Genomic DNA, 57,671 nt, shown 5'->3' with positions numbered 1-57,671 from the left:
CCGGTTCCGCCGCAGGAGCAGCCGCCGCAGCCGTAACACAAAATTCCATACTCCCCCTCCGGGGTTTTTCCACCAAGGCGCACAGAAAGTTGATGAACTTCTGTGCGCCCTTGTGTTATAATAGAGGCGAACATTCACCGGCCCTGCGGCCGGCCAAAGAGGGGGATTTTTATGCCGTCCAAACCAGCTTCCGCCGATCACAGCATTCACCCGCAGAATGGTCCGGAAACATCGCTCACCAGCCGTGTCAAGCGTCTGCTGCTGATCGTGCTGGCCTCGGTCGTCATGGCGGCCAACATCAAGAGCTTCGTCGATGCCGGCGGACTGTTCCCCGGCGGCTTCAACGGCCTGACCCTGCTCATCCAGCGCAGCGCGCAGCAATTCGGCGGCGTGGCGCTGCCGTTCACCGCGATCAACCTGCTGCTCAACGCGATTCCGGCGGTGATCAGCTTCCGGCTGATCGGCAAGCGGTTTACGCTCTATTCCTGTCTGATGATCGCGCTGACCAGCGTGCTGACCGATATCATCCCTTCCATGCCGCTGACCAATGACGTGCTGCTCGTCTGTATTTTCGGCGGCATCATCAACGGGTTTGCCATCAGCCTGTGCCTGCTCGGCCGCGCCACCAGCGGCGGCACGGACTTCATCGCGGTCGCTCTGAGCGAGCGCCTGAACGTGGATGCATGGAATTACATTTTTGTCGGCAACTGCCTGATGCTTGCCGTTGCCGGCGTGCTGTTCGGCTGGGATAAGGCGCTGTACTCGATCATCTTCCAGTTTGCTTCCACGCAGATCGTGCACCTGCTCGACCCGCGCTTCAAGCGCACCACGCTATTCATCATCTCCAACCAAGCGCAGGATATCTACGAGCACATCAAAGACACCACCCACCACGGTGCAACGCTGTTCCACGGCACCGGCCTATACAACGGCGAAGAACGCGATCTGATTTATTCGGTCATCGCCAGCGATCAGGTCAAGGAGATCACGCGTGCCGCGCGCGAAATCGACCCGCACGCCTTTATCAATATTCTGAAAACCGATCAGGTCGCGGGCAACTTCTATCGCCGTCCGCACGACTAAAGCGTTTCGATCATAACCACAAAAGCCGTTCTGCTCCCTTCCGGGGCAGAACGGCTTTTTATTTTGGGCAAATATTTTATGCGTTATCGCATTTCTCGAGCAGCTTTTCCCACTGCTCGTCCACATACTGCTGCGCAGCTTCGAGCGTCCACTCGTTGCCGGGCTTAAAGCAATGCTTGAACCGGCCCTGCAATTTCATAAACTCGGTCACGGGCAGCTTTTTCTTGGGCATGTAATTGAGATGCCACTTGCCCTCGACAACCTCATAAAGCGGCCAGACGCAGGTTTCCACTGCCATCTTGCAGATCTCGGGCAGCAATTCGGTCGAATACTGCCAGCCGCGCGGGCAGGGCGACATGACGTTGACAAACGCCGGGCCCTCGGTGTAGATCGCGCGGTGCGCCTTTTCGTGAAAATCCTTAAAGTTGCCGATAAAAGTGGTCTGCGCAACATACGGGATGTTGTGCGCGACCATGATCTCGGTCAGGTTCTTCTTGTTCTGCTTTTTGCCGACCGAAACGGTGCCGGCCGGGGTCGTGGTCGCGCTGGCAAAGCGCGGCGTGGACGACGAGCGCTGGATGCCGGTGTTCATATACGCCTCGTTGTCATAGCAGAAGTACACCATGTCGTGTCCGCGCTCCATCGCGCCGGACAGCGACTGGAAGCCGATGTCGTAGGTGCCGCCGTCGCCGCCGATGGCGAGGAATTTATAGGTACCGTCGATCTTGCCCTTGCGCTTGAGCACGTTGTACGCCGCCTCGACGCCGCCGCAGGTCGCAGCCGCGTTCTCGAACGCAGAGTGGATGTAGGAATCCTCCCATGCGGTATACGGATACAGGAAGGACGAAACCTCGAGGCACGAAGTCGCGTTGCACACGACCGCCTTGTCACCCTCGTCGAGTGCGCGCATCATACCGCGGCACACCAGACCCGCGCCGCAACCCGCACACAGGCGGTGACCGCCGACAAAGCGCTCGGGCTTGGAAAGTTCTTTTTTGTGATTGTACGCCATGTCAGAGCACCTCCTTCTCGCTGCTGCGCTGGCCCATGTGGATGTATTTCGGTCCCTTACCGCCGTTTTCAGCCAGCAGGAACAGGTGGTCGTAAACCCGTGCAATATCCTCGACCGCAACGTCACGGCCGCCCAGGCCGTACACCACGTCGATCAGCACCGGACGGGTGTCCAGATCATAGCAGGCCGCGCAGGTCTCGGCGTAGATCGGGCCGCCGCAGGCGGAAAAACCTTCGCTCTTGTCCATGACGGCGACCGCCTTGACGTGGCTGAGTGCCGCGGCCAGTTCCTCGGCCGGGAACGGGCGGAACACGCGCAGCTTGATGAGACCCACCTTGCGGCCCGCCGCACGCAGCTGGTCGATGCAGGCTTTGGCCGTGCCCGCGGTCGAACCGATCAGCACGAGCGCGACTTCCGCGTCCTCCATCTGATATTCCTCAAAGAAGCCGTATTTGCGTCCAAAGGTCTTTTCAAAGTCGGCAGCAACGTCCAGAATCGCCCGCTTGGCGTTCTTCATCGCCTCGGCCTGCTGCACTTTATGCTCCATGTAGTAGGGCGAAACGTCGTACGGGCCGACGGCCAGCGGAGTCTCCCGGCCGATCAGCGCATGCTCGGGGTGATACTCACCAACGAACGCCTTGACCGCGTCGTCCTCCTCGAGCAGGATGTTCTCAACCGCGTGCGAGGTGATGAAGCCGTCCTGACAGACCATGATCGGCAGGCGCACATCGGGTGTTTCCGAGATGCGCATGGCCTGCAGATAGTTGTCGTAGGCTTCCTGATTGTTTTCGGCATACAGCTGGATCCAACCGGAATCGCGCGTGCCCATCGAATCCGAATGGTCGTTGTTGATGTTGATGGGGCCGGTCAGCGCGCGGTTGACGCACGCGAGCGTGATCGGCAGGCGGGCGGACGCCGCCACATACAGCAGCTCATACATATATGCAAGGCCGCAGGACGAGGTTGCGGTAACCGCGCGCGCGCCGGCCGCCGACGCGCCGATGCAGGTGGACATGGACGAGTGCTCGGACTCGACCGTCACATACTCGGTATCGACCTGACCGTTGGCGACATACTGCGCAAAATACTGCGGAATCTCGGTCGATGGCGTGATGGGGAACGCAGCGAACACGTCCGGATTGATCTGCCGCATGGCATAGGCAACCGCCTCGTTGCCCGAAAGCCGGTCTCGGATGCTCATCACTTTTCCTCCTTCACAAAGTCGATCGCGCCGAAGGGGCACACCTTCCAGCAGATGCCGCAGCCCTTGCAGTGGTCAAAATCAAAGTCCGCGCGCTTGCCGTCACAAACCGGAATGGAAGAATCCGGGCAGAACGGCGCGCAAAGCAGACACTGCTTGCACTTTTCCTCGTGCCAGACCGGGATATTGGCACGCCACTCGCCGGTCATGGTCAGGCGGGCAGTGCCGCCCTCGTAAATCTCGCCGCCCGGGGTCAGATCCTGCCATGGCGACTGTTCGTTGATATCCTTTGCGCTCTTTGCCATTATCCGCGCACCTCCTTGAGAGACTGGGTCAGGCACTCCATATTGCCTGCGATGACCTGCGGCTTAGTCGCGAACTTATGCTTGAACGAAACCTCCATATCCGACTGGAAGCGCCACGGGTCGAGCACGCCGCTGACCTTGACGATTGCGGCCAGCATGGGCGTGTTGGGGAAATACTTGCCGAGCGTGCGCTCGGAAATCGCGCGCGCGTCGATCGTGTAGACACGACCCTCGTAGCCGCGCAGCAGCGGGCGCACCTCGTCGGGCGACTTGTGCGTGTTGATGACAATCGCGCCCTTGGGGTTTAAGCCATGCGTCACATCGACCGACTGCAGCAGTGTTTCATCCACGACCACGACATAGTCCGGCTCGTAAATATTGGAATGCACCGTGCACCGCTCATCCGAAATGCGGTTATACGCCGTGATCGGCGCGCCCATGCGCTCGGGGCCGTATTCCGGGAAGCCCTGCACATATTTGCCCGATGCAAACGCCGCGTCCGCCAGCAGCAGGCAGGCGGTCTTGGCGCCCTGTCCGCCGCGGCCGTGCCAGCGAATCTCCACCATGTTTTTCATGCTGTTTCCTCCTCGTTTTGTCTTTGTCCTGTCCAACCAAAGCGCGATCGCGCGGGTGAAACAAAAAAGGCTTTCGTCCCCGTAAAGGGACGAAAGCCTGTCAAAAGCTTGCGTGTAACCACCCGTTACTGCATACCATCATACGCGCTTCCTGTAACGGGGAAAACCGTCAGCACCTACTCCCCCAAAGGGTTTCGGGCTGCAACTCCGGAGTGATTTTCGGCATCGTCCTACTGGCGCCGGGCTTACACCATGCCCCGGCTCGCTGGAGCGTTCGCAAACGATCCTACTGTCTCCCTCATCATCTTTTGCTGTTTTGTTGTAACTGCACTTTATTATAATAAAGGGGCACAGCAATGTCAATCGTCATTTCGCACAAAAACAAATGTTTTTCCTGCAAAGACACTTTATGCCTTGCCCGAGATCAGCCACGGCGCCGGCTCGGTGACAAAGGTGTGCTTGCTGGTCAGTTTGGACACCGCGAGCTGAATGACCTCGGTCTCGCCGATGCCATAGCGCGCGAACAGATCCGGGATGGACGCGGCGCAGCGGAAATCCAGCGTATAGATGACAAACTCCATATGCGGGTTGATACGCAGCAGGCACTCGATCTCCTGCTCCATGCTCGCGGAGGCGACCAGCATGGTCAGGCTCGGCACGGGCAGATCCTTCATGGTCTCATCGTCCACATGGTCGATGATCTGGATGTTGTTCAGGCCGAACTGCTCGATATTCTCTTCCATCGTGCGGCGGTCGTTCTGGTTGTATTCGACCGCAATGACCGTGCCCTCGCCCGCGATGATGGCGGATTCGACCGCGATCGACTCGCCCGAGATGATGCACACGGTATCATTGTCCGCAATATGCATCTTGTTGAGAATGACCGCGCGGATCTCGCTGCCGACGTAGTGAATCGAGCCGCGCGAGAAGCTCGAGTTGCGCATGCCAATCTTGTAGGTCGAGCGGGCGTTCGGGTTGAGAATCAGCATCGCCGCCGAGGCGTTGATGCCGCGGTTGATCATGTCGCGCAGCTTGTTGTGCTCGATCGGGCCGGAGGGGTCCGAGCCGGTGTTGTACCACACGTCGCACTCGCCCAATCCTGCGTCCCACATGCGGTAAAAGATATCCGCGTGACCGGCCTCGGTGAACACGAGCACGGCATCGTTGGACTCGACGGTCGGGATCAGGTTTTTATTCTTGCGGGTGATGTCAAGAATCTTGACCTTTTCCAGATCGACCTGCGTGTTTTCCGAAAAATATTGCAGCCACGCGAGAATCTGCGTATTATTGAACAGCTGCTTATCCATAGCGGTCACTCCTTTTTTGTCCGCATGGGACGGCCGCATCCACGGCAATACCCTGCTATATGGTTTATTATAGCACAGCGGCAAAGCAAATGAAAACCCCCGCGCATGGGTTTTTCTGCGGCGCCGCCCGCGCGCCGCTGTTGCCAAAAAACACGGGACATGCTACAATAAATACAATGATCCAACAGCAGCAAAGGAGGGCGCTCCCGTGAAAATACAGGAAAGCGCGGAAAACTATCTGGAAGCCATTCTCGTGCTGACGCAGCGCAACGGGCAGGTGCGTTCGATCGACGTTGCCCACTACACCGGTTTTTCCAAGCCGAGCATCAGCCGCGCCGTCGGCCTGCTGCGGGACAACGGCTATGTTTCCATCGACCAGAACGGTCTGCTCGGTCTGACCGAATCCGGTCTGCACATCGCGGAAACCATCTACGAGCGCCATACCGTGCTGACCGAACTGCTGACCATGCTGGGCGTTTCGCCGGAAACGGCGGCCGAGGATGCCTGCCGCATCGAGCATGTCATCAGCGCGGAAACCTTCGACAAACTCAAGGAGCATGCGCGCCGCCACCGCGGCGACGCCGCCCAATAATCCCAGTGCCCACAGGCCGGCCCATCATGGCCGGCCTTTCGTATCGGCCTGCAAGGAGGAAAACCCATGCCGCAAACCGTGGAAACCCTGCCCAATGGGCTGCATTTATGGCAGGATGACCGTTTTTTCAAACTCGGGCAGGACAGCGTGCTGCTCTCCGCCTTTGCCCGGCCGCGCCGGAACGCCAAGGTGCTCGACCTCGGCTGCGGCACGGGCGCGCTTGCGCTGCTGATTTACCGCCCAGACCTGAAAATCACGGGACTGGAATTGCAGGAGGATGCGCTTGCGCTGTTCCTCCGCTCCATTGAGGACAACGGCGTCGATATCGCCGCCGTGCAGGGCGACCTGCGCGCCATCCGCACGATTTTCCCGCACGGCAGCATGGATTATGTGATCTGCAATCCGCCCTATTTTGACCGCACGGCGGGCAAAAGCGCCCCCTCGCCCGAAAAACGCACCGCCCGGCAGGACGGCAGCTGCACGGTGGAGGATGTCGCGGTCGCGACCTCTTTTGTGCTGCACACGGGCGGCAAAGTCGCCTTCGTGTTCCGCCCCGAGCGGCTGTGGGTGCTGCTGCAAGCGCTCGACCGCGTGCGGCTCGTGCCCAAGCGGCTGCGCTTTGTGCATCAAAATGCCGCTGCCGCGCCCAGCGCCGTGCTGGTCGAGTGCCGCAAAGGCGGCAGCGCGGAAGGGCTGATCGTCGAGCCGCCGCTGCTGGTCGAAAGCGAAGAATACCAGAAGATATACGGAAAATAATTTATTGAGGAAATATTACTATGAGTGAACCCATCTTATATTTGGTTGCCACTCCGATCGGCAACCTCGGCGATCTGTCGCCCCGCGCGCGCGAGGTGCTCTCCTCGGTGGATTTTATTGCGGCCGAGGACACGCGCGTCACCCAGAAGCTGCTTTCCGCCTGCGCGCTGCCCAAAAAGCCCATGATCTCCTATTACGAGCACAACCGCCGCGCGCGCGGCGAAGAAGTGCTCGCCAAGCTGCTCGCCGGCGAAAGCTGCGCGCTGGTAACCGACGCGGGCACGCCCGCCGTCTCCGACCCCGGCGAAGATCTGGTCGCGCTGTGCGCCGCGCATGACGTGCCGGTCATCCCGATCCCCGGCTGCTGCGCCGCCGTGTGCGCGCTGGCGGCTTCCGGTTTGCCGACAGGCCGCTGGTGTTTCGAAGGCTTTTTGTCGGTGAACAAAAAGGCGCGGCGCGAACATCTGGACGCGCTCGCGGGCGAAAAGCGCACAATGATCTTTTATGAGGCGCCACACAAGCTGTGCGCCACGCTGCGCGACCTCGCGGACGCCTTCGGCGGCGACCGCCGCATCTCGCTTTCGCGCGAGCTGACCAAGCTGCACGAGGAGACGCTCCGCATGACGCTGTCCGAGGCCGTGCAGTATTTCGACCAGACCCCGCCGCGCGGCGAATTCGTGCTGATCGTCGAGGGCGCACCCGATCTGCCCGACACGCCCGAGGACGAGGACGCGCGGCTGCACGCCGCCGCGGACGAGGTCCGCCGCCGCGTGGCACAGGGCGAAACGCAGAAGGACGCGGTCAAAGCGGTCTCGTCCGAAGCCGGCGTCAAGAAAAACGCGCTGTACCGCTTTGTGCTGGAGCAGGATGCCGCGGGCGACTGACGCCGAATCGCAATCATATTTCAATCAATTCCCGATCCCTTTCCGATTTGTTCACACAAAGGACAAATTCCGCCCGTATACTTTGAATTATATCAACACAGAGGTGGGATATCATGTCTACGATTTTGATCGCCGATGACGAGGCGCGCATCCGCCGTCTGGTCAGCGACTTCTTGAAACGCGACGGCCACAACATTGTGGAAGCCGCGGACGGGCGTGAAGCCCTGCAAATACTGGAAAACCGGCATCCGGGTCTGGATCTTGCGATCCTGGACGTGATGATGCCCGGCATGGACGGTTTTGAAGTGCTGCGCGAGCTGCGCGCACAGGAGCGCGGGGACAAGCACCTGCCCGTCATGCTGCTGACCGCCCGCGCGGAGGATGCCGATCAGGTGCGCGGTCTGGAGGACGGCGCGGACGACTATGTCACCAAGCCGTTTTCCCCGATCGTGCTGGCCGCGCGCGTGCGCACCCTGCTCAAGCGCGAGGGCCGCACCACCGCGCCGGTCGAGCAGTTCGGCGCGCTGTCCATCAACGAACTGCGCCGCGAGGTGCTGGTCAACAACACCCCAATCGACCTGACGCCCAAGGAATACGAGCTGCTCGTCTATTTCAAAAACAACCGCACCATTGCCCTGTCACGCGAAAGCATCCTCAACGCGGTTTGGGGATACGACTATTTCGGCGACCTGCGCACGGTTGATACCCATGTCAAAAAGCTGCGCGCCAAGTTGGGCGACTGCGGCTCGATGATCTCCACCGTCCGTGGCTATGGCTACCGTTTTGAGGGATGAAAATGAAAAGCCGTTCCATCCGGTTCAAATTTTTTGCCGCCATCAGCGCAGTCGCGCTGGTGTTTATCGGCATGCTGCTGCTGCTCAACCTGTTTTTCTACGAGGATTACTATATGATGACGCGGCGCAACGAGCTGTGCGACGCGTATCAGAGCATTCGCAGCAGCTATAACGGCAGCGTGGACGATATCGCCACGGTGCTGGATAACTACGAAAGCCGCAGCGCCATCCGACTGTCCATTGTCGCGTCGGACGGCACGGTGCAATATGCCTCGTTTTTCTCTTCCAGCAAGGGCAATTCCGGCAGCGGGGACTCCAGCTCGCAGGAAACCTTCCAATTGCCGGATTTTGACCTGTTCGACCAGCAGCGCCGCGGCTATGCTATCCTGCAATCCATCGCCCAAAGCGTCAATCTGGACACGCTCACCAAACACAATTATCAGTTCCTGAACGTTTCTCTGTGGGATGGCGACCAATATTTGTGTCTGGCCGGCGCGCTGGACAGTCAGGCGAATAACTGTCTGTTTGCCTATATGCCCTATGCCTACATCGAGCAAAATTCCTCGCTCAACCTGGTGTTCCTGCTCATTGCGGGCGGATGTGCCCTGCTCATCTGTCTGGTTTGGGGCTATTTCATTTCGCGCCAGTTCACGCGGCCGCTCATCGACATGGCCGGCGTCGCCGACCGCATGAGCGAGCTGGACTTCTCGAGCCAATGCCCGGCCGGCAGCAGCGATGAGATCGGTCAGCTCGGCCAGTCGCTCAACCGCCTGTCCGCGTATCTGGAACAGACCATTGGGGAGCTCAAGCAGTCCAATGACCAGCTTGCACAGGAAATCGAGGAAAAAGAACGCATCGACAGCATGCGGCGCGAATTTATCGTCAACGTGTCGCACGAACTGAAAACCCCAATCGCGCTGATTCAGGGCTATGCGGAAGGCCTGACGGCCGGCGTGGCCGACGACCCCGAGGACCGGAAATATTACTGCGATACCATCGCGGATGAGGCCGACCGCATGAACAAGCTGGTCATGCAGCTGCTGAACCTGTCCAAACTCGAGCTCGGCGCGGAACAGACCTTCTATGACGATATCGATGTGCACGCGCTCTGCGCGGAAGCCGTGCAAAAGACCTCGGTGCTCTGTGAGAGCCGTGGATTGACCGTGGATTATGCCGACACCAACGTCTCGGTCCGCACGGACGGCGGCCTGCTCGAGCAGGTACTGATGAATTATCTGTCCAACGCCATCCGCTACACGGTGGACGGCGGACACATTGCCATTTCCGCTGTGCGCACGGATTCCGGCATGCGCTTAACCGTGTTCAACGAGGGCGAGGGCCTGCCCGAAGAGGAACTACCGAAAATCTGGGAGAAGTTCTATCGCACCGACCGCGCACGCACACGCGAAGCCGGCGGCACCGGCATCGGTCTGTCACTGGTGCATGCCATTGCCGATACGCTGCATGGTTCCTGCGGCGCAGAAAATGTGCCGGGCGGTATTTCCTTCTGGTTTGCGCTTCCCGACGCGCCGGAAAACAGCGATCCGACCGAGACCGTATAAATTTTAACTTTTTGCTCAATTTTATCTTGACAACAACCTTATCTCGTGGTATAGTATATAAGCACCTTAAGTGAAGGGGTTATATCGCGGGGTAGAGCAGTTGGTAGCTCGTCGGGCTCATAACCCGGAGGTCGTTGGTTCAAGTCCAGCCCCCGCAACCATTAAAAAGCACTGATTTCGGAAGAAATCAGTGCTTTTTCTTTTTTGCTCATGGGGTATTTCTCATCGTAACGTCGTTAAAATTTGCCGCGGCTGCAATTTGTAAATAAACGAACCGCCCTTGCAGATCGCCGCGAGGATGATGAGCACCTCCAGCCCTGCCAGCAGCATCAGCTGGGCAAACCCAAACGAAAAGTCGATGCTCTCCGGACCGGCGTAACTGCTGCTCTCATACGAGAACAATTCGGACATTTTGCCGTTCATTGCCGCATTGTAGATCTCCTCTTGGGAATACTCTTTTTCCTGCGGCTGTGACGCTGCAATCGTGGATGCCAGCATCTGATTGCCAATCGCGTCGGTGATCGGTGCGCTGACCGGCAATGCAACCGCAAGCGCCAGCGCCGCAACGATCACGGCTTCCAGCACAAACTGCCCAAGGATTTTCACCTTGCTGATGCCGAGCGACAGGTAGATCGCGACTTCCTGCCGGCGGCTGCGCACCCACATGGTGAATACGATCAGCAGCACGATCATGCAGCCTACCGTAATTGCACCCACCAGTCCAGCCACCAGGTTACGGATGGAGTTGAGCGGATCGACGGTCGATTTGTACATGGTGTCGTCCAACGAGATATCAAAAAAGGAGACAGCGCCCTGATCCAGCGATTTCACCTGCGATATGATCTGTTCCAGTTCGGCAGGCTTATCCACAAAGAAGCTGAGATTGTCATAGGCAAAACCATAGCTGAAATCTTGATAATAGCCTTTATTCCATACAGTATCTGCCCAGTATGCCGTATCGATATCTGTGAGCAGCCAGTTATATGTAATTTCGTCTTCACTTATCACATCCCCGGTCGGCTGGAATCCATTCACATGGAAAATGCCCACGATTTCCAACTGTGTTTCACCCAAAATTCTCTTTACATCATCATATCTTCCCAAATGATATTCACGCATGCTGATATCAATGGTATCTCCGATATGCAGATCATTGCACGCAGCCAATTCCTCCGAAATCAGCACTTTCCTCTGATCTTTTTCGGTGATATGCCGACCTTCTACCAGCTCGAACGCACCGGTGCGAAATTTCTGATATAAAGAAGTATCCGTGTTGCCGTACAATTTTGTCGTTCTGCGGCCAGTTTCCAAATAATCCCACCCTCCCATATCCAAATAGTTTACCAAGTGCTCCGGATTATCCGATGTAAGCTTATATATTGCATCGACAAGCCCTTCAACAAGTTCCAAGTTATCCGCACATAAATAACAACTCATTTCGCCATTATATGCCGTCACACCATCCACCTGCATGATGGTATCTACCAATTTCTGGTCTAACATATCGCCCACATATACCTTGGTTACACTGCCATCTTTTCGAAACGCCGGTTCGGTGTATTCGGTATTTTCCGGGTCCAGCGCCGGCATTTTGACAAGAAAGCTCGTCCCCAATCTGTCCTGCACCTCTTTGGTGACCGCGCCGATGCTGCCCCAGACCGTGACACCGACCGCGAGGCTGAACGAGATGACAAACAGGAGCAGGAACAGCAGGATACTGCGCTTGTACTTCCTGCAAAGGTATAACAATGACCGTTTGACCATGGTTCCCCCCTCTTTCTTATCTTCCCGCTGATTCATGCCGTCGATATGCAAAAAGCACCGGTTCGGACGCAACCGGTGCTTTTGTTCTGCTCACGACACCTCGATCTCCCCGTGCGAAAAGCGCAGGATAACGTCGCCCGCTGCGGCAACGTCGGGCGAATGGCTGACGATGATGACGCACTTGTTCAGCGACCGCGCGCGCTCGACCAGCAATTCGGTCACGTCACGCGCCGTATCTTCGTCCAGGTTGCCGGTCGGCTCGTCCGCGAGGATGACCGGCGCGGCCGACGCCAGTGCACGCGCGATCGCGACGCGCTGCTGCTGTCCGCCGGACAATTTCAGCACGTTGCGGTCGATTTCCTCGTCGGTCAGACCGACCTGATGCAGCGTATCCGCCGTGGCGTGCGCGTCCACCAGCTGCACGTTTTCGCGCGGCGTCATGTACTCGATCAGATTATAGTTCTGGAACACAAACGACACGCAGTCGTGCCGGTACTTCTCCAGCCCCATCTCCGCGATATTTTTGCCCTCGAACAGGATTTCGCCTCCCTTTGGCGCGTCCAGCCCGCCGAGCAGGGACAGGAGCGTCGTCTTGCCGCTGCCCGACGCGCCCAGGATCACATACACCTTGCCGCGCTCAAATGACAAATCCAGATTTTCAAAAATGATATGATCGGAAAAGTAATAATATTTCAAGTCTTTGGTCTGCAAAACCGGCATAGTCAACACTCCTTTCAGCTCAGATCCGTCAAAATGTCCTTGGGCTTCTTGCGCATGATCGAAATGGACGCGAGCAGCACGGACACCGCGATCACCAGCGCCGCGCATACCGCAACGATGATGAGCTGCACCGGCCCGATATAGCTTGCCAGCTTGATATCCTGCAATAGCCCGACAATCGCGTTTCCGATCACACCGGATAGGCCGAAGCTGAGCAGTGCGGCGATCAGAAACGCCGGCAGCGCCACATAATAATTCTCCAGTACGATCTGTCCCGTGATCCTTTTGGGCGAAATGCCGAGCGAAATCAGGATGCCGACCTCGGTCATGCGCTCGCGCGTCCACATGAGCAGGATGAGCGCCAGAATGCCCACACTGAGCACTAAAATGACGAGCAGCAGGAAAAAGCTGATGGTCTCGGCCTTCTGGATTGCGCCCGCCGTCTGCTCGTATCGCGCGTTGTTCTCCGAAATGATGAAACTGTCCCAATCCGCGTAAGGCTGGACTTTCAGCTCGGCGACCGTCTGCTCCATCTGCGCCGGGTCATCCAAAAACAGCATAATCCCCGAGCTGTAATCGAACTGTTCGGCCGATCGATCGGGAAACTTGATTTTGTACAGCTCTTTGGCGGTGTTGATGTCGGTGAAAACCACGTTTTCCTGCAATTCGCTCTCGGGCGTGCCCGGACTGGCGGGCTCGCTGCGCGTCACCGCGTAGATGCCCACGATCTCGAAATCCACCTGCGTGCCGACATGCGTCGGCTGCCAGCCCATCACGCCCTCAACTACGCTCGCGTGCAGCGTATCCCCAACCGACAGGCCGTTCAACTCCGCGACCTCCTCGGAGATCATCGCCTTGTGCTCGTCCTCCGCCGTAATCTGCCGCCCGTCCGCCAGTTGGTACGAGACCGCAATGAACCGCTCGTGCAGTTCGGATGCCGTGCAGGCGATGAACTTGGGCACAAACTCGCCGGGCAGTCCCGTGCCGCTGTAGGAACCGGGAACCAGATCAAGCCCATCGCAGTACATGTAGTAAGTATCCACGCCGTTGACCCGGCTGACGTTGTCCAGCGTGCGCACCTGTCCGAGCAGCTGCTCATCGGTTTTCTGCGCGCCCTCAGACGACTGCTGAATGGTGAAATACCCACCGATGCTGCTGCGCAGCGCCTTGACCGCGTCGCCGCTCGCGGAATAGAGCGCGAGTCCCAGCAGCGAAATGGTCATCAGCGCGACGAGCAAAACCAGAAGCAGCACCGTCCGCTTGGGGTTGCGCCTAACGTACAGCCATGCGCGTTTTGTCGTCGGCATCATATATTCCCCCTTTACCGTAACGTGGTTAAGATCTGCCGCGGCTGCAAGCGGAAGATAAACGAGCCGCCCTTGCAGATTGCCGCGATGATAATCAGCAATTCCAGCCCCGCCAGCACCAGCAGCTGGACAAAGCCGAACGAAAAGTCGATGTGCTCCGGGCCGCCATAGCTGCCGCTGTCATATTGGAACAGCTCATATAATTTGCCGCTCATTGTCGCGTTATAGATTTCTTCGTCCGTATATTCCTTTACCTGCGGCTGCGCCGCTTCGATGGTCGAGGCCAGCATCTGATTGCCGATCGCATTGGCGCTCGGCAGGCTGACCGGCAGCGCAACTGCAAGCGCCAGCGCCGCCACGATCGCGGCCTCCACCACGAACTGGCCGAGGATCTTCCCCTTGCTGATGCCGAGCGATAAGTAGATCGCAACCTCCTGCCGGCGGCTGCGCACCCACATGGTGAACACGATCAACAGCACAATCATGCATCCCACAACAATCGCGGCCACCAAACCTGCAACCATGTTGCGGATCGCGTTCAAGGGTTCCACAGTCGATTGGTACATCGTGTCGTCCAGAAAAATACGGAGATACCGTGCGTCGCGCAGATCCAGATTTTCGACCTGCTCCACGATTTCGTTCAGCCGGGCGGGATCATCCACAAAAAACGTCAGGCTGTTGAAGGTGAACGGACAGTCGAAGTCCTCCATATAGTTCCCGTACCAAGCCGTGTGGATCTGAGAAATCGTATCTTCGCTCGTCAGCAGCCAATTGTAGGTAATACTGTATTCCTCCACATGCGCGCCGGTCGGCTGATAACCGTTGACATGGAAGATGCCGACGATCTCGAGCTCCCACGCCGCAAGCACCTGCGCCGGGTCGTATTTACGCAGATCCCACCAGCCCAGATGCCGGTTCCGTATACTGATGGCAACCGTATCCCCGATTGAGAGGCCGTTTTTCTCGGCCAGTTCGTCGGAAATCAGGACTTTCTGCTTGTCCTCCGGCGTGATATGACGGCCGGACACCAGCTCAAACGCGCCGGTGCGGAATTTGTCGTTCAGCGAAGTATCGGTATTGCCATAAATCGCCGTGTTGGTCAGGCTCAGTTCATAGTCCACCAGGCCGCCCCATTCCACATCGGACGCAATGTCCGCCATGCGTTCCGGGTCCGAGGTGTAATACTGATACCGGTTTGCCGCCGCGCCGGGACACAATTGTATATTATCCACACAAACGTGCTCGACCAGCTGGCCGTTGTACGCCACTACCCCGTCCAGCTGCATGACCGGGTCGATCAGTTCGTGATCGAGCACAAGGCCGGAATAAAACCTTTGCGTGGTGCCGTCCCGGGCCTGCTCGGTCTGATAATAGTCCGGGTCCTCTTCGTCCGGTTCCAGCTTGCAAATGAAACTCGTCCCCAGCCGGTCCTGCACATCTTTGGTGACCGCGCCGATGCTGCTCCATACCGTCACGCCGATGGCAAGGCTGCACGAAATGACAAACAGCAGCAGCCATAACAAAATGCTGCGTTTATACTTTCTGCGCAGGTACAACAAGGACCGCTTGATCATAGCCTATCCCCCCATTTCCCAGCCGATCACCCTATGCTGCCAAAGCGCTGTTTTTTCGCCCCTCGCAGCGCAATTCCCTTTGAGATACTACTATCATAACAAGTCGGCGGCCTTGGCGAAACAAGCAAAATTACACAAATTATTTTTTCAATATTCTACACAAAAAGGTGTTGCCTTTCGCGCCATTTCCCGCAACACAAGCGCGCGAAAAAAACGTCCGTTTTTTCTTTTGATTCGCCGAAAATGCGGGCAAAAACCGCTTTACAAGGGTGCAATGCGCCTGTATGATGATAAAGGAAGGAAATACGGCAGCGCGATGCAGGCCGCACGGGAGGGCGAGCGCGTGAAGAAAACCAAAGGATCCACCCCCGCGTCGTCACGGGACGCATTGACAAGCGAAGAAGTGCAGCGCATCGCGCAGCTTTACCGCACCTACTACGGCACGATGAAGCGTGCGGTCTCCGCGCTGGTGACCGGTCCGGACGTCGAGGACCTTATTCAGGAAACCGTGCTGTGCATGATGCGCTCGATCGACCACTGGCGCGGCCTGTCCGAAACGCAGCTGTATGCCTATACCTATCACGCCGCACGCAACCACGCGATCGACTATCTGCGGGCGCAAAAGAAAACGCTGCCCATCCCGTCGGAGGCAGCAGACGAAACCGTTTGGGATAACAGCCCGGACGCCCGGCTGATCCGAAAGGAAAACATTGAAGCGCTCTACCGCACACTGGACCGGCTGAGCGACCGCGACCGCAGCCTGCTGCTGATGAAATATCAGGACCACATGCCCGACTGGGAGATCGCCGCGCTGCTCGGCGTCAAACCGGAATCGGTCAGCAGCCTGGTTTCGCGGGCGCGCAAGCGTGTCCTGAAACTCGCAGAAAAGGAGGGAACGCCTCATGACGAATCCATTTGACCGCGCCGACGCCAAACTGCGGGAGGAATATGAGGACGCCTTTTTTGAAGCGCTGATGGAAGGATACACGGAATATCAGGGCGAACAGCTCCGGCAGCAGGCCTTGCAGGACGCACCGCCCTCCGACGAGCTCTGTGCACAGATGCAGGACAAAATCGCTCAGGAACTGCGGCAGCAGCGCCGCCGGCGCACGACGGCCCGGCTGCTCCGGCTGCGGAAATATGTCGCCGTACTGCTGATCGTCGCATTTGCGGCGTTTACCACCAGTTTTGTCTCGGTTGAAGCGTTCCGCGTGCGCGTGCTCAACCTGTTCGCTGTGGACAACGGCACCGCCACGATATACGGACTGCAGGAAGAGAAGGACGGACCATTGGTTCCCCAGTACATTCCGGAAGATATGTACGTCAGCGTCTATGACGACGATCTGGACCCCACCACGATCCTGCTGCAAAATACAGACGCATCACGCTACGCGCAGATCTGTTTCTATTCCGAGAGCACCCGCTTGTCGGTGGACAACGAGAACCTGTCGGTGCGCAAGCAGGTCGATATCAACGGCACGCAAGCCACTTATACCGAAAAGAGAGGCATCGGCACGCTGGTCTGGATCACGCCGGACCATGCGCACATCGCAGCCGTGTTCTCCAACCTGCCCGAGGAGGAGATCCTTTCCATCGCCCGCAGCATCCCGCTGCCCTCGTGACCCACCATGCAGGACGCATCCGACACACCACAACAGAGATCCGATATGGGTGTACCGCACCAAAATAAAACTTCCAGCCGATCGCAGTTGATCGGCTGGAAGTTTTTTATACCGGAATTTCCTTGCGCAGCTGACACAGCAGTCCGCGGCAGCCCGCTTCGATATCCTTCCATGTGGACTCAAAATTGCCGGTATACCAAGGGTCTGCCACTTCCCGGTCAGGATATCCGGCGTAGGCCATGAGCAGATGCATTTTCTCTTCCTCATCTCCCCCGCAGATGCGCTTCATATTGCGGATATTCGCCGCATCCATCCCAATCAGAAGATCATATTGCTCATAATCGCGGCGGCAAAGCTGTCTGGCGGCATGCCCACCGCAGGCAATGCCATGCTCCGCTAGTTTGCGTCTTGCCGGCGGATACACCGGATTGCCAAGTTCTTCCCGGCTGGTCGCCGCGGACGCGATGACAAACCAGTCCTGCAAGCCCGCTTGCTGCACCAAATCTTTCATCACATATTCAGCCATCGGACTGCGGCAAATGTCGCCGTGGCAAACAAAAAGTATTTTGGTCATCTCTTATACATTCCTTCACAAGCCAGAAATAAATTGATAATACATGCTTCTTGACATCGTCAAACGCCTTGCTGTGCTGAAAAGAACCTTGCTTTAACACTTTGATTGTACCATATTCAGCAGTCTTGCACACTACAAATTTCAGTCGGAAACGGCAGGCCTATCAGGAAAGTCGATGTTCCAAGTCAGAAAGTGCACGGAAGATGATGCGCCGCAGTCACGTTTTCCCCGGTTCGCTCGGAGGCGAGTCGGATTCTGTCGCTTTGGACGGCTCTGACTTTTTGGGTTTCATCCCCCAGAATACCGCATTCATCAAAACGACGATCAGGCAGACCACTGCCATTGCCACCCAAAAGCCCATATCGATCCCACAAAAAGAAGTCGTTCCGAAAAAGTCCATCCAAATCGCGGTCCAATTCATAGAAAGCACCTCCATTTCTTAAAGCAGTTCGCCATAATGTCGCACATAGGCCTTTTTCAAGCTGGTGGCCAATGCCATATAAAGCAGGATGCAGGGAACCAAATAGGCAAAGTAGGCAGCAGGCAGGGCAACAAAGCCCAGTGCCGTCCCCACAGGCGTAAAAGGGATGATTGTCAAGACCACGATCCCGGTCAAGGTAAGCAGGGTAAGAGGGGCCGAGGTGCGGCTTTGAACAAAGGGCAGCTTCGGGGTACGGATCATGTGAATGACAAGGGTCTGGCTCCACATGGACTCCACAAACCAGCCCGCCTGGAACAGCCCGATATACTTTGCCTGCACGGCCGCCAATGCCATACCATGGAAATGGGAGGGCAAATCATTGAACAGCACGCCATGGGACACCACCAACGGACAAAACACGAAATACATGAACAGATAGGTGGTGAAATCGAAAATCGAGCTGGTAGGTCCGATCCATACCATAAAATTGCCTACACTGGAAGCATCCCATTGACGGGGCTTGGCGATAAACTCCTCATCCACATTGTCCCAAGGAATCGCGGTGCAGGAGAGGTCGTAAATCAGGTTGAGAAAGATCAGCTGAACGCTCATCATAGGCAGGAAGGGCAGCAGCGCCGCCGCGGCCAACACCGAGAACATATTGCCGAAGTTGGACGAAGCGGTCATTTTGATGTATTTGATCATGTTGGCATAGGTTTTACGGCCTTCAATGATGCCTTGCTCCAAAACCATCAGGTCTTTTTCGAGCAGGATAATGTCCGCCGATTCCTTGGCGACATCCACCGCCGTGTCCACAGAAATACCGATATCGGCCGCCTTCATGGCAGCGGCGTCATTGATGCCATCCCCCATGAACCCGACGGTATGCCCGTTCTCTCGCAGGACAGAAACCACGCGGGCCTTCTGATCCGGGGTCAGCTTGGCAAAAACATCGGTAGATTCCGCAGCTTTGGCCAATTCGACATCGCTCATGTGTTCGAGGTCAGACCCGAGCAGCATATTCCGCACCTTCAGCCCCACCTGTTTGCAGATGGTACGGGTCACCTTGTCGTTGTCACCGGTCAGAATTTTGGTGATCACGCCATGATCCTTCAGCGCCTTGATCGCATCGGCGGTGGATTCCTTGGGCGGGTCCAGAAAGGCCAGATAGCCGATGAGCACCATTTCGCATTCATCCTGCGCGCCAAAGGTGCCGACTGGGGAAGGATTGCTTTTTTGTGCAACGACAAGCACACGGAACCCTTTATCATTGAGCGCATCCACCGTCTGCAGAATACGCCGGCGCACATCCTCTGTCAGCGGCTGCACATCGCCGTCACACTCTGCGAATGCACAGACGGAAAGCATTTCCTCCACGGCGCCTTTGGTCACCATCTGCGTTTTTCCCGTTTTATCCTGCACAACCGTGGTCAGACGCCGGCGGGTAAAGTCGAAGGGAATCTCGTCCACCTTGATGTAATGCTCCGACAAATCGACCAGCCGGGGATCTTCTGCCTCGGCCTCCTCGGTCTTGCGGATGATTGCCATATCCATCAGGTTTTTATACCCGGTCTGAAAGTAGCTGTTGAGATAGGCGTGGCGCAGGACCCGGGTATCATCCTCCCCGTTGACATTCAGGTGATATTCCAGCACTACCTGATCCTGGGTCAAGGTGCCGGTTTTGTCTGTGCAGAGGATATCCATCGCCCCAAAGTTCTGGATGGAATTCAGGTTCTTGACAATGGTCTGCTTTTTGCTCATGGAAACCGCGCCTTTGGCAAGGCAGGTGGTCACGATCATGGGCAGCATTTCGGGGGTCAGACCCACTGCAATGGAGATGCCGAACAGGAACGCATTCAGCCAGTCGCCTTTTGTGATACCGTTGATGAAAAATACCAGCGGCACCATCACCAGCATAAAGCGGATCAGAACCCGGGAAACTGCGTTTACCCCTTTGGTAAAGCTGGTTTCCGCGGCCTCCCCCGCAACGGCAGAGGCCATGGAGCCAAAGAGGGTGTGATCTCCTACGCACACTGCAACCGCAGTCGCACTGCCGGAAACCACGTTGCTGCCCATAAAAGCGATGTTGGTATACTCGGTTATGCTGTCCTTCGGCTCGTTCACATGAGGGGTTTTCTCCACAGGTGCGCTCTCTCCGGTTAGACCGGCCTGACTGACGAAAAAATCCTTTGCTTCCAGAATGCGCACATCGGCGGGCAGCATATCCCCGGCGGACAGATGCACCAGATCCCCCACCACCAGTTCATCCATCGGAATTTCGGTTTTTTCCTGATTTTTGCGGGTCACCGAACAAGTGGTCGTGATCATGGACAACAGCTTTTCCGCGGCATTTCCGCTTCTGGATTCCTGTACGAACCGAAGGGTGCCGGAAATCATGACCATCGTCACAATGATCAGTACGGTCAGACAGTCAAAATCCTCCGGCAGACTGCCGAACAGGGAAAAGTACGGAAATACCATATCGGTCATGGTGGATACCAACGCCAAAAAGAATAAAATAGACGTAAAGGGATTGATAAATGCATCCGCCAGCCGTCTTGCCAGGCACTTCTTTTTCTCATGGGTCACCCGATTGCTGCCGTATTTGGCCCGGCTGGCACAAACCGATTCTGTGTCAAGGCCGCACAGCGTGGCATGCAGACTTTTCAAAGCGTCCTTGACTGGAATGGTCGCTGCATATTCGAGGCGGCGGTTCTGCTCGTCGCGCATCACGGTTTTGTTCGCAGCCTGACGAACCGACATGCGATTTTCTTTCTTGTTCATGGGCGTTTACCTCCTTGCATAAAATCAAGGCGTTACAGTCCATGCGGACATGGTTCTCCCGCTGTCCGCAGACTGCACCGACCTTTTGGGACAGCCGTCAGAATCCATGCCGTTCACCTCCCGGTTTGTCTGTTTTTTCCGGCCTTTCGTCAGTATAAAAAAATCGCAAGAAAGATCACATGGTCAAAACCTTGCGATTTTCTTGCGATTTCGTAAGAATTGCAAATTACAATCTGTCGTTGAATTTATATCCGATTCCCCAGATCGTCAGTATGTATTTCGGCGCATCCGGATTTGGTTCTATTTTCTTGCGCAGTTTTCGGATAAACGCCATGATATTGCTGTCGTCAAGCAGGTAATCGCTCTCCCAGACCGCCTGATAAATCTGCTCTTTGGTAAACACCTCTCCCCGGTTGCGCGCCAGGAAATATAAGATATCGAACTCTTTGGGCGTCAATGCAATTTCCGTTCCGTCCCGGCTCACTCTGCGCAGCCTCAGATCGATGGAAAGCGCGCCGCAGCAAATGGTATCGTCTGCCGCAGCCAAAGGCTGCTCCGCACCCAGTTCCAACATCAAGGAACCGACCGTGCCGTCCATCAGATCTCCCAGCGCTTCCCGCAATTCCTGTGCAGCCGGGGTATACGGGGCAGCGGTCCGGAGCTGATCCGCAAGCCACCTGGTCAAAGAGGAATCCAGGGAGATAAAACCCACATGTTTTTTCATCGCAGATTCCTCCTTTCTCAAAGCAGTTCATGATACCGCCGGACATACCACTGCTTAGCCAGAGTGACCCAAAGCAGATACAGCAAAACAACGATCGCCAGATAGATGAAATAGGCCAAAGGCAGCGCCGTCAGTCCGATCAGCCCGCCAAACGAGGTGAAGGTCAGGATGGTGAAGAGCAATGTGCCCAGCAGGGTCACCAACATGACCGGGCGTGACGGTCTGCTTTGCAGCAGCGGCAGGTTTTGGGTGCGCAGAAGATGCAGAATCAGGATTTGTGTCCACATAGACTCCAAAAACCACCCGGTTTGAAACAATACAATAAAGCGGGCCTGCCCTGCGCTTGTCAGCGAAGCAAAACCGCCTCCGCAAATGGCAGGGCACAGGACAAAGAAGAGATAAGCAAAGGTAAGAATGTCGAAAACCGAGCTGATCGGTCCAAAAAAGCGCATAAAACGGCCCAATGTCCTGCCGGACCACTCCAACGGCCTGGCGCAGGCCGTCTCATCCACATGATCCCACGGAAGGGCAAGGCACAAAAGATCATACAAAAGATTCAGCAATAAAATCTGTAAGGAAGTCATGGGAAAAAAGGGCAAAAACACGCTTGCAATCACGATGGAGAAGATATTACCGAAGTTGGAGGACGCCGTGATTTTGATATACTTGGACACATTGGCAAAGGCTTTTCTGCCCTCCTTGATCCCCTCTTCCAACACATTCAGATCTTTTTTCAGCAAAACGACATCCGCGCCTTCCTTGACGGCTTCCGCCGCCGTGTCCACGGATATGCCCACATCCGACTCCACAATGGCGGGCAAATCGTTCATGCCATCCCCCAAAAAGCCTACCGTATGTCCGTTTGCCTGAAGCATCTGCACAATCTGGACCTTCTGCCGGGGCGATAGTTCTGAAAACAGCGTTGTATGCTCTATCCGCAACGGGAGTTCATCATCAGTCAATTCCTCCAGCTCTCTGCCTGTCAGCGACTGTGCGGTATCGATTCCCAACCGTCGGCAGATGGAAACCGCCACATCCCGGTTATCGCCTGTCAGCACCCGCACCCCAACATGCAGCCGACGCAGCTGCGCGATCGCAGCGGCGGCACTTTGCTTGGGTGCGTCAAAGAACGCCAGATATCCCAAAAGGATGAATCCCTGCTCGTCTTTCGGGGAAACGCATCCCTGTTCCGTCGGTTTATACGCCACAGCCAAAACCTTCATTCCGTCTTCCAGCATCTCGTCCACCACGGCGTGGATGCTGGCACGGTCCTCCTTGCCGATGCTGCGGCGCTTCCCTTTGTATTCAACATAGCTGCACCTTTGGTATACTTCCGCGAGGCTGCCCTTGATGATGAGCAGATTTTTCTCATCGTACCGTACCAGAACGCTGGCCACCCGTCGCTCATGGTCAAAGGGGAGTTCGTCCAACTTTGGGTGCTGCTTTTCCAGCACGCGATAGTGCATACTGTGTCCCGGCATCTCCCGGTATTTCAAAATGGCATCGTCCAGATGATTTTGAACGCTGGTATGATAGAGGCTGTTCAAATAGGCCAGATCCAGGACCTTTTGGCTCTCGTTGCCCAAAATGTCCATGTAATATTCCAGCGAAATCTTGTCGCCGGTCAGCGTACCCGTTTTATCCACACACAGGATATCCATGCTGCCAAACCCCTGCATGGCATTGATATTTTTGACGATGGTCTGCTTTTGCCCCATGGCTGCGCCTCCCTTGGCCAGGCAGGCATTGATCACCATGGGGAGCATTTCCGGCGTCAGCCCGACCGCCACGGAAAGCGCAAACAAAAACGCGGAAATCCAGTCCCCTTTTGTCAGGCCGCAGGCAAGAAAGACCACCGGGATCAAAACAGCCATGAAACGGATGAGCACCCATGCGATGGAGTTGGCTCCCTGGTCAAACCCATTTTTGAGGCGGGATTCCGGCGTGGCAAATCCGCCATAAACCGTGTCCTTGCCAACGGCAAGCACAATTCCCTCCCCGGTGCCGCCGGTGACCGACGAGCCCATAAAAGCCAGATTGCTATATTCTGAATAAGACCGTGCCTGCCCAGCAGAAAGCGTGCCGGCATTCTTTTCCACAATGGCGCTTTCCCCTGTCAGGACGGATTGAGAGATAAACAGATCCCTTGCCGCCGTCAACCGGATATCCGCCGGGACACGGTCCCCGGCCGCCAGACGCACCTGATCGCCTACCACAAGTTCTTCTGAGGGAACCCTCATCCATGTTCCGTTTCTGCGCACCAATACCGCAGAAGAAACCATTTCCGTGAGGTCATCTGCGACGCGTTTGGCCCGCAGTTCCTGAACGAAGCGCACCACACCGCTGATCAGCAGCATGCACAGAATCGTGACCGACGTTGTCATCTTGCGGCTGAAAGCAGGCACAAAGACCACATCCGTCAGAAAAGAGAGCATTGCCAATATGAATAATATCACAGTAAACGGATTGATAAACGCCCTTCTCAGGCGATAGAAAACAGTATCAGCTGCGCGGCCAGACACCCTGTTTTTTCCGTACCGGGCACGGCTTTCCTCAATCTGCGCTTGCGTATACCCCTGCGCTGAAATACAAAAATCCCGGCACAGCGTATCCGTATCTGCATAGGTGTAATCCAGTATACGCCGATGAATGGTATGATCGCGTTTCATTTCTCTCACCTCCCTTGTGGCTGCTCCTATCATATCATAGAACGTACCGATCCGCGCACATAGAAATCTTGTTTTTTTCTTGTTTCATTTGATAATGAAAAAGAGCGGCGTTACACGATGCGCCGCTCTTCTTGACCGTAAGCCCGAATGACTTTGTACATTTTAAGGTTTCACGGCCCATAGAAATAGGATGCCGTCGCGCCGCCGTCGATGAGAAAGTCCGCGCCGGTGATAAAGTCCCCTTTATGGCTCATCAGCAGCTCCGCTGCATTGGCCACTTCGTCCGCTGTGCCGGGCCGCCCGGCGGGACATTTTGCAAACATGTTCTTGTAGAACTCCCCCCGGGGACCGTTAAACTCGTCGATGGCTAGCGGCGTAACGATGATACCGGGCGAAATGGAGTTGATCCGTGCCCCCTTCGCGCCCCACTTGACAGACTCTGCCATCACACGCTTCTCGTTGCACCGCTTGGCAAGCTGATAAGCGTGCAGGGTATCCCGGATATTCTCCGGCTGGAGCAGCGGCAGGGCTAGCAGTTCCTCGGCAGGTGTGCAGGCCAGCTGTTCATCCTCCTCCGGTGTGAGCTGCTTCATTCGGTGACCGGACTGGCTCGAGATGGTCACGCCCACGCCGCCGGGAGCGATCACCCTGCCCATCTCCTCCAGCAACACTGCCGTGCCGTACAGATCCACCTTCAGGATGGCTTCGATGGGTGCTTGACTGGGTGAAACGCCGGCGGCATTGACCAACATGGTAATAGCACCGTATTTCTGCGCCTCGGCAATCATGCGCCGGATGGATGCCCGATCGGAGAGGTCCATCTCCACCGGCACCACATCAAACCCAGCATCGTTCATGGTTTTGGCGACGGTCTGCGCATTCTCCTGTTTTTTATCGCCAACGATGATTTTCATCCCATACCCCATCCGGCGGGCAATAGCCATACCGATCTGGCCGGCGCCGGTCAAAATCATTACCTTTTGATCCATTGATTATATTTCATCCTTTCCATTGCCTTTAAGCCATTGCGAAACCGCTTCACCGCTTTGGTCTGCGCGGGAACCGGGGATCGCCAGACCTTTTCGGACATCCGCTCCTTTGCAGGCCGCCGCAATCTTGCGCTCGGTCCCGCTCAGGCCGCTGCCTTTTGCCATTTCATGATCTCCTTTTTCCCATCTCATGCGCCGGGTGTTGACAGGCCTCTCCTTTATCCCAAGCGCCGGTCCCCTTTCAACGGTCTACTATGATTATAAAAGTCCCCAGGCGCTCCATCAATTCGAGTTTCGGCCCTGTTTGATAAGTCTATCTTATACGAAAAAACTGCCCTCGCAGAGTGAGAGCAGTCATCCGGCATCGTCCGTTCACGGTTCAAATTTACTTCGCAGAATATCGGAAAATTCCTCCACATAATAGCCGGAATTATCCTTTTTCCAAAACAGGCAATAGTTGCGGGTGATCTGTTCCGCTCCGCGGCAAAGCGGAACACGACGAATGGAAGCGCCAAAGGTCACGGCCTGACTGCTGCCCTCCACCGGCAAAAAGCCCTGTCCGCTGATGACCATCAGGCGGGCCTCCTCCAGATTTTCTGCATAGAGGATTTCCCCCTGTATGCCGATGATCGTGCGGTAAAACTCCTGCTCGGCAGCCTGCTGTTCTTTGGAGGCCACCAGAATGCAGGGAATGTTTTTCAGCTCCTGAACCGTGACCGAAGGAAGGGCGGCCACAGGATTTCGGGCAGGCAGCTCAATATACATCCTGCTGGTTTGCAGAATCAGGTTGATATACTCATCAGAAAAGGCTCTGCGCTGATCGTTCAGCACCAGATCCGCACCGCCGGTACGCAGCAAAGTGAATAATTCTTCGTGGTTGCCGTACAAAAGCTGGACGGAGATGGCGGGATATTTCGCAGAAAATTCCTCCAGCGCCTGGCGGAATTCCGGACTGTTGTAGCTGCGCAGGTAGCCGATCTTTAAGACCGCCGCATCACCGCTGGCAATCTTGGCGGCCTCTCTGCACATTTGCTCGCAGTCCGCAACCAGAATCAAACTTTTCTTGTAGAAATGTTCCCCGGCAGGGGTCAAAACAAACTTTCGGTTTTTCCGCTCCAACAGGGAAAATCCCAGTTCTGTTTCCAATGCCTTGATCTGCTGAGATATGGCCGACTGCGATATGTGGCATTCTTCCGCTGCCTCTGAAAAGCTGTTGTTGCGTACAACGGCTTGAAAATACTTGATCTGCCGCAGCAAAACGCCACCTCCCCTGCAACAAGAGTTTTTATCATTATAGCATAGAAATGCAGGCTTTCCCAACACTTCTGTTTTGCCCATCCTGACACACCGCACGCAGGTTGCATCCGCCACGGCAAAAAATCCCCTCAGGCAATGCCCGAGGGGATTTTCCATGCATTTGACTTCAGTCAGAAATCCATTTCGCCGTCCATCTGCTTTTTCAGCTCGTCCAGATAGGCCTGCGCGGAATCCTTATCGATGATCTGCGTGCCGCAGTCCACGAAGCTCTCCACTTTCTCGCCATTGAGGTAGTTGACTGCCGTTTCTACGGCGCGATAGCCCTGATCGTAGCCGCTCTGCGCGACCGTGATGGTCTCGCCGCCGTCCAGAATGGACTCTGCCGCGGTGATGTTGCCGTCAAAGCCGACAAAAATCGTGTTGGCATAAGCCGGATAGCCGGCCGCGGTGCGTGCCGCCGCGATGGCGCAGTCATCATTGTGGCAGCAAATCACGGCAATGCCTTCCGGATGGTTCTGGATGATCGCTTCCATGCAGTTTGCCGCCTTGTCCGCTACGGCGTCCGCATACTGGATCTCATCGACCAGGAATGTGCCGCCGGCCGCTTCAATACCTTCCTGGAAACCGGTCTTGCGGGCTTCCGCCGTCGAGTCGCCCTGTACGCCGGCGATGTAAGCCGCCTTGATTTCGGTCCAGCCGGCTGCCTTCGCAGCTTCTACGGCCGCCTTGCCGCCGCTTGCCGCCGCATCCGCCTGTCCGATACCGATGAAGGAGATTTTCTCCTTTGCATTGAAATCGGTGTCGATCGCAAAGATCGGCATACTGGTACCGCTTACCATCGTGGATACCATATCGCCCTGCAGCGGCGCGATGATCATGGCGTCATATTTGCCCGAGCTCAGATCGGTTTCGATCATGTTCTGCTGCTCGTCATAGGAGGTTTCCGAAGATGCGCCTTTCATATCCACGGTGACGTTGTATTTCGCAGCCGCTTCTTTGGCGCCTGCCATCATATACTGCGTATACTCGTTGGACGTCGTCTTAAATACGATGGAAATCGTATAGGCATCGGAAGCCTGTTCACCGTTGTCGGAAGTTTCCGCAGTCGTGGAATCGCCGCCGCAGCCCGCCAGCATACCGACAAGCAGCGTGGACGACAGGAACAATGCACCAATTTTTCTCAAATAGCTCACAATAATTCTCCTTTCATCATACCGTTCCGCACGAACAGGGGGTATCCTTGCACAGTTTCACCGGGATGCGTTCCGCCGAGAGAGGTTTTTGCGGGCGGCATCACTCAAAACTGCGCATACTTGGCGACATGCGCTTTGGTCACCTCGGCCGACTTTTTGACGTTCTCTTCCTGCGACATCTCGTAGTATGCCGGGCGGAAGATCTCGATCGTGCAGCAGTCGCCGTCAAAGCCGATCTGCTTGAGGGTATCGGCATAACGCTGATGCGGCAGGCAGTCGCCCTCTGCGTCCGGCCACATGCGCTTTTCGTCGTTGTTGTAATAGCAGCCGCAGGGCAGGTCCTCGGTGCCGTTGAGATGCCAGACAAAAATCTTCTTGCCGTCCGCTTTCTCCAGCGCATCCCAGCCCGAGCCCATGGCGTAGAAATGGTACTGGTCGAGCGTCACGCCAACCATCGGGCTGCCGACCGCCTCAACAATGGCGTATGCATCCTCAAAGCGGTTGATGGTCATAGCCGGCTCGCCGCAGAACTCGAGGCTGAGCTTGATGCCGTGCGGCTCGCACTTTTTCACCATTTCCTTCAGCACCGCAACCGCGTCCTCGCGGATTTCCTTGCGGGTCGGGGTCAGACCGCGTTCCTTCATGTCCTTGCTGGGCACCACCACGATCATCTTGCAGCCGAGGATGTCGCAGCGGCGGATGATCTCATCCAGCTCGGCCATCACGGCGTCCTTTTCTTCCTGCGTCTGCTTCATATTGAAGAAGCACAGCGCGTTATAGGACAGCATCTTGAGGTGATGGTTGCGGAACCATTCGCCCATCTCCTCCAGCGTGATCTTGCCCGCCTCCAAATCGCGGTTGAGGCACTCGGACTGGATATCGATAAAGTCGAAGCCGTACTTTTCACAATACTCCAGATCCTTCATCACCGAATGATCCTTGCAGAAACGGTCATTCGCCTCGTTAAATCCAATTTTCATAATACCAACGCCCTTTCCAAAACTGGTTTTCTCCTCACGGCAATACAAAAAGTCATGTTCCCTGCGGAACATCCTTTGATGCACCCGAATGATCTGCGCGCATTTTTGAACGAAACACGCTTTGCGGAAGTTGGAAAACGTCTCTTTTCCGGTTTTTCCGCCCGATCTTTTCCGGTTGCGGCAACGTACGTTTGACTTGATAAACACAGCATATCACGCTCGTTTATGCAAAACAATATCTCGCCGTCACTATCATTTTTTCGTGCAATATATCGTTATATTGCACAATTTTTATTTCAGAAAAATAGATATATAATACATTTTATTGCAATACAATTGTTTTCCCCAAAAATCTGCACGCAAACCATCGTGCATTTGTTCCATCTACCCAAAGCAATTTTTGTATGATATAATAAAGAAAAACAACATGCCGGAGGGGATGCACCATGGTGACCATGCAGCAAATTGCGGATAAATGCGGCGTTTCCCGCGGTACTGTGGACCGTGCCCTGCACCAAAAAGAGGGCGTCCGGGAAGAAGTGGCGCAGCGCATCCGGGACACCGCCCGCGAAATGGGCTATCTGCCGATCCGCCACGCCATTGCCCCCACCAGACAATGGAAGCTGGGCGTGGTGCTGCATTCCGCACGCTCCGCCTTCGTGCAGATCCTTTGTCAATCCTTCAACAACTTTTCCAAAGCGGAAAACCGTCCCAATGTGACGGTGCTTGTCCGCGCCATGGATGATATCGACGTCTATCATCAGCTCGCCCTGATCGACGAACTGGTCAACACGGAAAACATCGACGGGCTTGCCCTGATGCCGCTGGCCAACACCCTAATCCGGGATAAGATCAACGCGATATCCGAGCAGAAAGGCATTCCCGTGGTCACGTTCAATACGGATATCGAGGACGCCAACCGCATTGCATACGTCGGCGCAGACAATATCGCCTCCGGCCGGGCCGCCGCCGCCCTGATGGGCATGGTCATGCAGGGGCACGGCACGATCCTGCCGATCCTCGGGCAGCGCAGCGGGCATTACGCCGACTCCCAGCGTCTGACCGGCTTTCAGGAAGAGATGTGGCAAAGCTTTCCGCAGATCGAAGTCTTGCAGCCGCAGTTCTCGTTTCTGGACGACCAGCTGGCCGAGCGGATCACGCTGCGCGCCATCCAATCCGACGCCAATCTGGGCGGAATATACATTTCCTCTTCCGGACGAAACGGCGTATACCGGGCGCTTTGCCAGCAGGCACTCTCCCGGCCTATCCATGTGGTCGTGCACGACGTGACGCCGGATAATGTCGAAATGGTCCGCAAGGGCATTGTCGATTTCATCATCGGGCAGGACGGCAAAACCCAAGGCCGTCTGCCGCTCGTGCTGCTCTATGATTATCTGGAGCACAAACATTTCCCCGATCAGCGCATCCACATCACCGATATCACCGTAAAGTTCCGCTGCAACATCGATCACCTTTGACCCGATGCCGCGCAGCAGCGGTTTTTCGCGCAAAAAAGCACGGATTCAGCTGAATCCGTGCTTTTCTTTTGTCCGATTGCAGGCGCGCTGTTTTGCGTCCGGCCTGCCCCGTCAGCCGTTTGTGTCCGGCTGATACCGCACTTCGCCGTCCACACGCGAGAATTTGGAGAAGAACTCCTCCCAGATGCGGAAGGACATCTCGGTCATGGTCGCATGCGGCATGTAATCCACCCAAGTGAAGTTCACCATCGGCGCGCCGTCGTCGCGGCGGTAGGTCAGATCATGCCAGCGGCCGTGCACCGTCCACCCGGTCGAGAAATCGTCCGGCATCTCGGGCGTCATATGGTTGATGCCGCGCCAGATCCGCAGGCTGTCGCCGGTCTCGTTGTCCGCCGTCGGGACTGCCGGCAGCAGCCAAGGCTCCTGCTCGCCGCCGAACATCCAGATCGGGATCTGCGCATCCTTGCGGCCAACGATTTCCGGCAGCGCGCGGATGTTCATATCCGACATCTGGAACAGAATGCCCGAACACGGCGCCGCTGCGGCGAACACATCGGTCATCGCCATGGCCAACACCTGCGTCATCACCGAACCGTGCGAATGTCCGGTCGCATAGACGCGGCTACGGTCGATCGCATGCGCCGCGCAGGTCTTTTCCAGGATTGTGCGGAAAAATTGCAGTTCATCCGGCCCATCCGGCGCATTGTGCATGAAATTCCACGCCGGAAGCGGCACATTATCCGGGTCGCACGCCTGATTGGCCATCAGCATCTGTCCCGGCGTTGCCGACGGATGCACGACGATAAAGCCATAGCGGTCCGCGACCTTGTACCACTCGGAATTGCCCGCGTAGATCTCGCCCGCGCAGGTGTAGCCATGCATGGCAAACACCAGCGGCACCGCTTTTTCCGGCTGCGCCTTGACCTGTTCCGGCACATAGACATACCATTCGCGCATCCAGCCGCCGATCTCTTCATAGTGGTATTCCATACCGAGATCGACCACCGGATCTCGCGTCACGCGCAGGTCGCCGCCCGGGCCGCTCATCCAGCGGCGCTGCCGGTACAGGAACCCCTTCCAGATCCGGCGCAGCAGCGGATTGGCATAATCCGCGGACGCATCCGGAATCGTGCTCGTGCAGACGCGGAAGGCCTGTTTTTCCTGATTGGGCGCGTAGGGCGGCTGCTCCGTGCGGATATATTCCACCACATCCGGCGCGGTCTGATGCCCCGCCTCCGTGATGCCGCAGGCCGTGCGCCAGTACGCTGCCGTACCGTTGTCCGTGCCGCGCGGCGCGGCAGGATCGTCAATGATCCACGCCGGTACGGGGATTTCGCCCTTTTTGAGGCCCAGACGGTGGGTTTCGTCCACAAAGCCGTCCAGATTGGTGCAGAAATCGTCTGCCGCCGCCTTGCGGTAAGCTTCCGCCACCGCCGAACCGCCCACGCTGACCACGCCAGCCCACACGGCGGGGTTGTACATCGCCGCCATGTTGGCCAGCACACCGCCTTCACGGCATCCGGTCAGATAAAACTTGGATTCATGCACGCAGAACCGAAAGCGCTGCGTGCCCGCCAGATAAACCGCGTCGATATACGCCACATCGCCGTCCGGCTTGCCATACGGCTCATCGATCTGCCATTTCCCATTCTCCGGCTCGAGGAAAAACACGATCAGCTTTTCCTTGGTCTCTTCCGTGTCCGCGATCATGCGCCACCAGCTGTCGCGCCACAGATCGTCCACCGTTTTGCCGTCTTCCGGCAGGATGAACACGCCGGCCGTCGAGGGGCGCGCCCCCTCCGGAATATACACCAGATACCGCCGCGTTTTGCCGCCGACCGTCACCGTCTGCTCAAACGTGCCCTGATACAGGGGTTTGAACGGGTCCCGCAGATCGATTTGGTAATGATAATTCTGATACATGTACGATTCCTTCCCTTTTATTCTGCCTGCTTGAGCATGCCTTTGTGCTCCATATCGGCGATCATGCCGTCATACTGCTTATCCAGCTTGTATGCCAGCATCAGCAGAATGATCACGGCCCACGCGATCACGGTGCCCCAGATATACAGGTTTTCGACCATCGCGACCGCAGACGGGATCTCCTGCTCCAGGCCGGTGAAGCCCGAAGCGTCCATCAACCAGCCGATCACCGCGCCGGCAATGCCGCCGCCGAACTTCTGACCGACCGTTGCCGCGCTGAAGATGAGCGCCTGCACACGCACGCCGGTTTTCCAGTGGCCGTAGTTAACCACGTCCGCCATCATCGTGAAGATGCAGCCGAACAGCGGCGCCTTGCCGATGCCGCGGATGGCCGCGATCACGGCCGCGAACGTCGGGTTGGCCGGAACCAGCAGCAGCAGGAGCTGCGCCACCGCCGTGAGCACCGCGCCCCAGAGCACCAGATTGCGCTTGCCGAACTTTTTGATGAACGGCGCAAGGAACATGATGACAATGACCTGCGGGATGTTTTCCGCCAGGTTAAGCACGCTGTAATACTCGTTGTTGCCCAGAATATACTGTGCATAATAGGTGGCGCAAGTGCCGTTGACCGTCTGGTATACCGCAAGGAACAGCGCCGAAATCAGAATCAGGAGGAAATACTTATTGTGGATGAGCGCACCGAAGCGAACACCGACCGGCAGTTTTTCCGCTTCCTGCGCGGCCTGCGTGCGCACGCGCTCCTTGGTGCCGAAGAAGCACCAGAGCAGCAGCAAAATGGCCACCACGGAATAGATGAGCGTGACCTTGATCCACGCCGCCTGATCGCCGCCCATACGGTTGATGATCGGCAGGGTTGCCGCCGAAACGATCATGTTGCCGATCGGGCTCATCGCCATGCGGAACAGGTTGATCTTGGCAAGATCCTGCTCGTTTCGCGTCATCAGCGGCGCCATCGCGCCGTACGGCAGGTTGAGTGCCGTATAAACCACGGTGGTACACAGGTTATAGGTGATGAAGATGTAGATCGCCTGCACCGCCGTTGTCGCGTTGGCCGGCAGGCAGAACAGCGCCACCGCCGTCGCACCGTACGGAATCGCCATCCAAAGCACCCACGCGCGGCCGCGGCCGTGCTTGGAATGCACCTTGTCCATAATCAAACCGATCATGACATCGGACAGGCCGTCAAAAATGCGGGAAAACAGCATGATCATACCGACCATAGCCGCCGAAACGCTCATGACATTGGTGTAAAAATAGGTAACCAGACCGCTGGTCAGTGCAAATACCACGTTACAGGCCACATCGCCCATGCCGTAGGAGATTTTCTCGAAAATACTGGTTCTTACATTGGCTTCGTCCACGGGATTGTGTACGCCTTGCTTTGCTGTTGCCATATGTTTCTCCCCTTTTCCGTTTTTTGTTGGGGGCCACGGACCTGCGCAGGAATGGGTTCCCTCTTTCTGCTTTTAGTGTACCGGTTTTTCGCATGCGAAAATACAGAAATACCGTATTTCGCATTTCTGCATTTTGCGCATTTTTTCAAATTTCTAATTTTTGCCGGTCCACATATGGCAACAAACCGGGAAAGCAAGGTCAAAATTTATATATTTTCTGTATCCGGCATTTCAGCAATCCCGTCTTTGCAGCACGATCATCTCCACCTCATGCGGGCCGAGTTCCGCTTCCAGAACCAAATGCCCGTTCGTGTCGCTTTCACAGACCGTAAAGGACGGCTGCGAGGTTTCGCTCAGATAGCGCAGGTCGTCCGGCCCGATCTTGGCGGGCGCGCCGATCTCCAGCCATTTGTCGTAGGCCGAGCCCGCCTTCCGGCTGATGCGCCGCCGCTCCTGCCGGTAGCCGCCCGGGTGCAGCCCGGTTAAGGTCAGCGAAAGATGCAGATCCCCCTCCTGCCGGAACACCTTGTAGGCGTCGTTCGGGTCGATCAGCTTTTGGTAGCGGTAGCGGTACAGCGCGTCATAATGGCAGTAATGATACAGGAAAATCCGGATCTCGTTGCGGCTTTTGGAGATGAGCCAACCCTTTCCGCGGGCAATCTCCCGCTCGCCGACGCGGGTCAGCAGCCGCAGCGCCTGATAACCCGCCTTGGGGATGCCGTTTGCCGTGAACAGGCCGTAGCCGCCGTGGAACACACCGCCCGGCACCAGCCATTCGTCGATAAAATCGGTCAGCAGCCAATAGCCCAGCATATCCGCGCCGTCGCTGTTTTCCAGCGCGTTCTTGGTCAGCCACGCCGCTTTGTAGCAGGTATCGCTCGACAGATCGCGCTGCCACAGTGTCGAGCTCCATTCCTCGACCACAATCTCCCGATCCTGCAAGCCGCATGCAGCCGCCAAGCGCCGGAAGGACTGCAAAAAGTGCCGGGCGAAGTCCTCATCCTTGCTCAAAACCGAGGGTGCGGACTGCTGATTGGCGGTAAAACGCAGGAATTCTGCGTCCTGCTCAATGTTCTCATGCGGATACATCTGCACGGACAGGAAATCCGGCGGACAGCCGCAGGCGGTCAGATCCCGCAGCAGCCGCTCTCCGCCGTCCTGTGCCAGCGAAATGCTCGGGAAGCTGCCCGGACCGCCCAAACGCAGCCCCGGGTCCAGCTCCTTGAGGATGTGCCAGGTCGTGCAGTACATCTCCACATAGTCCGCGTAGTCCATCGGGATCTCGGGCAGCTGCGAGTAATTGAACGACAGAATGGTGAACCGCCACTGAAGCACTTCCTCCAACCCGTAGCGTTCGATCCAGTGCGCAACCGCCGCCTGCACCAGCGCCTCCCATTTTTCCCGGCTCGCATAGGTGCCGGCCATTGAGCAGCGCTCGAACAGGCGGTACTGTACCTTCGCCATCTTGGAGGGCACAAACCCCAGTTCCACATACGGATGCAGGCCGACCGAGAGGATAAAATCAAACAGCAGGTCGGCATAGGTGAAGTTATACCAAGGGGAACCGTCCTCGTTCTGCTGATAGATATGCATGTCATCATCAAAAATGCCGTGGAACCGCAGATCGGTAAACCCGATCTCGCGCTTGGCGCGCTTGATCTGCTCCTGCACCGTGCCGATCAAGCCGTCGCGCGCATAGCCGATATTCATCAGGCGGCGCCACGGATGCCGCATCGGCCGTCCCTCGCCGGAGACATCCGCCGAAACCGAAACCGTTTTGGCGATCCGCTCGGTCCGTTCCCCCGCCGCGGCGTCCTCATCGTATTGCAGCAGCACCTGCATCCAGTCGGACAGGTCGCCCGGCGACGTCTGCCCAGCCGCCTGCTGTTTTTCCTGCACGGTTTTACGGTATTTGCCCGGTGTGACCCCGTACCGACGTTTAAAATACTCGATAAACGCATTCGTGCTCTTGAAACCGTTCTGATACGCGATCTGCGTGATGGAACGGCCGGATTTGCGCAGATCCGCCTCCGCATGCTCGAGCCGCACGGACACGAGATAGTCCGTGAACGTCATATCCAGGCACTTGTGAAACAGGCGGGACAGATAGCTTTCGGACAAAAACTGCTCGGCCGCCAGCTGCGCCAGCGTGATCGGCTCCGCCCAGTGGGTCTGCACAAAGCGCAGGATCTGCTCGATCCGCGCCATGGGTTCCGCGCTGGCCGAGGCATGCTGCACATCGGCGGCGGCAAAGTCCCGGCAGATGTTGGAAACCAGTGTTTCCGCCCGCGCAGCGGTTTCCGATAAGCGGTTTTCCTCGCGGAACAGGCTGCGGAACAGCGCCGCCATGCCCTGCCGGATGGCATTGTGCGAGGCGTCGCTCGCCTTTTCCGCCGGCAGAAAGCAATCCGCCGCCGTGGTTTCTTCCCAGCCCGCCCGGCGCAGGATCTCCGGCGCGATCATCATCGACAGCAGCGCCGCGCCGTCCCGGCAGCAGACGCGGAACAGCGTCAGCGGGGACGCAATATATACCGCGTTTTCGGGCAGCGCAAAGCGGCCTTGCACGGTATGCAGCGTGCTGCTCCCGTGCAGGCCGAAAAACAACAGCAGGCCGGGCGACATGCTGATCGGCGTTTCCTCGTTATGATATACCCGAAATGTGACAACGGCTTCGCGGTCCATGCCTGATCCCTCTTTTTTCAGCAGTTTGTTTTATCATAACAGACATTTTTGCCCGCAGCAATCCAAAATAGTAGAGGTTGCCTCTTCACAGCGCGCCGTCTGGCGCAAAAAGAGCCCTCTGCTTCCAGAGGGCTTCTCTTATGTATAGCATTGACAGATCCGCTTTTCCCATCCGTTTCCCGCTTTGCCGCCGGACGGCGCCTTACGCTGAAACCGACCGAAGCGCCGCCGATGCATATTGCTCAGCTTGCTCAACCGTCATCTGGCCCGTCATGCACTTGCGGAACGCGTCGCAAAGGATTCCCTGCTGCTCCTGCACATCATTGGTCAAATCCTGCTTTGGCTTTTCCGTCGCCTGCAAAATCGCTTCATCCAGAAAAACGCCTGCGAAATGGTCCAAATAGCATTGCTTGACCGCGTCATCCTGATACGCCGGCTGCATCTGTTCCTCCGCCATGATCGACGCCCCTTCTTTTCCCGACGCAAACTGAATGAACTCCCACGCCAGCGTCTTGTTCTCGCTGTTCCGGCAAATGCTCATCCCGGTCGGGATGCTCGGTTCCTCGTCCAGCTCGCTCTGCGGCCAATAGGGACATTCCATCACGCCCCACCGGAAATCAAATTTGTCGTTTTTCTGATCGGTCGTCAGGTAATTGACATACCAGCTTCCGCCAACATACATCGCATACTCGCCCAGCTCAAAGCTCTGCTGTGCCACATCCTTTGCAATACAGTCCGCATACCGGGGCGCTGCGCCATCCTGCTGCATTTGCAGCAGCAGCTGCATGATCGGTACGATCCGACCAGCAGCCTCATCTGCGTCGTACCGCATCGGCCATACCCCGCCCGAAGCGATCCACTGGATATCCATCGGCAGCACCATCAGCGCATACTGCCCATTCTGCCGCAGCCCGCTTTGCAGCTTTTTCGCCAATTCATACAGCTGCGGCCAGGTCAGACGCTCCTGCGGGTATGGCACGCCGGCGGCATCAAACAAATCGCAGTTGTAAAACAGCACATACCGGTCCTTCCGATAGGGCACGCCGTACAGCTTCCCATCATACCGCATTCCCGTCAGCTGCGGAGAATCCGCCAGATCTAAACCGTATTGCTCAACCATTTCGTCCAGTTCCTGCACCACGCCATGCTCGCACATGCGCTTGAGCGACGCCGTGGTGCGCGACAAAAAGACATCCACGCTTTTGTCTCCCAGCAGAAAAGCCTCCATTTTCTGATCGTAATAGGTATCCGGATAGCTGACCACCTGGATCTCCACATCCGGATGCGTCTGTTCAAACGCCTCCACCAGCCGGCGATCGTAGCTGGTCTTATCATAATCCCACAGCACCAGAGTCAGCGTCTGCTTGGTCTGCTCTCCCTGTGCCGGCGCGCCCGCGGTACAGGCGGTCAGCAGCATGCAGACCACCGCCATACACAGCGCCGTCACACGCCGCGTTCCCATCCGCGCTCACTCCTTCCGGTTCTGGTTTTTGAACTCCCCCGGGCTCATGCCGGTCACCCGCTTGAAAATGCGGTTGAAATAATACTTATCCTCGTATCCCACCATTTGCCCAACGGCATATACCTTTTCATTGGTCAGCAGCAGCAGCTGTTTGGCCTGTTCGATCCGGTATTCCGCGAGCGATTCGGTATAGCTTTTTCCCGTATACTTTTTCAGCAGCGTACTCAGATACGACGGGTTAAAGCCGACCGCGGCCGCCGCCTCCTGCAGGGACGCGTTTTCACGATAGTGCGCCGCGATCCAATCCTGCACCGCCCGGATCACCTTGGGATAGCCTTTTTCGCTCTCCCGCTCAAAAAACGCGGTCAGATCCTGCCGCAGCAGCTCGATCCAGTCGATCACGTCGCGCAGGCTTTCCATATGCACAAACTGTTCATAGGTCCGGTAACTCTGCGGCAGCAGCCGTCTGGTCGGCAGCGCGTTTTTCTCAAAATACTCCTGCACGACATAGAAAAGCTCCAGCGCAATGCCGCAGATCGTCGAACGACTCAGCGAAAGGCGCCGCATGTCCTCCGCGATCCGATCCAGCACGCGCGCCAGCGACTGCGTACTGCCGGACACCAGAATGTCGGACAATTCCGCGCGCACCCCGGACAGGCTGTAAGAGTCCTCGCTGTGCTCCTCCATGGCGCCATCCCAGAACAGCACGCCGTCATGGTCCAGAAAGAACCGCCGCGAAACCAGCGCGTTGGCCTGCCGGAAGGCTTCCTGAATACCCGCGCTGCCGGGCTGCCGGCTGCTGCCGATCAAAACCGTGCAGGACAGATTGAGATAATCCATCAGCATGCGCCGCAGCCGCTGCGCCAGCTTGGTGAGCGCAGCATGATCTTCCACCCCGGCCAGCAGCACGTCAAATTCCCCGGTGCGGCCGGAAAAGCAATACCCGTTTGCCACGTCGTTGACAATCTCGTCCGTGATATTGATGACGGAAAAGCGCAGCGTTTGCAGCTGCTCGGGCGGCGCGTCCTCAAAGCGGTAGGTCTCCCCCGCTTTCAGGATCATGCAGTAGATCGGCCGGGTATCCAGATGGATCTCCAGATGCCGCATGGTCTGTTCCAACTTTTCCTCGCTCAGATAAAACCCGGAAACCACATCCCACAGGAAATTCTGCCGCAGCAGCGCGCGGCTTTTCTCGCTTTCCGGCGCGACGTCGGCAGCGGCCGGCCGGTCGGTCTGCGCGGCGACCATCGTGCGCAGGCAGTGCAGCAGCTCCTCCGGTTCCAGATTGAGCTTGAGGATATAGTCCTTTGCGCCCAGTTTGAGCGCTTTTTTGACCAGTTCAAACTCATCATAACTGCTCAGCACCAGAATATCCGCCGGATTTTTCTGCTCCCGCAGCCGTTCGATCAGCGCAAGGCCGTCCATGCGCGGCATTTTGATGTCCGTGATGATGATATCCGGCTGGTAACGTTCCGCCAGCTCCAGCGCCTGCTGTCCGTCCTGCGCCTCGCCCACCAGCAGAAACCCGTTTTCCTCCCAGTTGATGACGGTTTTCAGGCCGATCCGCACCATGGTATCGTCATCGACGATCAGTATCCGCGTTTTCTTCATGGGCAAAATCCCCCTCTGTGATTTTCATGCGTGCAATGACCCGGGTAAATTCCCCGGGCTTGCTTTCAAAGCGCAGACCGTATGCTTCGCCATAGGTCATGCGCAGACGCTGATCGACGTTATACACGCCGATGCTGCGGCTGGTCAGCCGCTCGCCGTTTTGCAGCCGTGCAAGACGCTCGGGCGGGATGCCGACGCCGTCATCCTCCACCGAAATATACAGGCTTTCCCACTTGCGCCACACGATCAGCGTGATATGTCCGCCGCGGTTGTCCTGCTCGATGCCATGCGTGATCGCATTTTCCAGCAGCGGCTGCAGCAAGCAGCGCTGCATGGGAAAATCCAGCAGGCTTTGATCCCGCACCACGGTTTCGTACTCGATATTGCCCTTATAGCGGATATTCTGAATATAAATGTACTGTTCCAGCAGCGCCAGCTCATCCCGCAGCGTGGTGCGCTCCTCCGCATTGCTCAGGCTGGCCCGCAGGATGCTGCCCAGCGCCTCGATCATGTTCTGGATGCCGCGCGCACCCTGCATCACCGCCATCATCTTGATCGAATTGAGCGTGTTATACAGGAAATGCGGGTTGATCTGCGCTTTGAGCATCTGGATCTCCGCGGTCTTTTTCTCCTGCTCCTGCGCCACACGGCTGTCGAGCAGCTGTTTGAGGTCGGTCTGCATCTTTTCGATGCTGTCCTGCAAGGTATTCAGCTCCACGCGGTTGCTGCGTTCCAGCCGGCGCGAGAAGTTGCCGCGCGCAATATCCTGCACAGCCTCCACCATACGCTCGATCGGCCGCACCAGCTGCCCGGAAAACACGGTTGCCAGCATCAGCGACAGCACCAGCGCCATGCAGGCCGCAACCACAGCAGCCCGCCCCAAAATCCGGGTCTGCTGCGCATATTGGTACATCGGCACCGCTTCCACCAGCTGCCACGGGTACGACGGCACCGGTGTCTGGAAAAAGCGGAACTGCACGCCGCCCAGCCGCACAGTTTCGGCAAATTCCTGCGTTCCGCTGTCGAAAATCGTGCCTTCGCCGCCATATTGTTCGGTCAGCTCGCGCCACCGCGCATTTTGTACGATCATCCCGCCGGTTTCATCCATCAGGCAGAACGCTTCATCCCCCTGTTCGAGAAACGGCTTGCAGGCGTCGATGAGCGCGGTGTCCCGCAGCAGCAGCACCAGATAGCCCAGTGTCTGTCCGGAGGCAGTATCCGTGATGCGCCGGCTGTACGGCACCACGGTGGGATAATCGCTCAGCTTGCAGAAATTTTTCTGCGAGACCCCCCAGCGCATCAAGCTGTCGCCGTAATAGTCCGCCCGGCAGAACGCCTGCCTGATCGCTGCGTCATCCACCAGCGACGCTTCTTTGCCGCAGCGCAGATCCAGCCCGTTTTCCCCCACCAGCAGCAGCGACAGCACTTCCTCGGTGATCGTGACGAACTGGAACTGCTCATTGAGTTCCGCGGCAATGGAAAGCACCTGTGCATCCACCTGCGGCGAGGTGCGCTGCATCACATCGATCACCGCGTCGCTGCGGCAAACCTGATTGGCAAACTCCTCCACACGCAGCGCGGTTTGCTCCGCCTGATCCACGGCATATCCCATGGCGGTCTGGGTTTCCTGCTGTAAGTTGTCGGTGACCAGTTCCTGCTCGGATACATACAGGAACAGCCCCATCACCAGGCAAATGAACACGGACGAGAGGATGAAATACAAAAACAGCTGCTGTTTGAAGGTTTTTCCCTTATTTTTCCTTCTCAAATCCTCATCTCCCCGCCATTTCTGATCCTATTATAGCATCGAGCACGCGTTTTGTCTGCCGTCTTATCCATCCGATACGGAGAAAGGCGGCTCCCCGTTTGGGAAGCCGCCCTGCCGCACCGCTGCGGCTATGAAGCGAAACGGATGGGTTGCTTATTTGTATTGCAGCTGGCCGGCATCATTTCTGCTGAAATGCGCAAACCAGTTGTCCCACACGCGGTCGGAATGCTCCGGCATGGTGGCATGCGGCATATAATCCACAATTTCCACCCGCACCATGGGCACACCGTCCTTCTCACAGGTCATGGTGTACCAACGGCCGTCCACTGTAAACGCACCGCCGCTCTGCCAATCCAAGCTGCCGATCGTTTCGTTCGAACCGCTCAGCTTGTCCCAATCAATCGAGCCGTCGCAGCCGTTGAGTGCAAACCAGGCGGACAGAGTCTGACCGGAGTTGTTAGCCTGGGTCAGCGGAACCGGGCAGATGCTCCATTCCGTGCCGCCCTCGGTTCCCGCCGCCATGTAAACCGGTACGCCACCAGCCGCGGATACGGCTTCCTGCGCATCGTCCGCCTGGTCAAACACATAGTCCTTGAAGATGAATCCCGACAGCGGCGCCACCGCTGCGAACATCTCCGGCTCATTGAGCGCGAGCACATGGCACATCTGCGAACCCCAAGAATGGCCGGTCGCGTACACGCGGCCCAGATCGATATCGTAGGTTGCATCCAGATCCGCCAGCATGTACTTAAAGAACGCGATCTCATCCATGCGGGTCGGGTCAAGCGCAATGTTCCAAGCCGGGAACGGCGCGTTGCCGCTGTCCGAAATATTGCCGTTGATTGCAGACGGGAACACCACGATGAAGTTGTTCTCATCCGCTACCTTGTACCAGTCGGTCTGGCCGGCATACACGCCGCCGTTGAGTGTATAGCCATGGTTTGCGAATACGACCGGCACATCCGGCGTGCCTTCGTTTACGCTATCCGGCACATAGACATACCACTCGCGCATCCAGCCGCCGACCTCTTCATAATGGCGATCCATACCCAGATCCGCGATCGGGTCCTTGGTCACGCGCAGGTCGCCGCCGGGATCGGCCATCCAACGGCGCACGCCGAACAGGAAATCGTTCCAGATCGTGCTCTCCAGATCGCCGGACGGTTTTCCGCTCACCCAAACGCGGTACGCTTCCTTATCGCGGTTGTCGCCGTATTTGGTCTCGTAGTCGCCGGTGCCCGCGTTATCCGCCCACTCCTTGGTGCGGACGTACTTGGTTACCGTGTCAGCCTCGATGGTGTATTCATCCGCACCGATCTTATCGGCATCCAGCCAGTATTGCAGGGTTTCTGCATCGGTTTCCGTGCCGTCGTTGATGATCCAGACGGGCAGCGGCAGCGTGCTCTTCTGAATCTCGCTCTTGCGGGTGCTGTTCGACTGGTCGTTATACCCATTCAGGCTGCTGGCCATCTCTTGGCCGTTGGCCTCGATCCAGCCGCTGTCCACATCGCCCGCGCCGACGGTTACCAGCCCGGCCCAGACAGCAGTCTGGTCCATTGCCGCCATCTGCGCGATCGTACCGCCCTCGCCGTAGCCTACCATGTAGTTCTTGGCTTCGTGGATGCAGTACATGGTGCGTCCGGACGCCGCTGCATAGACCTTATTGACATAATCAATGTCTGCTTCTCTCTCTTCTTCTCTCTCTCCATAGGTCAGGCCGTCCAGATAGACGACGATGAACTTTTCCTGCTGCTTGGTCCACTTTTCGTCGATCGCCTGCGTATCCGTGTTGTCCGCCAGCGTCTTCCACGCGTCAAAGCTGTTCTTGCCCTGATCCGGCAGAACAAAGATGCCCGCGTTGGATTCACGCGCGCCTTCCGGCACATAGGAAGTAAACGTGCGGCTTTCGCCGTTGTCGAGCTTGACGGTTTCCACATGCTCGCCCACATACATCGTCTCATACGGATTCATCGGGTCGATGCAAGTGCGCACCGTCAGCGTATAGGACGCCGTAGTCTTGCCGTCCGGCGCGGTAACGACGATCGGGATTTCCTTATAGCCGTTATTCAGGGTGACCGTTACCTTGCCGCCGCGCGCCGCGGTCTCGCCGCCCACCGTCACCGTCGCCTTGGTTGCCATCGCCGTCGGGTAAACGTCCACAGACTGCGTGCCGTTCGGCACTTCCGCTGCCAGCACGTTGGCGTCGCCCACCGCAGTGCCTGCGAACGCATGGGTCGTGCTGAAACCGGTCATCAGGTTGTCGGTGCCGCCCGCCGCCGTAACCTTGAGGTTCGCCAGCTCGGCAACCGTGGTATAGTCCTCGCCGCTCAGCACGGTGCTCTTCTTGCCGTTCATGCAGATGAAGTGGCCGGTGCCGTCATTGGCATAACGGTCGCCCGCAATGGACGCACCGTCCGAACCGCCGGTGTCGCGTACCGACTTGCGCATCGCAGCATCGGGACCGTAATCGACGATATTCTGCGCCGCTTCGATGACCGTATCCAGATGACCGATCAGATCGTCGATCTCGTAATCGTCATGGCCGGTCCAGGTGACGAGCTTGTCCAGATCGATTTCATTCGCCGTATCCAGTGCCAGCATCTTGTCCTTGAACACCTGCACGCTCGACAGCAGGACGCGCACGTCGTTGGACGCCAGCGTCAGCGAATCCGCCACGCTGCGGCGGTTGCAGCCCACTGCGTCGGACGAATACAGGATGTTGTGCGCCTTATCGAGCAGCAGCATGCTGCCAGAGGTGTGGCCGGGCACATAGTAGTTGTCCAGCGTAACGCCGCCGAGGTCAAACTGATAGCCTTCATCGATCGTGGTGAAGATATTCGCCGTCAGGTTGTTGCCCTCATCCGCGTCCACGTTTTCGTTGATGAAGCCCAGCGCCATCTGGATGTCTTCTTCATGGATGTAAACCTTGCGGCCCGCTTTGACGAAGTCGCCGATCTGGGTCGTGTGGTCGGGGTGACCGTGCGAGATGTAGAGATCGACCTCCGCCGTGCCCGCCAGTGCCTTGGCGTACTCATACAGGCTTTCCGCCGTGCCGGGCGCCATGCCCGCGTCAATCAGCAGCGCGCGGTCCGCGCCCTTGATCAGGTACATCTTATCGCTGTCGTAATCGATGACCTGCCAGACCTTCATATCGCCTTCCTCATACAGCAGGCGGCTCTTGTGCTCGTTCTTGGACATGCGGTCGATCGTATACTCAAAGGTTACAACATCGCTGTCCTCCATGCCTGCCTTGCTGGCATACGCCTTGAGCGTTACCTTGGTCTGCTTGGCGCTGCCGTCCCAATCGTCGCCGGTATCCGCGCCGATCGTAATGAGCGCATCCACCTCCGCGCCGCCGGTGCCGGAAGAGGCCTTGTACTTGGTCTGGTCAAATTCCTTGGCCGTATCCGAGGTCTTGGGGTCGCTGCCGTCCAGCGTATACTGGATGGTTGCGCCCGGCGTATCCGAGAACAGCGCCACATACTGGGTCACGGTAAAGGTGCCCGGAGTGTCCGGATAGAACGGATCGGTGTAGTTGTCATAATCGGTATAGGTGTACGGCGCCGCAACCTTGCCGGCGTCCGCCTTGACCACCTTGACGGTATAGGTCTTGGTCGCCTCGCCGTTCGGGGACGTGCCGACAACGGTAAAGGTCGTCTCATTTCCGGTAAGCTTCGCCGTAAAGGCTTCGCCCGAGACCGCCTTTTCACCGTTGATGGTGACCGTACCGTTGGTCGAAGCCGCCGTCGGCACGATTTCCACCTGCGAAACCGTGCTGTCCACGGTCGCGGTGAAGGTCAGTTCATCCGCATCCTTGCGCACCGGCTGCGTGGCATCCGGGTACTTCCAGTTCAGGTTGACGCCGAAATTCTCGTCCTCCCAGAGCAGGTTGCCCGACACGCCCGGCAGACGCACGGACAGGTTGGACAGTTCCGCGATCGAGGAAGGATCTTCCCGGTAGCCCGCTTCCGACAGGAAGTTGGCCAGGTTCAGGTTGATGCCCGCCCAGTTGATATCGGTCAGGCGGTCGCCCACAAACGAAGTGCGGGTATTGGTCAGATAGGGTTCGCTGTCTAGCGTGCGCAGCGTCGGCGTCAGCGCGTCCTCGCCCTTGTCAACGACCTGCTGCACCGCTGCTTCCAGATTGGCAAAATAGCTGCCCTGACCATCCAGAACCACGTCGTTGTGACCGGTCAGAATGCGCTTTACCTTGCCGTCCAGCTTTTCCAGCGCGATTTGCAGGGTGGACAGATAAACATCCATCGGGTCGGCCGCGCCTTCACCGAACTGCATCCAGAACGAGTCGGTCAGGTGCGCGCGGTTGTTGCCCATCTGATCCGAGGTGTACAGGTTGCCGCTCGCCTTGTCGAACAGCATGATACCGGCGATCTGATGGCCCGGCATCTCAATTACGTCAAACGATACATCGCCCAGCGAGTAAACGTCGCCGTCGGACAGCGTCGCCAGCTGTGCTTCATAGGCGGCGTCCGCCTCATCTTCATCCGCGAATACGCCGGCTGCGATGCCCTTGTCGCGGATGTAGCCGCGCAGCGTCTCGATGCCGCGCTCGTTGACATAAACCTTTGCGCCCAAATCCTTGTTTTCGTCGCACAGGAACTGGAACGCCATCTGTACATGATCGGGATGCGGGTGGCCGATCACCAGATCGATCGGCTTGTCCTCACCGACGATCTCACGCATAGCGCCATACAGGTCCGCCGCAGCATCTGCGTCAAAATAACCTGCGTCCAGCACCATCGCACGCTCAGAACCCTCGACCAGATACATCTTGTCGCTGTCGTAGTCCTGAATGAGCGTGACGTTCTGCACTTCTTCGCCGTTCCAGTCGATCGGCGCGCTGATCTTCAGCTCGCTGCGCGGATTGCTGGTCACGGTGTAGTTCCAGTTTGCAACCTCGCTGGTGCGGGTGCCGCGCACCGCGATCGCCTTGACATTGTAGACCTTTTCCCGGGTCTGGTTTTTCTCTTCGGCGGTCGAGCTGTCGCTTGTCGGCTGCTCGATCATGATCTGCTTATACTGATAGGTCTCAAACTTGTTGCTGTCCGTCGTCGGTTCGGGCGCCGCGTCCTTGCCTTCCGCGATCTCATAATAGATATCCGCGCCGTCTTCCGCCGTCAGCGTCACATAATAGGTCATGTCGTAATCGAACACGCCCAGGCTCTTGGAGTCTTCCTCACCCTTGGGCAGCGGATAAGCATCCGGCGCCGCAACCTTGGAAGAAGAACCGCCCGAGGAACCGCCGCCGCTCGTGGTATCCTCGGTTTTGAGCGTGGACTGCGCGATGCGGACGGTTTTGCCCGAAAGGTCGCAGTTCTTCGCGATGACCGTGCCGGCCAGGCCGCCCAGCACCAGATTGTCCTTCACGTCCACGCCGTCCAGCGTCACGCCGGAAGCCTTGACGATCACAATACCGTCGCCCACCTTGGTGACCGTACCGGACTTGGTGATGTAATCCGAGATCATATTGTCCAGGATCTGTACCACCTCAGCGCGGGTCACGTTATCCTGCGGGGCAAACCGGTTGCCCGGCTGGCCGTTGACATAGCCCTTCTGTGCGAAGGAGACAACATTCGACTTCGCCCAGGAAGAGATGCTCGCGTCATCGGCAAACCCGCTCGAGCCGCTGCTGCCCGCCACCGACATGGCGCGCGCGAGCATGCAGACCGCTTCTTCGCGGGTGATGTACTCTTCCGGACGGACCTTGCCGTCATAGCCCTGCATCACGCCGGCCTGCGCCGCACGCAGCACCGCATCCGTGTAATAAGCCTGTCCCAGATCGGAGAATGTGTTATCCGCTTTGCTCTGATAATCCAGCAGCCGATCGATAATCACGGCCATATCGCCGCGGATGATCGGATCGTCCGGGGAAAATTCGCCGTCATACCCCTCGATCACGCCGTATCCGCTCCACTTATCAATCAAACCCTCCGCCCAATGGCCTTTGGTATCCTGATATGCCGCCGCGCCCGCAAAGGGGAACAGGGTCAGCAGCATCGCGCAGGACAACAACCAGGCGATCAACCGTTTCCGTCTCATAAAATACTCCTTTCCCTTCAAACCGTTTTGCCGAATCAGAAAAGCCGCCGGACCGGTGTTCCCGCTTGTCTGGATAGACACACCGGATTCTCAGCCATCTTATCGTGGTTCCCATTATATTTTCAGGCGGACGGAACGTAAATACACGATTCTTACACTTGTTATCCTTTTTCTATTTGCGCGCAAATTTTCTGGCAAATCCCGCAGGATTTGTTGTCCGATTTTTAGTTTTGTTGTGTTTTCTTTGTGTCGGTCCCCGCAGCGTGCTCTGGCCGAGGACAGCAAAACCGCCCCGCGCCGTTTGCACAGCGCGGGGCGGTTTTCAAAAAGACAACATCAGCGATTTGACGCCGCTTATTCCACGGTCATCACATCGTCGCCTGCGGAAACCGAACCGGTCTTTTGCAGGGTGAAGGTCTGATATGCGTCCGAATTGGTCACAACGACGGGCGTTACCGTGCGGTAGCCCGCCTCGACGATCATTTTTTCGTCAAAGCTGCCGATCTTGTCGCCCTTCTTGAGCTTATCACCCTCCTTGACCACGATCGTGAACGGCGCGCCGTTCATCTGCACGGTGTCGATGCCCAAGTGGATGAGCAGCTCCACGCCGTCCGTTGTGGTCAGGCCGATGGCGTGCTTGGTGCCGAACACGGTCGCGACCTCGCAGTCGGCCGGGGCATATACCTGATTGTCCGTCGGCTCAACGGCGAAGCCGTCGCCGACCATCTTTTCCGAGAACACGCCGTCCGCGACCTGCTCGAGCGGAATGACGTTGCCGGAAAGCGGCGACGCGATCACATGCGCGCCGGACGGCGCCGAAGCACTGTCCGCAGCTGCGGCGGGCGCGGCCTGCGGCGCGGCCTCATTGCTCTCAGGCGAAGCGAGGAAGGCTTCCAGATCGGACTTGATGACCGAGACGCGCGGGCCGTATACCACCTGCACGCCCGTGCCCTTGCAGATGACGCCGGATGCGCCGGTGTCCTTCAAAAGCTGCTGATCGACCTTGGAAGCGTCGTGCACGGTGCAGCGCAGGCGGGTAATGCAGCAGTCTACGTCCGAGATGTTGGCCTTGCCGCCCAGACCCAGCATGATCTGGCGGGACAGCGCGGTATCGCCGCCGCCCTGTGCGGCCGCGGCCTCGCCCTCCTTGCGGGCGTTGACATCCGCGCGGGTGTACAGCTTGATCTCGCTGTCATCGCGGCCCGGCGTCTTGTAATCGAACTTTTTGATCATAAACGAGAACACGAGGTAGTAAACCACGAAATACACCACGCCAACCACCGGAATCCACAGCCAGCTGGTCTTGGCGTTGCCCTGCATGATGCCGAACAGCGTCAGGTCGATCAGGCCGCCCGAGAACGTCAGGCCGACGCCGACATTCAGGATGTGCATGATCATATAGGACGCGCCCGCGAACACGCAGTGCACCACATACATCGCCGGTGCGACAAACAGGAAGGTAAACTCGAGCGGTTCGGTGATGCCGGTCAGCATCGAGGTCAGCGCCGCCGACAGCAGCAGGCCGCCGACCGCCTTGCGTTTTTCCGGCTTGGCGCAGCGGTACAATGCCAGCGCCGCACCCGGCAGGCCGAAGATCATCAGCGGGAACTTGCCGGCCATAAAGCGGGTCGCCTCGACCGAAAAGTGCTGGATGCCCGGCGTTGCCAACTCGGCAAAGAAGATATTCTGCGCGCCTTCGACCAGCACGCCGTTTACCATCGCCGTGCCGCCCAGCGCGGTCTGCCAGAACGGGATATAGAACACATGATGCAGGCCGAAGGGGATGAGTGCGCGCTCAATGAAGCCATACAGCCAAGTGCCGGCGTAGCCGGAGGCCAGCACGAAGCCGCCCAGCGCGTTGATGCCCGTCTGGACCACCGGCCAGATGTAGTACATCGCGATGCCGACCACCAGATACACGGCCGACGAAATAATCGGTACAAAGCGCGTGCCGCTGAAAAAGCTAAGCACCTGCGGCAGCTGGATCTTATAGTATTTGTTGTGCAGCGCAGCGACGCCCAGACCGACGATGATGCCGCCGAACACGCCCATCTGCAGCGAATTGATGCCGAGCACGCTCGCGGTCGCGCCGGACAGGTCGGGCGCACCGAAATCCTTGATCAGCGCGCCGATCGTCGCGTGCATGACGAAAAAGGCGATCGCAGCGGACAGCGCCGCAACTTCCTTTTCCTGCTTGGCCATGCCGATGGCGACGCCCATCGCGAAAATGATCGGCAGGTTGTCAAAGACGATCGAGCCTGCCGCGTTGAGCACCTGCAAAATCGCGTAGATGAACGTACCCGGGCCCATAACACCCATCAGGCCGTAGGTTTCAAGCATGGTTTCGTTGGTAAACGAGCCGCCGATGCCGAGGAACAGGCCGGCTACCGGCAAAATAGCGATCGGCAGCATAAACGAGCGGCCGACGCGCTGTAATACACCAAAAATCTTGTCTTTCATATCCTTTTTACTCCTTTTGTTCGGTCTTTCCCATGGATACTGCCAAGCGATGCAGATGAATGGTCAAAAAGGTCATTTCCTCGGACGGCAGCTGCACGGAAAACGTCTCCCGCAGCTGCTCCCGGATGCGCTCCGCGCACCGGTAATCCTGTTGGTAGCGCCGCACGATCATGTTTTGAAACTCCGAATCGTCATCGGCAACATACCGGTTTTGCGTGATACGCTGGCCGAGGAATTTCAGGTGCGTGAGAAAGCGGCCGTAATCGAGCGACTGCTCATCGAGCGTTACGCCGTAATAGTCCTGCACCACCCCGACGATCTTGCGGATCAGTTCGGTGATGCGCACCATATCCGACATCTTGCCGTCGATCTCCGCGTTGACGATGTGCAGCGCAATGAATCCCGCTTCATCCCGCGGCAGGCGGAAACCCAGCCGCGTGTCGATGATCTCCAATGCCTGCTCGCCGATTGCAAACTCCGCCGGATAGAAATTCGTGATCTCCCACAGCAGATGGTTCGGATACTGTACGCCGCTGCGCAGCCGCTCGACCGCAAAACAGATATGGTCGGTCAGCGTAATATAGATGTTCTCGCTCAGCCGCCGTCCGATCCGGCTTTCCGCCGTCTCGATGATCTCCGTGCTGACGTCGAGGAATTCCGGCGGCACATCCGCCAACAGATCGCGCAGCCGCGAGGATTTTTCCGGATCGCGCAGATCATAAATCTTCTCCACCTGCTGCGCGGGTACCAGATCCCCCGCATGTTTTTTGAACCCAATGCCCAGTCCGCGCAGAATAATCTCTTTGCCGCCTGCATCCACTGTACAAACGAAATTATTCCCGATCACGCGGCTGATGCGATAAACGCCGCCGCTTTGTACTTGGTCCGTCATAACGCCTCCCCCCACATGTTCCGCCGCCTTGCCGCAGCGGTTTTTTCCGCCGGCGCAGCACCGCTGCTTGCCCGGCTGCTTTGTTCACAGGTCCGTTGCTGCATCCCGCCTCTCCTTTCCCGTTTTATTTTTCCCCTGAAAAACAAAAAAGACCAAACATCCGAATATAATCATCCCTATTCGGTCGTTTGGTCTTGCCTGCATTGCAGTCACAAGCCTGTATTTCTTTTTCGCAACTAAAGAATAATGCCTTTTTACACCTTTTGTCAACCATTTTATGCCCAAAAAACGAATTTCGTAGCATCACCCAATATTTTAAAGCACAATTTATACATTCTGACCACTTGTCGTTTCAAAAGAGCACCGTGCGCGGGAACCGCCTTTCTGCCCCGCCAGCCTGCGCCTATCGCAGCATTCAGCTTTCCCGCGTCCATGTGACTTCTCTGACGCATTACCGTGCAAAAGGCGACGCATCCGCCGCTGTTTCCGGATTCGTCAAAGCGCTCAGTTTTTTCCGAGTAAATCGTCTAAACTTTCAGTCATAATGCTTAAATTTTGCACGGCAATTTCATCATGCACTTGCCCTGTTCTCTCTTGACGAAAATGTTTTCATTTTATATAATGATAATGAAAATAGTACCAAGGAGGGATCTTATGCTAGAGCAAATTCGCGGCGGATTGATCGTATCCTGTCAGGCGCTTCCCAACGAGCCGCTTCACTCTTCCTTTATCATGGGCCGCATGGCGCGCGCCGCTGCGGAAGGCGGAGCGGTCGGCATCCGTGCCAACACACCGGAAGACATTGCAGAGATCGCCAAGAATACCACGCTTCCCATTATCGGCATTGTCAAGCGCGATTATGACGACTCCCCGATCTACATCACCCCAACCATGCGGGAAATTCGCGAGCTGGCGCAATCGCCGTGCAGCATGATCGCCTTTGACGCCACCGACCGGCCGCGTCCGCAAGGCGAGTCCCTCGAAGATTTTTTTCATGCCGCCCGTGCGGCAGCCCCCGACAAGCTGCTGATGGCCGACATTGCCACACTGGACGAAGCCATCCGCGCCGCTCAGATGGGCTTTGACTGTGTTTCCACCACGCTGATGGGCTATACGGAGCAATCCGAGGGCCACAACATCGCCGACGACGATTTTGCCCGACTCAAAGCGATCCTGGCTGCGGTATCCATCCCGGTGATTGCGGAAGGCCATGTTGACACCCCTGCCAAGGCGCGGCGCTGCATCGACCTCGGCGCACACGCCGTGGTAACCGGCGGCGCCATCACCCGTCCGCAGCTCATCACCAAAACCTTCACCGACGCCATTTACGCAAAATAAAAGAGCGCAGATGCGCTCTTTCCGCTCAAAAGCTCCGGTGGAACAAGGTTTGCAGCGCGCGGTCCCGGCTTTCACGACATTTGGGGTCTTCCAGCAGCCGATAGGTGATCGTATCGATCAAAAATACCAGCGGCATCTGGGAATTGATAAACTTTTCATCCCCCACTTGCCCGATGTCCCCGGCCAGCAGGATGGTATCCGCCATCTGCCCCAATGTGGACCGCGGGTTCTGCGTCAACAGACAGATCTGCACGCCCGCCGATTTTGCGATCCGGCATGCGCTGACCACTTCGGGCGTTTCACCCGAATTGGACACCGCAATGATCAAATCCCGCGGCGAAAACAGGCTGGACTGCACGCGCATCAGGAAGGTATCCGTCATCACGCTGGAGGTAAAGCCCATCTGTACCAGCCGCATATTGAATTCACTCGCCGTCAGTCCGGAGCTGCCCAGACCAAACACCAGAATCTTCTCCGCCTGATGGATTCGTTCGACAAACGCATCCACGTCCTCCGGCCGCACCAGCTCACAGGCCGCATCCAGCGTGCGCGCATAGTAGTGGCTGATGCGCTGAATGATCTGGTCCGGCGTACGGTCCGGCGTGCGTTCCGCCGCAAGCAGCGTCTGAAATTCAATATAATTCCGGTAGTCCAGTTTTTTGCAGAACCGCGTCAATGTTGAATTGGAAGTTCCAATGGACTGCGCCAATTCCTGACTGGCAACAGAGACCGCCTCTTCCGGATGTGCCACAATATAGGCTGCAATTTTTTGCTCACTCTTGCTGAGATGAGAGCCAAAAAACTGAAGACGGTTTTGAAAACTCAGTTCTGCCATGGTTTTCCCCCTGAATTAGTGGATTCTTTAACAATCATAGTATACCGATCGCCATTTTGCAACAGGCAAAATGAAAAAAAATTACAACTTGCCGTTTGGCAAACACACCATCATCGTTTGGCAACCCTTGCAAAAAAGGCCAACATAGAAAAGGAGAATGCATCATGAACAATCATCTCAACGTAGGCGTTATCGGCTTCGGCCAAATGGGACAAATCCATGCAGGCATTTACAATAAGCTGCCGGGCGTAGATCTGGTTGCGGTTTGTGAATACAACGATGACCGCCGTGCAGAAGCAGAAAAGCTGTATGGCTGCAAAACCTATAAGAGCTACAAAGATCTGCTGGAAAACCCGGAAATCGATGCAGTCTCCATTGTACTGCCCGATAACATGCACCGCGAAGCGGTGGAAATCGCGGTTGCCAACAAAAAGCACATCCTGCTGGAAAAGCCGCTGGCCAAGGAACTTGCCGACGGCGAAGCGATGTATGAAATCCTCAAGGATTATGACAAGGTGTTCTCTCTGGGCTTCCTGCTGCGCTTTGATCCCCGCTTCAACATGATCAAGCAGCGTCTGGACGCCGGCGAGCTGGGCGACATCATCCATATGTACTGCCGCCGCAACAGCCCGATCGTCGGTCCCCGCCGCTATATTGGCGCTTCCGACCTGTCCATGCATGTAATGATCCACGACATCGACTATGTCAACTGGTACATGGGCTGCAAGCCGGTCAAGGTGTTCGCCAAGGCACGCAGCGTCCTGCTCAAGGAATACGGCATGGATGACGTGATCTACGCCATCGTTACTTACGAAAACGGCGCGGTCGCCTGCCTCGAGGCCTGCTGGGTTCTGCCCGAAAATTCCCCCACGATCATCGACGACAAGGTGGAGCTGGTCGGCACCAAGGGCGTTGCCTATGTTGACGCCTGCGACAACGGCGTTCGCTTCGTCACCGGCAACGGCGTGCTTTACCCGGACTCCCGTCACTGGTATAATTGTAACGGCGCACCGTCCGGCGACCTGTCCGAAGAGATCATGGCCTTTGTCGGCAATATCATCAACGGCACCAAGTCGATCATCACCCCGGAGGACGCGCTCAACACTTTGCGCGTCGTAGATGCAATCGAACGCTCGATTGCGGAAGGCAAGGAAGTTTCCCTGTAAACGGTTGAGAGCAACCAGAAAGAAAGAACGGTAGCGATTCATTTCCGGATTTAAGGAGGGCAACACTCAATGTCAGTACGTGTAAAGATTCAGAAATTCGGCAGTAAACTCAGCAGCATGGTCATCCCGAACCTCGGCGCATTCATTGCGTGGGGCCTGCTCACCGCTGTCGGCATTGCAATCGACAACGACATGCTTCGCAGCTTCATCACCCCGATGCTGAACTATCTGCTCCCGCTGCTGATCGCATTTGCAGGCGGCAAAATGGTCTATGACTACCGCGGCGGCGTCATCGGCACGGTGGCAACCATCGGCGTCATCATCGGCTCGAGCGTGACCATGTTCATCGGCGCCATGATCCTAGGCCCGCTGTCCGCATGGATTCTCAAGCAGTTCGACAAGGCGATCGACGGCAAGGTCCCGATGGGATTTGAGCTGCTGGTCAACAACTACTCGGTCGGCATTCTCGGCGCCATCCTGAGCGTGATCGGCTGCGTCTGGCTCGGCCCTGCGATCTCCTCGCTGACCAACGTCTTTGCAGCCGGCGTCAACGTGCTGGTACAGAATAATCTGCTGCCGCTGACGGCGATCCTCATCGAGCCTGCCAAACCGCTGTTCCTCAACAACGCCATCGGTCAGGGCATCCTGACCCCGATGGGCACGCTGCAGCTGGATGAGCTGGGCAAATCGGTTCTGTTCCTGCTCGAATCCAACCCCGGCCCCGGCCTCGGCATCCTGCTGGCCTACATGTTCTTCGGCAAGGGTTCTTCCAAGACCTCTGCATGGGGCGCCTCCGTCATCCACCTGTTCGGCGGCATCCATGAGATCTATTTCCCGTTTGTCCTGATGAACCCCATCCTCATTCTCCCGCTGATCGTCGGCGGCGCGTGCGGCACGCTGGTATTCACCATGCTGAACGTCGGCCTGGTTGGCGTAGCTTCCCCCGGCAGCATCATTTCCATCATGCTCATGTCCTCGCCCGGCGACCAGTTCAAGATCATCCTCGGTATTGCGGCAGCCTGTGTGGTCACCTTTGTGCTGGCCATCCCGCTGATCAAGCGCGCGGGCGGCGGCGACGACGCATCCCTCAAGGAAGCGGCCAAGACCATGAACGAGCTCAAGGGCAAGAAGAGCCGCATCTCCTCGGTATTTGAGAGCATCGAAGATTTTGATTTCTCCAAGGTAACCCGCATTGCTTACGCCTGCGACGCCGGCATCGGCTCGTCCGCAATGGGCGCGACCGTATTGCAGAAAAAGTGCAAGGCGGCCGGTCTGGACGACATCAAGGTGTTCCATATCGCGATCGAGAACCTGCCGACCGACTGTCAGGTTGTTGTCACGCAGGAACTGCTGCTTGACCGCGTCAAGGACGTACAAAAAGATGCCTATTGCATCGCTGTGACCGACTTCATCAACGCACCGCAGTATGATGAACTGATCGAAAAGATCAAGCAGGCCCGCAGCGCAAAGCAGGCTTAACAGCCCGGAAAAAGCGGCGCTGCCGTTCGGAAAAACGGCAGCGCCCTCGTTTTATCACGGAAAAAGAGGTCAGTATGCTGAAAACAATTATTATGGACTTCGACGGTCTGATCGTCGATACCGAGGTGGTCTGGTATCACATCTATGTGGAATGGTTCCGCAAGCAAAAGGGCTATGACCTGTCCGTACAGGAATTTTTGGCCTGTGTTGGCTCAAACGCAGAGGATTTGTTCCGTAAACTGGATGCAAAAGGCATCACGGTCGATCGGGACGCCTTTGCCAAAGACACGTTTGCCCGGTTTATCGAGGAAAGCAGCCGTCTGCCGGCCAAACCCGGCGTGGAGGACTTTTTGAAGCAGGCGCATGCAAGCGGCTTATCCGTTGCGTTGGCGACCTCCTCCGGCCGAAAAAAACCCACGGTCCACTTGGAGCGGCTGGGCCTGCTGTCGTATTTTGATCTGCTGGTCACAGCAGAAGATGTTGAGCGCATCAAACCCCACCCCGATTTGTTCCTCAAAGCGGCGGAAAAGCTCGGCTGTACACCGGACGAATGTCTGGTGGTAGAGGACTCCCTCAACGGGCTTCTGGCCGGTCTGAACGCGCACATGCGTGTGCTGGTGGTGCCCAACGACGTCACAAAATATTGTCAGTTCGAAGGACAATACCAACTGTGTCAATCGCTCACAGAGGTAAACGTTCCCCAGCTGATCGCGAATTTTTAGGAGGAGACACCATCATGCTATTGGAAACGATCACAACCAATGACGTACAAATCGGCCTGCATGCAAGCGATTGGGAGGATGCGATCCGCCAGGCAGCCGCCCCCCTGACTGCATCCGGCGCCATTCAGCCCAGCTATATCGAGGGCATGATTGATTCTGTGCATCAGAACGGCCCTTATTTTGTTCTTGCCAAGGGGCTTGCGCTCGCACATGCCCGTCCGGAGTGCGGCGCGGTACGCCTTGCGCTCAACTTTACAACGTTCGACCCGCCGGTATCCTTCGGTGCAGGGGCGAACGATCCGGTGCGCCTGATCATCACACTGGCTGCAACCGATCCGAACAGTCACATCGATTTACTCGGTGAGCTGGCCGAAGTGCTGATGGACGACAGCCGCATGCAGCAGCTCTTCTCCGCCGCATCGCCGGAAGAATTCTGCGCGCTGCTGGGATAAAACCGTAAGAAAGAGGCGATAACCATGGTTCTGTGTTTTGATATCGGCGGTACGTCGATCAAATATGGTGCAGCGCGGGAAGAAAACAAGCAAATCATTTTTGACGCCCGTTGGGAAACCCCAACGGACGCCAAGAAACTGCGCGGTCCCGGCATTGAGCAAAAAATTCTGGACCTGATCGACAGTCTGCGTGCAGCTTATACACCGGAAGGTGTTGCCATCTCCACCGCAGGTATGGTGGATCACAAAACCGGTGCGATCCTCTATGCGAACGAAAATATCCCCGAGTACACCGGCCGCAATCTCAAGCTGGCCGTGCAGAACCGATTTAATCTGCCATGTGCCGTGGAAAACGATGTCAACTGTGCCGCGCTCGGCGAAACCGCTTACGGCGCCGGACGCGGCGCCGACAGTGTCCTTTGTGTCACTGTCGGCACCGGCATCGGGGGCGCGATTATCCTTGATGGTGCAGTCTGGCATGGACACAGCGGCAGCGCCGGTGAGATCGGATATATGCCAATCAACGGCGGCATGTTCGAGCAGCAAGCCTCCACCACCGCGCTGATCCGCAATGTCGCCACCAAAACCGGTGAAACACTGACCGGCAAAGAGATTTTTGCGCGTGCCCACGCCGGGGATTCGGTTTGCAAGGAGTCCATTGAGGCATTGTGTGCTGCACTTGCCCAGGGACTTGCCGCCGGCATCTGTCTGTTCAATCCCGCTGCCATTGTGCTCGGCGGTGGAATCATGGCACAGGGAGCGTATCTTCGTCCGCTGCTGGAACAACAGCTTGGTCGGTTTGTCAATCCGTTTGTTTTGGAAAAGACGTCGCTCTGCTTTGCAGAACTCGGCAACAGCGCCGGAATGGCCGGTGCCTACCAATGGTTCAAGCAATCCGCACTTACTTAATGCAATTTTCCGTTACAAAACAAAAAGCAGTAGCTTTCGCTACTGCTTTTTTGATGTGCGCGTTGAGTTATCTTCCCGGGCCGTCGCCAGCCAAGTATTGTCACCGTAAACGAGCTTAACTACTGTGTTCGGAATGGGAACAGGTGTACCCTCGTCACCATTAACACGCACTATTGAGAAGATTCACACCTTCAAAACTGAACAATAACTTGGCAAGCTAAGAGTCTTCTGAGATTGCCTCTAATTTTTGAGGTCAAGCCCTCGGCCTATTAGTATCAGTCCGCTGCATGCATTACTGCACTTCCACTCCTGACCTATCAACCTTGTAGTCTACAAGGGGCCTTACTCCCGAAGGATGGGAACACTTATCTCG

45 protein-coding genes, 1 tRNA gene and 2 rRNA genes (1 of these 48 running past the window's edge) are annotated in these 57,671 nt (G+C 57.0%); 17 read left to right on the top strand and 31 right to left on the bottom strand.

Translation table 11 applies throughout. From position 1 onward, the window contains the following. Positions 1 to 36: the final stretch of a DUF4282 domain-containing protein gene (locus EJL02_RS06460; protein WP_125115605.1), read on the top strand. Its footprint begins 588 nt before the window's first position; the window shows 36 of its 624 coding nt (coding positions 589–624); its start codon lies off the left edge, out of view; it ends in the stop codon at positions 34 to 36. Between the two features lie 135 nt (positions 37 to 171). Continuing rightward, the gene (locus EJL02_RS06455) at positions 172 to 1,083 is read left to right on the top strand and encodes a YitT family protein (RefSeq protein ID WP_125115604.1); all 912 of its coding nucleotides are present in this window, start codon (positions 172 to 174) and stop codon (positions 1,081 to 1,083) included. Between the two features lie 76 nt (positions 1,084 to 1,159). Here the strand turns inward: EJL02_RS06455 and EJL02_RS06450 are convergent, their stop codons facing one another. The 5 genes from EJL02_RS06450 to EJL02_RS06430 all read right to left on the bottom strand — a co-directional run bounded on the left by EJL02_RS06450 (position 1,160) and on the right by EJL02_RS06430 (position 5,483). Then, a complete protein-coding gene (locus EJL02_RS06450) occupies positions 1,160 to 2,095 on the bottom strand; it encodes a thiamine pyrophosphate-dependent enzyme (protein WP_125115603.1) in 936 nt (311 codons plus the stop codon). 1 nt (position 2,096) lies between these two features. Then, a complete protein-coding gene (gene porA / locus EJL02_RS06445) occupies positions 2,097 to 3,296 on the bottom strand; it encodes a pyruvate ferredoxin oxidoreductase (RefSeq protein WP_125115602.1) in 1,200 nt (399 codons plus the stop codon). Continuing rightward, positions 3,296 to 3,601, bottom strand: coding sequence for a 4Fe-4S binding protein (locus EJL02_RS06440; RefSeq protein WP_125115601.1), 306 nt, complete (start codon positions 3,599 to 3,601; stop codon positions 3,296 to 3,298). Before EJL02_RS06440 ends, porA begins: the two co-directional genes overlap by 1 nt. After that, positions 3,601 to 4,176: a 2-oxoacid:acceptor oxidoreductase family protein gene (locus EJL02_RS06435; RefSeq protein WP_125115600.1), complete on the bottom strand. Its 576-nt coding sequence runs from the start codon at positions 4,174 to 4,176 to the stop codon at positions 3,601 to 3,603. The genes EJL02_RS06440 and EJL02_RS06435 overlap by 1 nt, the downstream gene beginning before the upstream one ends. 407 nt (positions 4,177 to 4,583) lie before the next feature. Beyond that, positions 4,584 to 5,483, bottom strand: a complete 900-nt coding sequence (locus tag EJL02_RS06430; protein ID WP_125115599.1) for a precorrin-6B methylase — start codon at positions 5,481 to 5,483, stop codon at positions 4,584 to 4,586. Between the two features lie 208 nt (positions 5,484 to 5,691). On the opposite strand from EJL02_RS06430, the gene EJL02_RS06425 reads away from it, so the two are divergent. The 6 genes from EJL02_RS06425 to EJL02_RS06400 all read left to right on the top strand — a co-directional run bounded on the left by EJL02_RS06425 (position 5,692) and on the right by EJL02_RS06400 (position 10,232). Next, positions 5,692 to 6,075, top strand: a complete 384-nt coding sequence (locus tag EJL02_RS06425) for a metal-dependent transcriptional regulator (protein WP_125115598.1) — start codon at positions 5,692 to 5,694, stop codon at positions 6,073 to 6,075. Positions 6,076 to 6,141: 66 nt separating this feature from the next. Continuing rightward, positions 6,142 to 6,831, top strand: a complete 690-nt coding sequence (locus tag EJL02_RS06420; RefSeq protein ID WP_125115597.1) for a tRNA1(Val) (adenine(37)-N6)-methyltransferase — start codon at positions 6,142 to 6,144, stop codon at positions 6,829 to 6,831. 20 nt (positions 6,832 to 6,851) lie between these two features. Beyond that, entirely contained in the window at positions 6,852 to 7,715 is an 864-nt protein-coding gene (rsmI, locus tag EJL02_RS06415) for a 16S rRNA (cytidine(1402)-2'-O)-methyltransferase (protein WP_125115596.1), read from the top strand. Positions 7,716 to 7,828: 113 nt separating this feature from the next. Continuing rightward, entirely contained in the window at positions 7,829 to 8,509 is a 681-nt protein-coding gene (locus tag EJL02_RS06410; RefSeq protein ID WP_125115595.1) for a response regulator transcription factor, read from the top strand. A gap of 2 nt (positions 8,510 to 8,511) precedes the next feature. Further along, positions 8,512 to 10,071 (top strand): sensor histidine kinase, encoded by a 1,560-nt coding sequence (locus tag EJL02_RS06405; protein ID WP_164510322.1) that lies wholly within the window; start codon positions 8,512 to 8,514, stop codon positions 10,069 to 10,071. A gap of 85 nt (positions 10,072 to 10,156) precedes the next feature. After that, a tRNA-Met gene (locus EJL02_RS06400) sits at positions 10,157 to 10,232 on the top strand. A gap of 61 nt (positions 10,233 to 10,293) precedes the next feature. Here EJL02_RS06400 and EJL02_RS06395 read toward each other — a convergent pair. The 4 genes from EJL02_RS06395 to EJL02_RS06380 form a co-directional block, all read right to left on the bottom strand. After that, a complete protein-coding gene (locus EJL02_RS06395; RefSeq protein ID WP_164510321.1) occupies positions 10,294 to 11,835 on the bottom strand; it encodes an ABC transporter permease in 1,542 nt (513 codons plus the stop codon). A gap of 90 nt (positions 11,836 to 11,925) precedes the next feature. Continuing rightward, positions 11,926 to 12,555: an ATP-binding cassette domain-containing protein gene (locus EJL02_RS06390; RefSeq protein ID WP_125115592.1), complete on the bottom strand. Its 630-nt coding sequence runs from the start codon at positions 12,553 to 12,555 to the stop codon at positions 11,926 to 11,928. 14 nt (positions 12,556 to 12,569) lie between these two features. Continuing rightward, positions 12,570 to 13,862 carry an ABC transporter permease gene (locus tag EJL02_RS06385; RefSeq protein WP_125115591.1) on the bottom strand — a complete coding sequence of 431 codons (1,293 nt, stop codon included), beginning with the start codon at positions 13,860 to 13,862 and terminating at the stop codon, positions 12,570 to 12,572. Positions 13,863 to 13,876: 14 nt separating this feature from the next. Further along, entirely contained in the window at positions 13,877 to 15,436 is a 1,560-nt protein-coding gene (locus EJL02_RS06380; RefSeq protein WP_125115590.1) for an ABC transporter permease, read from the bottom strand. A gap of 343 nt (positions 15,437 to 15,779) precedes the next feature. Here EJL02_RS06380 and EJL02_RS14145 point away from each other — a divergent pair, with 343 nt between their 5' ends. Together EJL02_RS14145 and EJL02_RS06370 are read left to right on the top strand one after the other, a co-directional pair. Then, positions 15,780 to 16,355, top strand: coding sequence for an RNA polymerase sigma factor (locus EJL02_RS14145; protein WP_164510320.1), 576 nt, complete (start codon positions 15,780 to 15,782; stop codon positions 16,353 to 16,355). Further along, on the top strand, positions 16,339 to 17,058 hold the full coding sequence (locus tag EJL02_RS06370; protein WP_125115588.1) for a DUF4367 domain-containing protein: 720 nt from the start codon (positions 16,339 to 16,341) through the stop codon (positions 17,056 to 17,058). The genes EJL02_RS14145 and EJL02_RS06370 overlap by 17 nt, the downstream gene beginning before the upstream one ends. Before the next feature lie 106 nt (positions 17,059 to 17,164). Here the strand turns inward: EJL02_RS06370 and EJL02_RS06365 are convergent, their stop codons facing one another. From EJL02_RS06365 to EJL02_RS06325, 10 genes are all read right to left on the bottom strand, one after another. Continuing rightward, positions 17,165 to 17,632 carry a low molecular weight protein-tyrosine-phosphatase gene (locus EJL02_RS06365; protein WP_125115587.1) on the bottom strand — a complete coding sequence of 156 codons (468 nt, stop codon included), beginning with the start codon at positions 17,630 to 17,632 and terminating at the stop codon, positions 17,165 to 17,167. Positions 17,633 to 17,849: 217 nt separating this feature from the next. Beyond that, on the bottom strand, positions 17,850 to 18,053 hold the full coding sequence (locus EJL02_RS06360) for a hypothetical protein (RefSeq protein WP_125115586.1): 204 nt from the start codon (positions 18,051 to 18,053) through the stop codon (positions 17,850 to 17,852). Between the two features lie 18 nt (positions 18,054 to 18,071). Continuing rightward, the gene (gene mgtA, locus EJL02_RS06355) at positions 18,072 to 20,837 is read right to left on the bottom strand and encodes a magnesium-translocating P-type ATPase (protein WP_125115585.1); all 2,766 of its coding nucleotides are present in this window, start codon (positions 20,835 to 20,837) and stop codon (positions 18,072 to 18,074) included. A gap of 226 nt (positions 20,838 to 21,063) precedes the next feature. Further along, entirely contained in the window at positions 21,064 to 21,561 is a 498-nt protein-coding gene (locus EJL02_RS06350) for a winged helix-turn-helix domain-containing protein (RefSeq protein WP_125115584.1), read from the bottom strand. A 17-nt stretch (positions 21,562 to 21,578) separates the two neighbouring features. Then, positions 21,579 to 24,230, bottom strand: a complete 2,652-nt coding sequence (gene mgtA / locus EJL02_RS06345; RefSeq protein WP_164510319.1) for a magnesium-translocating P-type ATPase — start codon at positions 24,228 to 24,230, stop codon at positions 21,579 to 21,581. A gap of 170 nt (positions 24,231 to 24,400) precedes the next feature. Then, positions 24,401 to 25,219 carry an SDR family oxidoreductase gene (locus tag EJL02_RS06340; RefSeq protein WP_125115582.1) on the bottom strand — a complete coding sequence of 273 codons (819 nt, stop codon included), beginning with the start codon at positions 25,217 to 25,219 and terminating at the stop codon, positions 24,401 to 24,403. Positions 25,220 to 25,222: 3 nt separating this feature from the next. Continuing rightward, positions 25,223 to 25,384 carry a hypothetical protein gene (locus tag EJL02_RS14140; protein WP_164510318.1) on the bottom strand — a complete coding sequence of 54 codons (162 nt, stop codon included), beginning with the start codon at positions 25,382 to 25,384 and terminating at the stop codon, positions 25,223 to 25,225. A gap of 207 nt (positions 25,385 to 25,591) precedes the next feature. Beyond that, complete coding sequence (locus EJL02_RS06335; RefSeq protein WP_125115581.1) at positions 25,592 to 26,476, bottom strand: LysR family transcriptional regulator; 885 nt, start codon at positions 26,474 to 26,476, stop codon at positions 25,592 to 25,594. A gap of 170 nt (positions 26,477 to 26,646) precedes the next feature. Next, on the bottom strand, positions 26,647 to 27,669 hold the full coding sequence (locus tag EJL02_RS06330) for a sugar ABC transporter substrate-binding protein (RefSeq protein ID WP_243114417.1): 1,023 nt from the start codon (positions 27,667 to 27,669) through the stop codon (positions 26,647 to 26,649). Between the two features lie 104 nt (positions 27,670 to 27,773). Continuing rightward, positions 27,774 to 28,649: a sugar phosphate isomerase/epimerase family protein gene (locus EJL02_RS06325; protein ID WP_125115580.1), complete on the bottom strand. Its 876-nt coding sequence runs from the start codon at positions 28,647 to 28,649 to the stop codon at positions 27,774 to 27,776. A gap of 446 nt (positions 28,650 to 29,095) precedes the next feature. On the opposite strand from EJL02_RS06325, the gene EJL02_RS06320 reads away from it, so the two are divergent. Next, entirely contained in the window at positions 29,096 to 30,127 is a 1,032-nt protein-coding gene (locus tag EJL02_RS06320; protein ID WP_125115579.1) for a LacI family DNA-binding transcriptional regulator, read from the top strand. A 111-nt stretch (positions 30,128 to 30,238) separates the two neighbouring features. Here EJL02_RS06320 and EJL02_RS06315 read toward each other — a convergent pair whose 3' ends face one another. From EJL02_RS06315 to licT, 9 genes are all read right to left on the bottom strand, one after another. Continuing rightward, positions 30,239 to 32,050, bottom strand: coding sequence for a PHB depolymerase family esterase (locus EJL02_RS06315; RefSeq protein ID WP_125115578.1), 1,812 nt, complete (start codon positions 32,048 to 32,050; stop codon positions 30,239 to 30,241). 17 nt (positions 32,051 to 32,067) lie between these two features. Beyond that, on the bottom strand, positions 32,068 to 33,465 hold the full coding sequence (locus tag EJL02_RS06310) for an MFS transporter (RefSeq protein ID WP_125115577.1): 1,398 nt from the start codon (positions 33,463 to 33,465) through the stop codon (positions 32,068 to 32,070). A gap of 231 nt (positions 33,466 to 33,696) precedes the next feature. Continuing rightward, a complete protein-coding gene (locus tag EJL02_RS06305) occupies positions 33,697 to 36,147 on the bottom strand; it encodes a GH39 family glycosyl hydrolase (protein ID WP_125115576.1) in 2,451 nt (816 codons plus the stop codon). Positions 36,148 to 36,349: 202 nt separating this feature from the next. Next, positions 36,350 to 37,609, bottom strand: a complete 1,260-nt coding sequence (locus EJL02_RS06300) for an ABC transporter substrate-binding protein (protein WP_125115575.1) — start codon at positions 37,607 to 37,609, stop codon at positions 36,350 to 36,352. Positions 37,610 to 37,615: 6 nt separating this feature from the next. After that, the gene (locus tag EJL02_RS06295; RefSeq protein ID WP_125115574.1) at positions 37,616 to 39,220 is read right to left on the bottom strand and encodes a response regulator transcription factor; all 1,605 of its coding nucleotides are present in this window, start codon (positions 39,218 to 39,220) and stop codon (positions 37,616 to 37,618) included. Then, positions 39,189 to 40,988 (bottom strand): sensor histidine kinase, encoded by a 1,800-nt coding sequence (locus EJL02_RS06290; RefSeq protein WP_125115573.1) that lies wholly within the window; start codon positions 40,986 to 40,988, stop codon positions 39,189 to 39,191. The genes EJL02_RS06295 and EJL02_RS06290 overlap by 32 nt, the downstream gene beginning before the upstream one ends. Before the next feature lie 153 nt (positions 40,989 to 41,141). Then, positions 41,142 to 47,045, bottom strand: coding sequence for an S-layer homology domain-containing protein (locus EJL02_RS06285; RefSeq protein WP_125115572.1), 5,904 nt, complete (start codon positions 47,043 to 47,045; stop codon positions 41,142 to 41,144). Between the two features lie 354 nt (positions 47,046 to 47,399). Continuing rightward, the gene (locus EJL02_RS06280) at positions 47,400 to 49,505 is read right to left on the bottom strand and encodes a PTS transporter subunit IIABC (protein WP_125115571.1); all 2,106 of its coding nucleotides are present in this window, start codon (positions 49,503 to 49,505) and stop codon (positions 47,400 to 47,402) included. Positions 49,506 to 49,512: 7 nt separating this feature from the next. After that, entirely contained in the window at positions 49,513 to 50,397 is an 885-nt protein-coding gene (gene licT, locus EJL02_RS06275) for a BglG family transcription antiterminator LicT (protein WP_125115570.1), read from the bottom strand. A gap of 654 nt (positions 50,398 to 51,051) precedes the next feature. On the opposite strand from licT, the gene EJL02_RS06270 reads away from it, so the two are divergent. Continuing rightward, on the top strand, positions 51,052 to 51,735 hold the full coding sequence (locus EJL02_RS06270; protein WP_125115569.1) for an N-acetylmannosamine-6-phosphate 2-epimerase: 684 nt from the start codon (positions 51,052 to 51,054) through the stop codon (positions 51,733 to 51,735). Between the two features lie 25 nt (positions 51,736 to 51,760). On the opposite strand, the gene EJL02_RS06265 is transcribed toward EJL02_RS06270, so the two are convergent. Then, positions 51,761 to 52,570, bottom strand: a complete 810-nt coding sequence (locus EJL02_RS06265) for a MurR/RpiR family transcriptional regulator (protein ID WP_125115568.1) — start codon at positions 52,568 to 52,570, stop codon at positions 51,761 to 51,763. A gap of 164 nt (positions 52,571 to 52,734) precedes the next feature. Here EJL02_RS06265 and EJL02_RS06260 point away from each other — a divergent pair, with 164 nt between their 5' ends. From EJL02_RS06260 to EJL02_RS06240, 5 genes are all read left to right on the top strand, one after another. Beyond that, positions 52,735 to 53,736 (top strand): Gfo/Idh/MocA family protein, encoded by a 1,002-nt coding sequence (locus tag EJL02_RS06260; protein WP_125115567.1) that lies wholly within the window; start codon positions 52,735 to 52,737, stop codon positions 53,734 to 53,736. Between the two features lie 69 nt (positions 53,737 to 53,805). After that, positions 53,806 to 55,215, top strand: a complete 1,410-nt coding sequence (locus EJL02_RS06255; protein ID WP_125115566.1) for a PTS mannitol transporter subunit IICB — start codon at positions 53,806 to 53,808, stop codon at positions 55,213 to 55,215. Positions 55,216 to 55,289: 74 nt separating this feature from the next. Further along, complete coding sequence (locus EJL02_RS06250; protein WP_125115565.1) at positions 55,290 to 55,937, top strand: HAD family hydrolase; 648 nt, start codon at positions 55,290 to 55,292, stop codon at positions 55,935 to 55,937. Between the two features lie 14 nt (positions 55,938 to 55,951). Next, positions 55,952 to 56,389, top strand: a complete 438-nt coding sequence (locus tag EJL02_RS06245) for a PTS sugar transporter subunit IIA (RefSeq protein WP_125115564.1) — start codon at positions 55,952 to 55,954, stop codon at positions 56,387 to 56,389. Between the two features lie 24 nt (positions 56,390 to 56,413). Further along, positions 56,414 to 57,298 carry an ROK family protein gene (locus EJL02_RS06240; RefSeq protein ID WP_125115563.1) on the top strand — a complete coding sequence of 295 codons (885 nt, stop codon included), beginning with the start codon at positions 56,414 to 56,416 and terminating at the stop codon, positions 57,296 to 57,298. 54 nt (positions 57,299 to 57,352) lie between these two features. Here the strand turns inward: EJL02_RS06240 and rrf are convergent. Next, positions 57,353 to 57,469: ribosomal RNA gene (gene rrf / locus EJL02_RS06235) — 5S ribosomal RNA — on the bottom strand. A gap of 78 nt (positions 57,470 to 57,547) precedes the next feature. Beyond that, positions 57,548 to 57,671 (bottom strand): 23S ribosomal RNA (locus EJL02_RS06230); the annotation flags it as partial.

Source organism: Agathobaculum sp. Marseille-P7918 (assembly GCF_900625105.1).
In the GTDB taxonomy this organism is placed as follows: Bacteria; Bacillota; Clostridia; order Oscillospirales; family Butyricicoccaceae; genus Agathobaculum.
This window is presented reverse-complemented; position numbering and strand designations above follow the sequence as displayed.

What these genes read in the sequence shown, in the direction of transcription:
- EJL02_RS06455 (WP_125115604.1), top strand. Translation starts at nt 172, where the DNA reads ATGCCGTCCAAACCAGCTTCCGCCGATCACAGCATTCACCCGCAGAAT.
- EJL02_RS06450 (WP_125115603.1), bottom strand. Translation starts at nt 2,095, where the DNA reads ATGGCGTACAATCACAAAAAAGAACTTTCCAAGCCCGAGCGCTTTGTC.
- porA (WP_125115602.1), bottom strand. Translation starts at nt 3,296, where the DNA reads ATGAGCATCCGAGACCGGCTTTCGGGCAACGAGGCGGTTGCCTATGCC.
- EJL02_RS06440 (WP_125115601.1), bottom strand. Translation starts at nt 3,601, where the DNA reads ATGGCAAAGAGCGCAAAGGATATCAACGAACAGTCGCCATGGCAGGAT.
- EJL02_RS06435 (WP_125115600.1), bottom strand. Translation starts at nt 4,176, where the DNA reads ATGAAAAACATGGTGGAGATTCGCTGGCACGGCCGCGGCGGACAGGGC.
- EJL02_RS06430 (WP_125115599.1), bottom strand. Translation starts at nt 5,483, where the DNA reads ATGGATAAGCAGCTGTTCAATAATACGCAGATTCTCGCGTGGCTGCAA.
- EJL02_RS06420 (WP_125115597.1), top strand. Translation starts at nt 6,142, where the DNA reads ATGCCGCAAACCGTGGAAACCCTGCCCAATGGGCTGCATTTATGGCAG.
- rsmI (WP_125115596.1), top strand. Translation starts at nt 6,852, where the DNA reads ATGAGTGAACCCATCTTATATTTGGTTGCCACTCCGATCGGCAACCTC.
- EJL02_RS06410 (WP_125115595.1), top strand. Translation starts at nt 7,829, where the DNA reads ATGTCTACGATTTTGATCGCCGATGACGAGGCGCGCATCCGCCGTCTG.
- EJL02_RS06405 (WP_164510322.1), top strand. Translation starts at nt 8,512, where the DNA reads ATGAAAAGCCGTTCCATCCGGTTCAAATTTTTTGCCGCCATCAGCGCA.
- EJL02_RS06395 (WP_164510321.1), bottom strand. Translation starts at nt 11,835, where the DNA reads ATGGTCAAACGGTCATTGTTATACCTTTGCAGGAAGTACAAGCGCAGT.
- EJL02_RS06390 (WP_125115592.1), bottom strand. Translation starts at nt 12,555, where the DNA reads ATGCCGGTTTTGCAGACCAAAGACTTGAAATATTATTACTTTTCCGAT.
- EJL02_RS06385 (WP_125115591.1), bottom strand. Translation starts at nt 13,862, where the DNA reads ATGCCGACGACAAAACGCGCATGGCTGTACGTTAGGCGCAACCCCAAG.
- EJL02_RS06380 (WP_125115590.1), bottom strand. Translation starts at nt 15,436, where the DNA reads ATGATCAAGCGGTCCTTGTTGTACCTGCGCAGAAAGTATAAACGCAGC.
- EJL02_RS06370 (WP_125115588.1), top strand. Translation starts at nt 16,339, where the DNA reads ATGACGAATCCATTTGACCGCGCCGACGCCAAACTGCGGGAGGAATAT.
- EJL02_RS06365 (WP_125115587.1), bottom strand. Translation starts at nt 17,632, where the DNA reads ATGACCAAAATACTTTTTGTTTGCCACGGCGACATTTGCCGCAGTCCG.
- EJL02_RS06360 (WP_125115586.1), bottom strand. Translation starts at nt 18,053, where the DNA reads ATGAATTGGACCGCGATTTGGATGGACTTTTTCGGAACGACTTCTTTT.
- mgtA (WP_125115585.1), bottom strand. Translation starts at nt 20,837, where the DNA reads ATGAACAAGAAAGAAAATCGCATGTCGGTTCGTCAGGCTGCGAACAAA.
- EJL02_RS06350 (WP_125115584.1), bottom strand. Translation starts at nt 21,561, where the DNA reads ATGAAAAAACATGTGGGTTTTATCTCCCTGGATTCCTCTTTGACCAGG.
- mgtA (WP_164510319.1), bottom strand. Translation starts at nt 24,230, where the DNA reads ATGAAACGCGATCATACCATTCATCGGCGTATACTGGATTACACCTAT.
- EJL02_RS06340 (WP_125115582.1), bottom strand. Translation starts at nt 25,219, where the DNA reads ATGGATCAAAAGGTAATGATTTTGACCGGCGCCGGCCAGATCGGTATG.
- EJL02_RS14140 (WP_164510318.1), bottom strand. Translation starts at nt 25,384, where the DNA reads ATGGCAAAAGGCAGCGGCCTGAGCGGGACCGAGCGCAAGATTGCGGCG.
- EJL02_RS06325 (WP_125115580.1), bottom strand. Translation starts at nt 28,649, where the DNA reads ATGAAAATTGGATTTAACGAGGCGAATGACCGTTTCTGCAAGGATCAT.
- EJL02_RS06320 (WP_125115579.1), top strand. Translation starts at nt 29,096, where the DNA reads ATGGTGACCATGCAGCAAATTGCGGATAAATGCGGCGTTTCCCGCGGT.
- EJL02_RS06315 (WP_125115578.1), bottom strand. Translation starts at nt 32,050, where the DNA reads ATGTATCAGAATTATCATTACCAAATCGATCTGCGGGACCCGTTCAAA.
- EJL02_RS06310 (WP_125115577.1), bottom strand. Translation starts at nt 33,465, where the DNA reads ATGGCAACAGCAAAGCAAGGCGTACACAATCCCGTGGACGAAGCCAAT.
- EJL02_RS06305 (WP_125115576.1), bottom strand. Translation starts at nt 36,147, where the DNA reads ATGGACCGCGAAGCCGTTGTCACATTTCGGGTATATCATAACGAGGAA.
- EJL02_RS06300 (WP_125115575.1), bottom strand. Translation starts at nt 37,609, where the DNA reads ATGGGAACGCGGCGTGTGACGGCGCTGTGTATGGCGGTGGTCTGCATG.
- EJL02_RS06295 (WP_125115574.1), bottom strand. Translation starts at nt 39,220, where the DNA reads ATGAAGAAAACGCGGATACTGATCGTCGATGACGATACCATGGTGCGG.
- EJL02_RS06285 (WP_125115572.1), bottom strand. Translation starts at nt 47,045, where the DNA reads ATGAGACGGAAACGGTTGATCGCCTGGTTGTTGTCCTGCGCGATGCTG.
- EJL02_RS06280 (WP_125115571.1), bottom strand. Translation starts at nt 49,505, where the DNA reads ATGAAAGACAAGATTTTTGGTGTATTACAGCGCGTCGGCCGCTCGTTT.
- licT (WP_125115570.1), bottom strand. Translation starts at nt 50,397, where the DNA reads ATGACGGACCAAGTACAAAGCGGCGGCGTTTATCGCATCAGCCGCGTG.
- EJL02_RS06270 (WP_125115569.1), top strand. Translation starts at nt 51,052, where the DNA reads ATGCTAGAGCAAATTCGCGGCGGATTGATCGTATCCTGTCAGGCGCTT.
- EJL02_RS06265 (WP_125115568.1), bottom strand. Translation starts at nt 52,570, where the DNA reads ATGGCAGAACTGAGTTTTCAAAACCGTCTTCAGTTTTTTGGCTCTCAT.
- EJL02_RS06260 (WP_125115567.1), top strand. Translation starts at nt 52,735, where the DNA reads ATGAACAATCATCTCAACGTAGGCGTTATCGGCTTCGGCCAAATGGGA.
- EJL02_RS06255 (WP_125115566.1), top strand. Translation starts at nt 53,806, where the DNA reads ATGTCAGTACGTGTAAAGATTCAGAAATTCGGCAGTAAACTCAGCAGC.
- EJL02_RS06250 (WP_125115565.1), top strand. Translation starts at nt 55,290, where the DNA reads ATGCTGAAAACAATTATTATGGACTTCGACGGTCTGATCGTCGATACC.
- EJL02_RS06245 (WP_125115564.1), top strand. Translation starts at nt 55,952, where the DNA reads ATGCTATTGGAAACGATCACAACCAATGACGTACAAATCGGCCTGCAT.
- EJL02_RS06240 (WP_125115563.1), top strand. Translation starts at nt 56,414, where the DNA reads ATGGTTCTGTGTTTTGATATCGGCGGTACGTCGATCAAATATGGTGCA.